This is a genomic window from Mycobacterium shunyiense (genome assembly GCF_058270035.1).
Map to the genome: position 1 here is coordinate 56465 of NZ_JBZDPT010000046.1, position 56296 is coordinate 112760.

General features: G+C 65.9%; 56 protein-coding genes and 1 pseudogene (2 of these 57 cut by a window edge). 36 read left to right on the top strand and 21 right to left on the bottom strand.

Annotated features, from left to right (window positions below):
• Positions 1–424, top strand: the 3' portion of a protein-coding gene (locus AC4ELS_RS26905) for an SDR family NAD(P)-dependent oxidoreductase (RefSeq protein WP_448447882.1). 314 nt of this gene lie to the left of the window's left edge; only the last 424 of its 738 coding nucleotides appear in the window; its start codon lies off the left edge, out of view; its stop codon occupies positions 422–424.
• 90 nt (positions 425–514) lie between these two features.
• Here AC4ELS_RS26905 and AC4ELS_RS26910 read toward each other — a convergent pair whose 3' ends face one another.
• From AC4ELS_RS26910 to AC4ELS_RS26920, 3 genes are read right to left on the bottom strand one after another with little or no spacing between them, the layout of a single operon-like run.
• Positions 515–817 carry a hypothetical protein gene (locus AC4ELS_RS26910; RefSeq protein WP_499050054.1) on the bottom strand — a complete coding sequence of 101 codons (303 nt, stop codon included), beginning with the start codon at positions 815–817 and terminating at the stop codon, positions 515–517.
• The gene (locus AC4ELS_RS26915) at positions 817–2319 is read right to left on the bottom strand and encodes a class I adenylate-forming enzyme family protein (protein WP_064886249.1); all 1503 of its coding nucleotides are present in this window, start codon (positions 2317–2319) and stop codon (positions 817–819) included. The genes AC4ELS_RS26910 and AC4ELS_RS26915 overlap by 1 nt, the downstream gene beginning before the upstream one ends.
• Positions 2316–3164: an SDR family oxidoreductase gene (locus tag AC4ELS_RS26920; RefSeq protein WP_064886248.1), complete on the bottom strand. Its 849-nt coding sequence runs from the start codon at positions 3162–3164 to the stop codon at positions 2316–2318. Before AC4ELS_RS26920 ends, AC4ELS_RS26915 begins: the two co-directional genes overlap by 4 nt.
• A gap of 255 nt (positions 3165–3419) precedes the next feature.
• Here AC4ELS_RS26920 and AC4ELS_RS26925 point away from each other — a divergent pair, with 255 nt between their 5' ends.
• From AC4ELS_RS26925 to AC4ELS_RS26940, 4 genes are all read left to right on the top strand, one after another.
• Complete coding sequence (locus tag AC4ELS_RS26925; protein ID WP_064961180.1) at positions 3420–5021, top strand: methylmalonyl-CoA mutase family protein; 1602 nt, start codon at positions 3420–3422, stop codon at positions 5019–5021.
• A gap of 66 nt (positions 5022–5087) precedes the next feature.
• Positions 5088–5489, top strand: a complete 402-nt coding sequence (locus AC4ELS_RS26930) for a cobalamin B12-binding domain-containing protein (protein WP_064886246.1) — start codon at positions 5088–5090, stop codon at positions 5487–5489.
• Positions 5486–6442: an LLM class F420-dependent oxidoreductase gene (locus tag AC4ELS_RS26935; RefSeq protein WP_064886245.1), complete on the top strand. Its 957-nt coding sequence runs from the start codon at positions 5486–5488 to the stop codon at positions 6440–6442. Before AC4ELS_RS26930 ends, AC4ELS_RS26935 begins: the two co-directional genes overlap by 4 nt.
• Positions 6443–6515: 73 nt before the next feature.
• Positions 6516–7577: a CaiB/BaiF CoA transferase family protein gene (locus AC4ELS_RS26940; RefSeq protein WP_064886244.1), complete on the top strand. Its 1062-nt coding sequence runs from the start codon at positions 6516–6518 to the stop codon at positions 7575–7577.
• A gap of 54 nt (positions 7578–7631) precedes the next feature.
• Here AC4ELS_RS26940 and AC4ELS_RS26945 read toward each other — a convergent pair whose 3' ends face one another.
• Positions 7632–7943, bottom strand: coding sequence for a 2Fe-2S iron-sulfur cluster-binding protein (locus tag AC4ELS_RS26945; protein WP_064886254.1), 312 nt, complete (start codon positions 7941–7943; stop codon positions 7632–7634).
• 118 nt (positions 7944–8061) lie between these two features.
• On the opposite strand from AC4ELS_RS26945, the gene AC4ELS_RS26950 reads away from it, so the two are divergent.
• Genes AC4ELS_RS26950 through AC4ELS_RS26965 form a run of 4 tightly spaced genes read left to right on the top strand, consistent with a single transcriptional unit; the run spans position 8062 to position 12126 of the window.
• On the top strand, positions 8062–9459 hold the full coding sequence (locus tag AC4ELS_RS26950) for a class I adenylate-forming enzyme family protein (protein ID WP_436971771.1): 1398 nt from the start codon (positions 8062–8064) through the stop codon (positions 9457–9459).
• Complete coding sequence (locus AC4ELS_RS26955) at positions 9437–10282, top strand: acyl-CoA dehydrogenase family protein (RefSeq protein ID WP_064961176.1); 846 nt, start codon at positions 9437–9439, stop codon at positions 10280–10282. Before AC4ELS_RS26950 ends, AC4ELS_RS26955 begins: the two co-directional genes overlap by 23 nt.
• Entirely contained in the window at positions 10269–11357 is a 1089-nt protein-coding gene (locus AC4ELS_RS26960) for an acyl-CoA dehydrogenase family protein (RefSeq protein ID WP_064961175.1), read from the top strand. The genes AC4ELS_RS26955 and AC4ELS_RS26960 overlap by 14 nt, the downstream gene beginning before the upstream one ends.
• Positions 11358–11361: 4 nt before the next feature.
• Complete coding sequence (locus AC4ELS_RS26965; protein ID WP_064886241.1) at positions 11362–12126, top strand: enoyl-CoA hydratase/isomerase family protein; 765 nt, start codon at positions 11362–11364, stop codon at positions 12124–12126.
• 97 nt (positions 12127–12223) lie between these two features.
• Here the strand turns inward: AC4ELS_RS26965 and AC4ELS_RS26970 are convergent, their stop codons facing one another.
• Positions 12224–13009, bottom strand: coding sequence for an SDR family NAD(P)-dependent oxidoreductase (locus tag AC4ELS_RS26970; RefSeq protein WP_499050060.1), 786 nt, complete (start codon positions 13007–13009; stop codon positions 12224–12226).
• Between the two features lie 89 nt (positions 13010–13098).
• Positions 13099–13863, bottom strand: a complete 765-nt coding sequence (locus AC4ELS_RS26975; RefSeq protein WP_064961173.1) for an SDR family NAD(P)-dependent oxidoreductase — start codon at positions 13861–13863, stop codon at positions 13099–13101.
• Positions 13864–13943: 80 nt separating this feature from the next.
• Between AC4ELS_RS26975 and AC4ELS_RS26980 the strand changes: the two genes are divergently transcribed.
• On the top strand, positions 13944–15104 hold the full coding sequence (locus AC4ELS_RS26980) for a thiolase family protein (RefSeq protein ID WP_463794341.1): 1161 nt from the start codon (positions 13944–13946) through the stop codon (positions 15102–15104).
• Positions 15105–15115: 11 nt separating this feature from the next.
• Complete coding sequence (gene meaB, locus AC4ELS_RS26985) at positions 15116–15994, top strand: methylmalonyl Co-A mutase-associated GTPase MeaB (protein WP_064885435.1); 879 nt, start codon at positions 15116–15118, stop codon at positions 15992–15994.
• On the opposite strand, the gene AC4ELS_RS26990 is transcribed toward meaB, so the two are convergent.
• The 3 genes from AC4ELS_RS26990 to AC4ELS_RS27000 are packed head-to-tail and all read right to left on the bottom strand — an operon-like array spanning position 15983 to position 18930.
• A complete protein-coding gene (locus tag AC4ELS_RS26990) occupies positions 15983–16549 on the bottom strand; it encodes a TetR/AcrR family transcriptional regulator (RefSeq protein ID WP_498883370.1) in 567 nt (188 codons plus the stop codon). The genes meaB and AC4ELS_RS26990 overlap by 12 nt on opposite strands.
• A gap of 17 nt (positions 16550–16566) precedes the next feature.
• Positions 16567–18192, bottom strand: coding sequence for an FAD-dependent oxidoreductase (locus AC4ELS_RS26995; RefSeq protein ID WP_499050065.1), 1626 nt, complete (start codon positions 18190–18192; stop codon positions 16567–16569).
• 12 nt (positions 18193–18204) lie between these two features.
• Positions 18205–18930: an IclR family transcriptional regulator gene (locus AC4ELS_RS27000; RefSeq protein ID WP_064885397.1), complete on the bottom strand. Its 726-nt coding sequence runs from the start codon at positions 18928–18930 to the stop codon at positions 18205–18207.
• Between the two features lie 130 nt (positions 18931–19060).
• Between AC4ELS_RS27000 and AC4ELS_RS27005 the strand changes: the two genes are divergently transcribed.
• The 18 genes from AC4ELS_RS27005 to AC4ELS_RS27090 all read left to right on the top strand — a co-directional run bounded on the left by AC4ELS_RS27005 (position 19061) and on the right by AC4ELS_RS27090 (position 38984).
• Positions 19061–19975, top strand: a complete 915-nt coding sequence (locus AC4ELS_RS27005) for an alpha/beta fold hydrolase (RefSeq protein WP_055116029.1) — start codon at positions 19061–19063, stop codon at positions 19973–19975.
• Entirely contained in the window at positions 19968–21647 is a 1680-nt protein-coding gene (locus AC4ELS_RS27010) for a bifunctional 3-(3-hydroxy-phenyl)propionate/3-hydroxycinnamic acid hydroxylase (protein WP_499050068.1), read from the top strand. Before AC4ELS_RS27005 ends, AC4ELS_RS27010 begins: the two co-directional genes overlap by 8 nt.
• Positions 21604–22527: a 3-carboxyethylcatechol 2,3-dioxygenase gene (locus AC4ELS_RS27015; RefSeq protein WP_064885402.1), complete on the top strand. Its 924-nt coding sequence runs from the start codon at positions 21604–21606 to the stop codon at positions 22525–22527. Before AC4ELS_RS27010 ends, AC4ELS_RS27015 begins: the two co-directional genes overlap by 44 nt.
• Positions 22524–24308, top strand: coding sequence for an FAD-binding protein (locus AC4ELS_RS27020; protein ID WP_499050071.1), 1785 nt, complete (start codon positions 22524–22526; stop codon positions 24306–24308). Before AC4ELS_RS27015 ends, AC4ELS_RS27020 begins: the two co-directional genes overlap by 4 nt.
• Positions 24305–25612, top strand: coding sequence for an LLM class flavin-dependent oxidoreductase (locus AC4ELS_RS27025; protein ID WP_463804764.1), 1308 nt, complete (start codon positions 24305–24307; stop codon positions 25610–25612). The genes AC4ELS_RS27020 and AC4ELS_RS27025 overlap by 4 nt, the downstream gene beginning before the upstream one ends.
• 2 nt (positions 25613–25614) lie before the next feature.
• Positions 25615–26457 carry a coniferyl-alcohol dehydrogenase gene (locus tag AC4ELS_RS27030; protein WP_499050075.1) on the top strand — a complete coding sequence of 281 codons (843 nt, stop codon included), beginning with the start codon at positions 25615–25617 and terminating at the stop codon, positions 26455–26457.
• A gap of 14 nt (positions 26458–26471) precedes the next feature.
• Positions 26472–27458 (top strand): cyclase family protein, encoded by a 987-nt coding sequence (locus tag AC4ELS_RS27035; protein ID WP_499050125.1) that lies wholly within the window; start codon positions 26472–26474, stop codon positions 27456–27458.
• Positions 27459–27464: 6 nt separating this feature from the next.
• On the top strand, positions 27465–28046 hold the full coding sequence (locus AC4ELS_RS27040; protein WP_499050078.1) for an NADPH-dependent FMN reductase: 582 nt from the start codon (positions 27465–27467) through the stop codon (positions 28044–28046).
• Positions 28043–28879 (top strand): alpha/beta fold hydrolase, encoded by an 837-nt coding sequence (locus AC4ELS_RS27045; RefSeq protein ID WP_463794333.1) that lies wholly within the window; start codon positions 28043–28045, stop codon positions 28877–28879. Before AC4ELS_RS27040 ends, AC4ELS_RS27045 begins: the two co-directional genes overlap by 4 nt.
• A gap of 30 nt (positions 28880–28909) precedes the next feature.
• Positions 28910–29716: an SDR family NAD(P)-dependent oxidoreductase gene (locus AC4ELS_RS27050; protein ID WP_498883377.1), complete on the top strand. Its 807-nt coding sequence runs from the start codon at positions 28910–28912 to the stop codon at positions 29714–29716.
• Between the two features lie 163 nt (positions 29717–29879).
• Positions 29880–30545: a TetR/AcrR family transcriptional regulator gene (locus AC4ELS_RS27055; protein WP_174554292.1), complete on the top strand. Its 666-nt coding sequence runs from the start codon at positions 29880–29882 to the stop codon at positions 30543–30545.
• Entirely contained in the window at positions 30542–30736 is a 195-nt protein-coding gene (locus AC4ELS_RS27060; RefSeq protein ID WP_064885420.1) for a ferredoxin, read from the top strand. Before AC4ELS_RS27055 ends, AC4ELS_RS27060 begins: the two co-directional genes overlap by 4 nt.
• A 21-nt stretch (positions 30737–30757) precedes the next feature.
• Complete coding sequence (locus AC4ELS_RS27065) at positions 30758–31975, top strand: cytochrome P450 (RefSeq protein WP_448447930.1); 1218 nt, start codon at positions 30758–30760, stop codon at positions 31973–31975.
• 50 nt (positions 31976–32025) lie between these two features.
• Complete coding sequence (locus AC4ELS_RS27070) at positions 32026–33189, top strand: amidohydrolase family protein (protein ID WP_498883379.1); 1164 nt, start codon at positions 32026–32028, stop codon at positions 33187–33189.
• A complete protein-coding gene (locus tag AC4ELS_RS27075) occupies positions 33186–34454 on the top strand; it encodes a M24 family metallopeptidase (protein WP_064885426.1) in 1269 nt (422 codons plus the stop codon). The genes AC4ELS_RS27070 and AC4ELS_RS27075 overlap by 4 nt, the downstream gene beginning before the upstream one ends.
• Positions 34444–35577 carry a M24 family metallopeptidase gene (locus AC4ELS_RS27080; protein ID WP_064885428.1) on the top strand — a complete coding sequence of 378 codons (1134 nt, stop codon included), beginning with the start codon at positions 34444–34446 and terminating at the stop codon, positions 35575–35577. The genes AC4ELS_RS27075 and AC4ELS_RS27080 overlap by 11 nt, the downstream gene beginning before the upstream one ends.
• Positions 35570–36553: an enoyl-CoA hydratase/isomerase family protein gene (locus AC4ELS_RS27085; RefSeq protein ID WP_064885430.1), complete on the top strand. Its 984-nt coding sequence runs from the start codon at positions 35570–35572 to the stop codon at positions 36551–36553. The genes AC4ELS_RS27080 and AC4ELS_RS27085 overlap by 8 nt, the downstream gene beginning before the upstream one ends.
• A gap of 4 nt (positions 36554–36557) precedes the next feature.
• On the top strand, positions 36558–38984 hold the full coding sequence (locus AC4ELS_RS27090; RefSeq protein ID WP_499050083.1) for a CaiB/BaiF CoA transferase family protein: 2427 nt from the start codon (positions 36558–36560) through the stop codon (positions 38982–38984).
• A 7-nt stretch (positions 38985–38991) separates the two neighbouring features.
• Here the strand turns inward: AC4ELS_RS27090 and AC4ELS_RS27095 are convergent, their stop codons facing one another.
• Positions 38992–40272: a hypothetical protein gene (locus AC4ELS_RS27095; protein ID WP_499050086.1), complete on the bottom strand. Its 1281-nt coding sequence runs from the start codon at positions 40270–40272 to the stop codon at positions 38992–38994.
• A gap of 39 nt (positions 40273–40311) precedes the next feature.
• Between AC4ELS_RS27095 and AC4ELS_RS27100 the strand changes: the two genes are divergently transcribed.
• Positions 40312–41118 (top strand): SDR family NAD(P)-dependent oxidoreductase, encoded by an 807-nt coding sequence (locus AC4ELS_RS27100; protein WP_499050089.1) that lies wholly within the window; start codon positions 40312–40314, stop codon positions 41116–41118.
• A 10-nt stretch (positions 41119–41128) separates the two neighbouring features.
• Here AC4ELS_RS27100 and AC4ELS_RS27105 read toward each other — a convergent pair whose 3' ends face one another.
• The 4 genes and pseudogenes from AC4ELS_RS27105 to AC4ELS_RS27120 form a co-directional block, all read right to left on the bottom strand.
• Positions 41129–41974 carry a mycofactocin-coupled SDR family oxidoreductase gene (locus tag AC4ELS_RS27105; protein ID WP_064938217.1) on the bottom strand — a complete coding sequence of 282 codons (846 nt, stop codon included), beginning with the start codon at positions 41972–41974 and terminating at the stop codon, positions 41129–41131.
• Positions 41975–42119: 145 nt separating this feature from the next.
• Positions 42120–42224: pseudogene (locus AC4ELS_RS27110) on the bottom strand (hypothetical protein); the annotation flags it as partial.
• Between the two features lie 139 nt (positions 42225–42363).
• Entirely contained in the window at positions 42364–42783 is a 420-nt protein-coding gene (locus AC4ELS_RS27115) for a hypothetical protein (protein ID WP_499050092.1), read from the bottom strand.
• Between the two features lie 164 nt (positions 42784–42947).
• Positions 42948–43667 (bottom strand): TetR/AcrR family transcriptional regulator, encoded by a 720-nt coding sequence (locus AC4ELS_RS27120; protein ID WP_082941676.1) that lies wholly within the window; start codon positions 43665–43667, stop codon positions 42948–42950.
• Between the two features lie 206 nt (positions 43668–43873).
• Here AC4ELS_RS27120 and AC4ELS_RS27125 point away from each other — a divergent pair, with 206 nt between their 5' ends.
• Together AC4ELS_RS27125 and AC4ELS_RS27130 are read left to right on the top strand one after the other, a co-directional pair.
• A complete protein-coding gene (locus tag AC4ELS_RS27125) occupies positions 43874–44656 on the top strand; it encodes an enoyl-CoA hydratase (RefSeq protein ID WP_499050128.1) in 783 nt (260 codons plus the stop codon).
• A 16-nt stretch (positions 44657–44672) separates the two neighbouring features.
• Complete coding sequence (locus tag AC4ELS_RS27130) at positions 44673–46154, top strand: adenylate/guanylate cyclase domain-containing protein (RefSeq protein ID WP_499050095.1); 1482 nt, start codon at positions 44673–44675, stop codon at positions 46152–46154.
• A gap of 71 nt (positions 46155–46225) precedes the next feature.
• Here AC4ELS_RS27130 and AC4ELS_RS27135 read toward each other — a convergent pair whose 3' ends face one another.
• Genes AC4ELS_RS27135 through AC4ELS_RS27165 form a run of 7 tightly spaced genes read right to left on the bottom strand, consistent with a single transcriptional unit; the run spans position 46226 to position 52043 of the window.
• Entirely contained in the window at positions 46226–46966 is a 741-nt protein-coding gene (locus tag AC4ELS_RS27135; RefSeq protein WP_236734763.1) for an acyl-CoA dehydrogenase family protein, read from the bottom strand.
• 60 nt (positions 46967–47026) lie between these two features.
• Positions 47027–48148 carry an acyl-CoA dehydrogenase family protein gene (locus AC4ELS_RS27140; RefSeq protein WP_499050098.1) on the bottom strand — a complete coding sequence of 374 codons (1122 nt, stop codon included), beginning with the start codon at positions 48146–48148 and terminating at the stop codon, positions 47027–47029.
• 22 nt (positions 48149–48170) lie between these two features.
• Entirely contained in the window at positions 48171–48617 is a 447-nt protein-coding gene (locus AC4ELS_RS27145) for a nuclear transport factor 2 family protein (RefSeq protein WP_064882644.1), read from the bottom strand.
• Positions 48601–49827 (bottom strand): metal-dependent hydrolase family protein, encoded by a 1227-nt coding sequence (locus AC4ELS_RS27150; protein ID WP_064882645.1) that lies wholly within the window; start codon positions 49825–49827, stop codon positions 48601–48603. The genes AC4ELS_RS27145 and AC4ELS_RS27150 overlap by 17 nt, the downstream gene beginning before the upstream one ends.
• Positions 49828–49829: 2 nt before the next feature.
• Positions 49830–50159: a hypothetical protein gene (locus tag AC4ELS_RS27155; RefSeq protein ID WP_064882648.1), complete on the bottom strand. Its 330-nt coding sequence runs from the start codon at positions 50157–50159 to the stop codon at positions 49830–49832.
• The gene (locus tag AC4ELS_RS27160) at positions 50152–51489 is read right to left on the bottom strand and encodes an aromatic ring-hydroxylating oxygenase subunit alpha (protein ID WP_064882668.1); all 1338 of its coding nucleotides are present in this window, start codon (positions 51487–51489) and stop codon (positions 50152–50154) included. Before AC4ELS_RS27160 ends, AC4ELS_RS27155 begins: the two co-directional genes overlap by 8 nt.
• A 23-nt stretch (positions 51490–51512) precedes the next feature.
• Positions 51513–52043 (bottom strand): carboxymuconolactone decarboxylase family protein, encoded by a 531-nt coding sequence (locus tag AC4ELS_RS27165; RefSeq protein ID WP_064882650.1) that lies wholly within the window; start codon positions 52041–52043, stop codon positions 51513–51515.
• Between the two features lie 236 nt (positions 52044–52279).
• On the opposite strand from AC4ELS_RS27165, the gene AC4ELS_RS27170 reads away from it, so the two are divergent.
• The 4 genes in view from AC4ELS_RS27170 to AC4ELS_RS27185 are tightly spaced (at most 52 nt apart) and all read left to right on the top strand, a layout consistent with a single transcriptional unit that may run on beyond the window.
• Positions 52280–53575: an amidohydrolase family protein gene (locus AC4ELS_RS27170; RefSeq protein WP_064882670.1), complete on the top strand. Its 1296-nt coding sequence runs from the start codon at positions 52280–52282 to the stop codon at positions 53573–53575.
• A 52-nt stretch (positions 53576–53627) separates the two neighbouring features.
• Positions 53628–54806, top strand: coding sequence for an acyl-CoA dehydrogenase family protein (locus AC4ELS_RS27175; RefSeq protein ID WP_448447958.1), 1179 nt, complete (start codon positions 53628–53630; stop codon positions 54804–54806).
• 17 nt (positions 54807–54823) lie between these two features.
• Positions 54824–55582: an SDR family NAD(P)-dependent oxidoreductase gene (locus AC4ELS_RS27180; RefSeq protein WP_448447960.1), complete on the top strand. Its 759-nt coding sequence runs from the start codon at positions 54824–54826 to the stop codon at positions 55580–55582.
• Positions 55583–55586: 4 nt separating this feature from the next.
• Positions 55587–56296 carry the 5' portion of a CaiB/BaiF CoA transferase family protein gene (locus tag AC4ELS_RS27185; RefSeq protein ID WP_499050103.1) on the top strand. 544 nt of this gene lie beyond the right edge of the window, so 710 of the gene's 1254 nt are visible here — the first part of the coding sequence; its start codon is at positions 55587–55589; its stop codon lies beyond the right edge, outside the window.

Here is a 56296-nt window from a genome sequence, read left to right on the forward strand (position 1 = left end):
GGCGCAGGCGCTGTTGATGCAGTTGCTCCTGCCGCATCTGGAGAAGTCAGCGAAGGACGGCGGATCGCCCGCTGTGGTCGGTATCTCGAGCATCGAAGGCCTGGCCGCCAACCCCTTCATCCCGGCCTACTGCGCCTCCAAGGCCGGTCTGCTCGGCATGACCCGATCGATGGCTGCACAGTTGGGTCCGTTGGGAATTCGGGTCAATGCGGTGTGCCCGGGCTTCATCCACACGCCGATGCTGCAGATCGCGTTGGACGTCGAGGAGATCCGTGCGAGCTTCGAACAGGCCGCGCCGCTGGGTCGGCTCGGGCAGCCTGACGAGATCGGGGCGGCCGTGGCGTTCCTGATGTCACCCAAGGCGTCGTTCATCACCGGTACGCAACTCGTCGTGGACGGGGGAGTGACCAGCCGTCACGCGTGATTGCGCGACCCCCACGACGAATGGCCAGTTATGACAGGCGAACTCGGAGAGTCTGTGTCATAACTGGCCACTCAGCCGTTCTGGTGGGTGTTAGTCGCTGGCCGGAAGCGGTTTGGCCTCTTTGAGGCTGAGAGCGGTGGTGCCGACCGACAGCGTGCCCGCGCCCGCCTTGGTGACCAGGACCTCGGCGCCGCCCTCGTCGACGTAGCGCTTGCCCATCAGGTTGCCGTCCGAGAACGCGCCGTCGATGGTGAGTTCGGAATCCGTCTCGGCATCGAGTGGGACCATGGCGACGCCACCGGCGCGGAGGTCGTCGAGGCTGTCGGCGCTGCGCACCACGATGACCTGGGTGTCGCAGACCTGGCTCTGCAGGCGGGTGCCGTTCTTGATCACTATGCTGACTCCTTCGAAACAGGTGAGAGTTCGTCGACGAGTTGGCGGCGCAGAACCTTGCCGGTTGGGTTGGTGGGCAGCTCGTCGCGGAACACCACCCGGTCGGGGGTGCGCGAACCGCGCAGTTGCTTGCGAACATGCTCGCGTAGTGCATCCGGGTCGGGGGAGGCACCCTCGGCGGGTACCACGACGGCCACGATGATCTGACCCCACTGGGGATCTTCGGGACCGACGACGGCGACGTCGCGGACCTCGGGATGCTCGACGAGCACGTCCTCGATCTCGGCGGGGGCAATGTTCTCCCCGCCGCGGATGATGGTGTCGTCGGATCGTCCGCCGATGAACAGGTAGCCGCCCTCGTCGAGCGTGGCGACATCCTTTGTCGGGAACCAGCCCTCGGCGTCGAGCACCGAGCCGATGTCGGTGTAACGACCCGACACCTGCTCACCACGCACGAACAGCTCGCCCGTCTCGCCCGCGCCGAGCACGGTGCCGTCGTCGGCGCGGATCTGCACCTCGATACCTGGGACCACCTGGCCGACCGAGCCGAGTCGCCGGGCGCCGGCCGCATCCTCGGCAGCCAGCGCTTCGCGGTGGTCGTCGGGGCCCAGAACCGCGATGGTGGAACTGGTCTCGGTCAATCCGTAGGCGTTGACGAACCCGACGTTGGGCAGCAGCTGAAGGGCCTTGCGGACCAGTGGCAGGGCGACCTTGGAGCCGCCGTAGGCGAGGTTGCGCAGGGTGGGCAGTTCCAGCCCGGCGGTTTCGAGGGCCGTGACGATGCGGTCCAGCATGGTCGGCACCACGGTCGCCGACGTGACGCCTTCGGTGCGAACCAGCTCGACCCACTTGTCGGCGTCGAAGTGCCGCAGGTACACCATCTTCCGGCCGGCGTACAGGTTCGACATGGCCGCGCTGACTCCGGCGATGTGATACGGCGGGACGCAGATCAGCGCCGCGTCTTCGTCTGCCGCCGAGGCGAATTCGACGGTTCCGGTGATGTAGCTGGTGAGGTTGTTATGGGTGAGCTCGACGGCCTTGGGCCGCGAGGTGGTGCCCGAGGTGAACAGCACGACCGCGACGGCGTCAGGGTCGGCGAACTCGGCCGCGGCTTCGGCGGAGCGGGCGGCAGCCAGGAACTCCTCGGAAGTGATCACCTGCTTGCCCGCACCGGCGACCACGTCGGCGTACTCGGCATCGGCGACCACCAGCGGTTCGGGCAGGCGCTCGATCAACTCGTGCAGACCGTCGCGGCTCAGACGGTAGTTCAGCGGGGTGAACGGCACCGCGGCGCGGGCCGAGGCGAACAGCAGCAGCGGCAGCAGCGCTCCGCCGGTGCCGACGTAGGCCACGTGTGCGGCTCCGGAGGCCGCGATGACGCCGGCGCCGCCGTCGGCCAGGGTGCTGAGTTCCTCGGTGGTCAGGCGGAGATCGTCGGACACCACTGCGGTCCGGTCGGGCCCACCCGAGACCGCCATCTCCAGCAGTAGCGAGATGCTCATAGGCCCTGTCCCGGTGCGTCGATGAAGATGTCGATGATCGGATTATCCCCGCCGCCGTAGCGGGAGAGGTCGGTGACACCGGAAGCGGTGAGCACCTCCGAGTCGACGAACGTCTGACCGTTCACCTCGGCGGCCGGGCGGGAGAGGATCTCCACGGCCGCATCCGCCATGATCTCGGGGCTGCGGGACTGTGAGGCCATCTTGTCGCCGTCGGCGAGGTTGGTCACCGCGGCGGTGGCGATGTAGGTCTCGGGCCACAGGCAGCTGAAACCGATGCCCGCGTCCGCGTATTCAGCTGCCCAGCCGAGCGACAGCAGCGTCATGCCGTACTTGGACAGGGTGTAGGAGGGGTGTGCGCCCAACCAGTAGGGGTTCATGTTCATCGGCGGGGCCAGGGTCAGCACCTGGCCGTTGGTGGACTTGCGCAGGTGTGGCAGGGCGGCCTTGGTGAGCAGGAAGGTGCCGCGGATGTTGATGTCCATCATCAGGTCGAACTTCTTGGCCGACAGGGACTCGGTGGGGTCGGTGGAAATGGCGCTGGCGTTGTTGATCACGATGTCGACGCCGCCGAAGTGCTCGACCGCGGTCTCGACGGCGCGGGCCACGTCCTCTTCCTTGCGCACATCGCCGACCACGGCCACGCCCTTGCCGCCGGCAGCTTCGACCTCGGCAACCGCGGTGTGCACGGTGCCGGGCAGCTTGGGGTGGGGTTCAGCGGTCTTGGCCAGCAGCACCACGTTGGCCCCACGGCGGGCGGCGCCGAGCGCGATCGCCAGCCCGATACCGCGGCTGCCGCCGGATACGACCAGCGTGCGATCGGTGAATGACTCTTGCTGGCTGGACATGGTCCTCCTCGTCGAGCGCAGCGTCCGCTATGCGCCGTGTGTCAACCGTACCCAAATGGTATTGGCATTCTCATTTTTAGCAAGTGTCGTAATCGTGGGGCGCACCGCCTGCAGAAACGGCATCGACCAGACCTCTTCGCCTGCGCCGTGAGAGGTCCTCCGGGTGCAGGTCCGGGCACTCACGGCCAGTACAAGTGCCACATTTCCACCACGCGGTATTGGCATTCTCATTTTTAGCAAGTACGTTATCCACTGATGAGCGAGCAAGATGTCTCTCCTGTAGAGACCCCATCTGGCATCCCGCTGGCGCCCGTCTACGGACCGGACGACCGCGCGGTCGAACCGCCTGCCCCCGGGACCTACCCCTTCACCCGCGGCAACTTCGCCTCCGGCTACCGCGGGAAGACCTGGACCTTCCGGCAGTACTCGGGCTTCGGTACCGCCGAGGAATCCAACCGGCGGTACCGCTACCTGCTCGATCAGGGCGGGACGGGCCTGTCGGTCGCGTTGGATCTGCCGACCCAGTGCGGCTATGACTCCGATGACGAAGAGTACGGGGAAGAGGTCGGCCGCGTCGGCGTTGCCGTCGACACCCTGGCCGATGCCGAGATCTTGTTCGACGGCATCCCGCTGGACCAGATCAGCACCAGCTTCACCATCAACGGCACGGCGGCCATCCTGCTGGCTTTCTATGTGGCGGCGGCGGAGAAGAAGGGCGTGCCGCGCGAGAAGCTCACCGGCACCATTCAGAACGACATCCTCAAGGAATACGCGTCGCGCGGCACCTGGATCTGGCCGCCCGAGCCCTCGCTGCGGCTGATCGCCGACACCATCGAGTTCTGCGCCGCAGAGGTGCCGCGGTTCAACGCGATCTCGGTGGCAGGTGCACACTTCCGCGACGCCGGGGCCAATGCCGTTCAGGAGATGTCGTTCACCCTGGCTGACGGAGTCACCTATTGCGACACTGTCGTCGAACGCGGCCGAATGACGATCGACAAGTTCGCCCCGCAGATTTCGTTCTTCTTCTACACCCACGGTGACTTCTTCGAGGAGATCGCCAAATACCGTGCGGGCCGGCGGCGTTGGGCCACGATCGTGCGGGAGCGCTACGGCGCGACCACCGACAAGGCCTCGATGTTCCGGTTCGGCTGTGTCGCGGGCGGGGCCTCGCTGTACGCGCCGCAGGCGCAGAACAACCTGGTCCGGGTCGCCTACGAGTCGTTGGCGGCGGTACTGGGCGGCGTGCAGTCGATGTTCACCGCAGCGTGGGACGAACCGTTCGCCCTGCCCAGTGAGGAGTCTGCGACGCTGGCCCTGCGTACCCAGCAGATCCTGGCGTACGAAACCGGTGTCACCAAAGTCGCCGACCCGCTGGGCGGTTCGTATTTCGTCGAGGCGCTGACCGATGCCACCGAGGCCAAGATCATCGAGATCATGGACGACCTGGAGAAGCACGGCGGCATGGTGCGGTGCATCGAGGACGGCTACCTGCAGGGGCTGATCGCAGACGAGGCGTTCAAGATTCACAACGAGATCGAGTCGGGCGAGCGGCCGGTGGTCGGGGTCAATAGGTTTGTCACCGACGAGCCGGCGCCCGACATCGATACCTACGAGCTCGATGCCGAGGGGCGCGATCTGCAGCTCAAGCGGCTGGCGAAGGTCAAGGCCGAGCGCGACGACGTTGCGGTCAAAGAGACTCTGGCCGCGTTGGCCAGGGGTGCTGAAGGCAGTGGACCGGGGGCAGACAACTTGATGCACAGGTTGATCGACTGCGCCAATGCGTATTGCACAGTGGGAGAGATGGTGTCGACCTTGAAGTCCGTGTGGGGCGAGTTTCAGCAGCCGGTGGTGTTCTGATGGACAGGTTGCGCCGCGATGAGCGCCTGCGCGAAGAGCCCACGACGAAGAAGCGAGGGCTTTGAGATGGCAACCCGAGTACTCGTCGCAAAACCCGGGCTCGACGGTCACGACCGCGGGGCCAAGATCGTCGCGCGTACATTGCGTGACGCGGGATACGAGGTCATCTACACCGGCATCCGTCAGCGCATCGAGGACATCGTCTCCATCGCGCTGCAGGAAGATGTTGCGCTGGTCGGTCTTTCGATCCTGTCCGGTGCGCACGTCGCGCTGACCACGCGCACGGTCGAGGCACTGCGAGCCGCCGATGCCGGCGACATCGCCGTCGTCGTCGGCGGCACCATCCCGCAGTCCGACGTCCAGAAACTCCTCGACGCCGGTGCGGCTGCGGTGTTCCCGACCGGAACGTCGCTCGAGACACTGGTGACCGATGTCCGTGCCCTGACAGAAAAGGTTTCGAAGTCATGAGACTGGGCGTGATGATCGGGGCCGAGCGCGGCGATATGGCCCGTAAGGTCGCCAAGCTGGTCTCCGATATCCAGTGGGCAGAATCCGCCGGCCTCGACAGTGCGTGGATGCCGCAGGTACCCAACGACTTCGACTGCTTGACCATGGTGGCGCTGATGGCGGCCAACACGTCGCGCATCGAACTCGGCACCGCGGTGGTGCCGCTGCAGGCGCAGCACCCGATCGCGCTGGCTCGTCAGGCACTGTCGGTGCATGCCATGTCGGGTGGCCGGCTGGCTCTCGGCGTCGGGCCGTCGCACCACTGGATCGTGCGCGACATGCTTGGCCTGCCGTATGAAAAGCCCGCCGCCTACACCCGGGATTACCTTCAGGTACTGAACACCGCGATTGCCGGGCCCGGACCCGTTGATGTGGAGAACGATTCGTTCACCGTGCACAACCCGACTGTGCTGGCCGCCGATACGCCGATGCCGGTGCTGGTGTCCGCACTCGGTCCGGTGATGCTGCAACTTGCCGGTGAGCACGCCGACGGCACGTCCTTGTGGATGGCCGACGAGAAGGCGATCGGCGAGCACATCGCTCCCAAGATCAACAAGGCTGCCGCCGAAGCGGGCAAACCCGCACCACGGATCGTCGCGGGCATCCCGGTCACGCTGTGCGCCAACTCCGAGATCGAGGCCGCCAAGGAACGGGCCAACCGGATCCTGGCCGAGGCCGAGACGTCCCCGAACTACCAGCGTCTGTTGGACCGGGGCGAGGCGCGCAACGTCGGGGATCTGTGTGCGGCGGGCGATGAGGAGTCGATTCTCAAGCGGTTCAAGCAGTTCGCCGACGCGGGTGTCACGGACCTGTCGGTGCGGTTGCTGCCGATCGGGGAGACCCGCGACGAGCTGATCGCGTCGAAGTACCGGACGCGTGAGGTGATCGCCGAGCTGGCGAAGGCGGTCCGGTGACAAGCCCTCGCCGAAACAACGCTTTGTGGCGACTTCTGGGCCCGATCACGTCAAAACCCGTAGTCTCGGCGAAATGACGGGGCCTCTCGCGGGTATCCGCATCATCGAGGTCGGCGTCATGTTGGCCGGACCGTACGCCACCATGATGCTGGCCGATCTGGGCGCCGAGGTGATCAAGGTCGAACCACCCGGCGGGGAGATCTCCCGTCAGGTCAGCGACAGCTACTTCGCCAGCCTCAACCGGGGTAAGCGCAGCATCTGCCTCGACCTCGCCTCCGAGGCCGGTCAAGCGAAATTGGCTGAACTGGTGGCTGATTCGCATGCGTTGCTGGTGAACATGAAGCCGTCGGTGATCCGCAGGCTGGGGCTCACCTACGAGAATCTGCGGAACGTCAACCCCAAGATCGTGTGCGTCGCGATGACGGGATTCGGGCTGGACGGGGGAGACGACCCGGCATTCGACTACGTCATCCAGGCCGCCACCGGCGTAGCCGCGATGACCGGCGATCCCGACGGCCCACCCACGCTGCCGGGCTACTCGTCGGCGGACAACTCGACCGGGTTGACCGCTGCGCTGGGCTTACTGGCGATGATCGTGTCGGGCAACGGCGGCCAGGTGGATGTCTCGCTGCGGGACGTCATGCTCTCGCAGCTGAACTACCGTGCCTCGGCATATCTGAACGACGGAGCCGAACCACGCCGCCACCCGTTCGGCGCCCATTCCTACTACGTACCCGCACAGCTGTTCCCAACCGCCGACGGCTATCTGGCGTTGTTCATCACCCACGACGGGTTCTGGAAGTCGTTCGCCGGTGAGGCCGGGATCGAAGGTTTCGAGACGATGGCCGAGCGGGCCGGCAGGCGCGATGAGGTGCTCGGCGTAGTAGCCGCCGCACTGGCGACCGATACGGCTGTGGGGTGGGAGTCACGGCTGAAGCCGCTGGGGATCCCGGCGGCCGCGGTGCGAACGTTGCCGCAGGCATTGGATGCGACGCCCGAAATGCTGGTCACCGCTGGGGATTTCCGGTTGGTGGGTAGCCCGGTGCATGTCGCCGGGTATTCACCGGACTATCGGCCTGCGCCCGCGTTCGACGAATACGGACAGTGCTCGCCGGTTTCTGCACCTGGGTCGTGACTGCTTGCTCGCAGCAGCCCAACGGTGGAATCCGGCGGCACCTCGCGCCCGAGCTCAGTCCTCGTCGTAGGAGACGGTCACCGCGTCGCAATCCGGCACGGCCTGGCAGGTCAACACGTAGCCATCGGCCACCTCGTCGTCGTCCAGTGCGTCGTTGACGCGCATGGTCGCGGTCCCCTCGAGCAGCTTGGCCATACAGGTGCCGCAGTTACCGGCTTCGCACGAGAACGGCGGCGTCATACCGGCTCGGCGCGCGCTCTCGAGCAGGGTCTCGCCCTCCCTGCGCGGCACGGACAACTGCTCGCGGTCGAAGACGATCGTGACCTTGCCGTCCGCTCCGCTGCCTGCCATCGCTCCTGCGGTCATGTAGCTCCCCTGTGCACGTACGTTCTGATATGAAGAGAATACCATTCTCGTTAACTGATAGTATCTTCTCGGCATGGTCGGTGCCTACTCAGAGGCTTCGGGAGAGGGGTTGTGAATCTTGACTGAGGTCACAACTGCTCCTCGCGTGCGCACCCCCGCCGTTCTGGCATTCGACGACCGTGAGTACACCCTCGCTGAACTCGATGCATTGACCAGCGGCATGGCCACCGCCCTGGAGCACCGTGGCGTGCGCCCGGGTGACCGGGTGGCGATCATGTCGTCCAACCGCCCCGAGTTCGTGGTGGCGCTACGGGCGATCTGGGGGCTCGGTGCGGTGGCAGTGCTGATCAGTCCGGCCTGGAAAGCCACCGAGGTGGCGCATGTTCTGGCCCTGACCGCCCCGAGTCATGCGGTGGGTGATCACGAGGCGCTGGCCGCGCAGATGCCGATGTTGCATCTGGATGAGCCGATCACCCCGGGGCGAAGGCAGTTCGACCTGCCCGACCCGGACGGCGATGCGCTGTTCGTCTTCAGTTCGGGAACCACCGGTCTGCCCAAGGCGGTCCGGCACACCCACCGCGGGTTCGCCGCAGCCATCGAGCATTGGCGCGACGCGCTGGGGTTCACCGACGCCGACCGCATGCAGATCATGACGCCGCCGTCGCACATCCTCGGTCTGCTCAACATCGCCATGGTGCTCGACACCGGCGCCTGGATGCGTCTGCACCGCCGCTTCGACATCGACACCATGCTGCGTCACATCGAGTCGGACCGGATCACGATCGAGATGGCCGTGGCGCCAATCGCTTTGGCGCTGGCCGCACATCCGGATCTGGGCCGCTACGACCTGTCCTCGCTGCGCTACGTGATGTGGTGTGCCACCCCGGTCACCCGCAGCGTCGCCGACACCGTCACCGAGCGTGCCGGCATTCAGTGGCTGACCGCCTACGGCACCACCGAACTCCCCGTGATCGCCTGCAACCCACTCGATGCCACCCGCATCGACACCGTGGGCCGGCCGGTGCGCGGGGTAGATGTGCGTATCAGCGAGGACGGCGAGATCCAGGTCCGGTCGGATTCGGTGATGGCCGGCTACCTGCCGAAGGACGCCTCGGCGGGCGCATTCAGCGACGGCTGGTACCGCACCGGTGACATCGGCTACCTCGATGACGACGGCTATCTGCGCATCACCGACCGCTCCAAGGAGATGGTCAAGGTCCGCGGCTTCCAGGTGGCGCCGGCCGAGGTCGAGGCGGTGCTGCACGGCCACCCTGCGGTGACCGACTGTGCGGTGTTCGGTGTCACCGACGCGGCCGACGGCGAGGCCGTCGTGGCCGCCGTGACGACACATTCTGCGGTGTCAGCAGAGGAGCTCATCGACCTCGTCGGTGAGCGGCTGGCCTCGTACAAGCGGCCCAGCCGCGTGGAGTTCGTAACCGACATACCGCGGTTACCTTCCGGAAAGGTATTGCGACGAGTGTTGAAGGAGCGGCATGGACGTTCGTCTGACGTCTGAACAGCAGCAGCTGCGAGAGGCCGCAGCGAAACTGGCCGACGACCTCGGACCTGATGCGGTCGGGGAATTGTCGGATGAGGGCCGGATTGCCCGGTTGGAAAGTACGGTCGCTGCCACCGAGTGGCGCACCCTGCGGTCCGACGGCGCCTCCGGTGTGGAAGTGGCGATCGTCGCCGAAGAGTTCGGTCGCGGTCTTGTCGACGTGCCGTTCCTGGGCCCGGTGCTCGCCGACGATCTGGCCCGTCGGCTCGATCGTGAGGTGACGGGCGGCTCGGGAGAGCCCGGCGGGGACGAAGCTGCCACCGCCGGTGTGGATCTGACTCGCAGCACCGCTGGTGTGGTCGAGTCGCCTGCCGAGCTCGGTGAGCTGTCGAGCGAGGACGCCCTGCGCTGGCAGGCGCTGGCGCTCGCTGCCACGAGCGCAGACCTGGTCGGTGCTGCGCGCGGCGCGCATGCACTGGCCGTCGATTACGCGAAAGTCCGTGAGCAGTACGGCTCGACGATCGGCTCGTACCAGGCCGTCGCGCACCTGCTGGCCGAGGGGCTGGCGCTGATCGAGGGTTCGATCAGCGTCCTGCGCCACGCAGCATGGGCCGTCGACGAGTTGCCGGGGGAGGAAGCCGTCCGGGCCGGGAAGATCGCCAAGATCTACTGCGCTCGTGCCGCGCGGACCGTGTGTGAGACCGCGATTCAGGTGCACGGCGGTATCGGAAACACCTGGGAATGCTTGGCGCACGTATACCTGCGCCGCGTTCTGGTGGCCACCGAGTTGTGGCCCGTCAAGCTAGAGGACCTGGAGGTAACTGATCTTGGACTTTCGTGATTCAACTGAGGAAGCTGCCTTCCGGGACCGGCTGCGGACCTGGCTGGCGGACAACGCCGCGTCCTTCAAGGCGTCCGGCGACGATTACTGGGCCAGGATGGGTGAGTGGCATCAAGCCCTCTATGCCGCAGGGTTTTTCGGCACGTCGTGGCCCAAGGAGTTCGGTGGCCAGGACCTGCCGCCGGTGTACGACGTCATCGTCGACGAGGAGCTGGCCCGGGCCGGCGCCCCGCCGCGCCCCAGCCTCGGCTACCTGGTGGTCGGGTTGGGCCACCACGGCAGCAAGGAACTGCAGCAGCGGTTCCTGCCGGGCATGATCAACGGCACCGAGCGTTGGTGCCAGGGCTTTTCGGAGCCGGGCGCCGGTTCGGATCTCGCCTCGTTGACCACCACGGCGACGCGCGACGGCGACAACTACGTCATCAACGGACACAAGATCTGGACCAGCTATTCCGATGTGGCGGACTGGTGCCTGGTGTTGGCTCGTACCGACAAGGATGTGGCCAAGCACAAAGGCATCTCGGCCTTCATCGTGTCGATGCACCAGGACAGCATCGAGCAGCGGCCGCTGCAGATGATCAACGGTGTCACGACCGAGTTCGGCCAGGTGGCGTTCGACGGTGCGGTGGTGCCGGCCTCGAATATGGTCGGTGAGCCGGGCGACGGTTGGCGCCTTGCCATGACGGTGGTCAGCCACGAGCGGGAACCGTCTACTCTCGGCTACTCCGCTCGCTACGGGAAACTGGTGCGGGAGATGGCTTCTCGGGTGTCGGGTAAGACGCCAGAAGATCTCGCGTGGGCCGGGGTGCAGGCCGAGATGCTCCGTCTGCACGTGCGCCGGCGGCTGTCCGAACAGCTCGACGGGCTCAAGCACGGCCCCGACGGCTCGCTGGACAAGCTGCTGATGACCTGGGTTGAGCAGTCCGTCGGGCACGCCGCGCTCGCGGTGGCCGGCACGTCTGACCCCGAGTTGCTCAGCGCCTATCTGTACAGCCGGGCTCAGAGCGTCATGGGTGGCACGTCGCAGATCCAGAAGAACATCATCGCCTCACGAATCCTCGGGCTGGGAGTCTAGATACATGTACGGAATGCCAGACGAAATCGATGTGCAGGCCGACGGTGCCCTGCGCATCATCACGCTGAACCGCCCCGACGCGCTCAACGCCGTCAACGACAACTTGCACGTCGGGCTCGCGAAGATCTGGGAAGAGCTGAACGAGGACGCCGACGCGCGGGCGGCGGTGATCACCGGTGCGGGACGCGCGTTTTCGGCCGGGGGTGACTTCAACTATCTCGACGAGCTGCGCCGCGACGAGGCGTTGCGTCAGAAGACGATCAAGCACGGACGTGATCTCGTCATCGGGATGGTGCGGTGCCGCATCCCGGTGGTGGCCGCGGTCAACGGGCCGGCGGTCGGGTTGGGCTGCAGCCTGGCCGCGCTGTCCGATGTGGTGTACATGGCCGAGAACGCGCACTTCGCCGATCCCCATGTGCAGATCGGGCTGGTGGCTGCCGACGGTGGCCCGCTGGTGTGGGGCTCACAGATCAGTCTGTTGCAGGCCAAGGAGTTTGCGCTGACCGGTGTGCGGATCAAGGCTCAGCGGGCAGTCGAACTCGGCCTGGCCAATCATGTGGTCGAGGACCCGCTGGCCGAGGCGATCGCCTGCGCGAAGAAGCTCATCGATCTGCCCAAGCAGGCGGTCGAGGCGACCAAGCGGTTGATGAACATCCAATTGGAGCAGCAGGTGATGGCGTCGCTGGATTACGCCAACCTCGCCGAGTATGTGTCGTTCGGCACTGCGGATTTCAACCGGATCGTGGACGGTCTGATCGCGAAGAACTGACTCGCTGGCACCGCGAGCGTGCGTGTCTGCTGCCCGACACTCAGTGCCGAGGCAGCATTCCACGCACCCTCGCGGTGCACGGGTGACCCGTGATCGGCTAGAAGGTCAGAGCTTCGGAGCGTTGGACCGTGCCGGTGACACCACCGGCATCTTGTCCGGCCAACCGGACGGCTGCGAGTCCCATCGCCTCGGGCGGCTCGACCATCTCCGGTGGGATCTGCAGCCCGCTGCCGCCGGCCTGCCAACCTTCGGTCAGCACCACGCGTGACGGGCTCAGACAGTTGACCGCGATGTTGTCGCCGCGCAGATCCGCGGCCAGGCCGAGGTAGAGCCGTTCAGCCGCAGCCTTGGATACCCAATAGGCATTGGAGCCGTGTTCGACCATGTCGACCCCGGTGGTGGTGACCGCGATGAGCGACCCGCCGCCGCGTTCGCGAACGTGCGGGATGACAGCCTTGGTCACCAGGAACACCCCGGTGAGGTTGACGTCCAGGCACAGCTGCCAGCGTTTGAGCGGTGTGGTCTCGACCGGGCCGAGCCACAGCACACCGGCGTTGGCGACCAGGATGTCGATGCCACCGAGTTCTGAAACCGTCTTGACGACAGCCTTGTTCACGGATTCTTCATCGGTGACATCGCAGGCGACCGGGAGGGCACGGCCCCCGGACTCGTTGATGGCCGCGGCCACCGACCCGATGGTGCCCGGCAGCTTGCCCTGCTCCTCAGAGCGGGCCGCGACCGCCACCGCAGCGCCTTCGGCGGCCATGGCGGCAGCGATCGTCGCGCCGATGCCGCGGCTGGCGCCGGCGACGAAGGCGACCTTGCCGTTGAGCCCGCCGGCCGTCCCGTCACTGTGGACCGACGCTTCGTGCACATTCGTCATGGGCTGAGTGTGCACGAAATGCTGCGTAGCACCGGCGTTTCCAGCAACAGACACGCACGCTCGCGGTGCAAGGGGGAGGCCATTAGCCATTACTTCGGCGGGAAGCGCAATGCCCCGTCGAGGCGGATGATTTCGCCGTTGAGATAGTCGTTTTCGACGATGCTCTGGGCGAGTTGGGCGTACTCGGTCGAGCGGCCCATGCGCTTGGGGAAGGGCACCTGCGGGCCCCAGTACTGCTCGAGCTGATCGGCGGCCTTGCCGTAGGCGGGGGTGTTGATCGTGCCGGGGGCGATGGTGCAGACCCGGATGCCCAACGGCGACAGGTCGCGCGCGGCGACCAGCGTCATGCCGAGTACACCGCCCTTGGCGGCCGAGTAGGGCAGCTGGCCGATCTGGCCCTCGTAACCGGCGATCGAGGCGGTGTTGACGATGACGCCGCGGCCGCCTTCCTCCAACGGTTCGGTCTTGGCGATCGCCGCAGCGGACAGTCGCATCACGTTGAACACCGCGGTCAGGTAGAACTCGATGGTCTTCTTGAATCCGTCGAGATCGAGGGGAGACCCGTCCTTGCCGACCAAGCGGCCGCCGGCGGCAGGCCCGCCGTGGGTGTCGACCGAGATGCGGAGCGGGGCAAGGGCTTCGGCCTCGGCGATGGCAGCGAGCACCGACTCCTCGGAGGTGGCGTCGGTGGGCACGTAGCGCACACCCAACTCTTTCTCCAGGGCCGCGCCCTTCTCGTCGGCCAGGTCCGCGACGACCACCTTGGCTCCTGCGGCCTGCAGACGGCGGACGGTCGCTTCACCCAGGCCACCCGCACCGCCGACGACGATCGCGGAACTACCGGCGATTTGCATAGGGTTCCCCTTCTTGCAACTGTGACTCTCTGGCTGCGAGAATAACATTCTCTTACCGGGTGAACCAGGGAGCAGAATCAATGCCTGAAGCCGTCATCGTGTCCGCGCTGCGGACTCCCATCGGCACGGCCAAGAAGGGCACGTTGCGTGATACCGATGCCTACGCGCTGGCCGACCACGTAGTACGGGCAGCCGCCGAGGACCTTGCCGGCTACGGCACCATTCCGGTCGACGACGTGATCCTCGGCGAGGGCCTCTACGGCGGCGGCGTCGTGGCCCGCCATGCGGCCATCACCGCCGGCCTGACCACGGTTCCCGGTGCGTCCGTCAATCGGCACTGCGCCGCCGGTCAGGCCGCGGTGCAGAACGCGGCTGCGAGTATTCGCGCCGGCATGGACCGGTTGGTTCTGGCCGGTGGCGTCAACTCGGCCTCCACCTCGCCCCGGTTCGTCCGCGCGGCCAGCAGTGCCAAGGACGCCGAATGGGTGAACTGGTTCCCGCCCACCCACCCGGACCGCCCGGACGCACCGAACATGGACATGTCGATCACGGTGGGCTGGAACGCCGCGGTCAAGGCCGGGGTGAGCCGCGAGGAGATGGACCAGTGGGCATTGGGTTCACACCTCAAGGCCATCGCGGCGATCGACGAGGGGCGGTTCAAGGAGGAGATCGTCCCGATCCAGACTCCGCACGGGCTGTTCGACACCGATGAGCATCCACGCCGTGACACCACCCTGGAGAAGCTGGCCGCACTCAAACCACTGCATCCAGAGATCGACGGCTTCTCCATCACCGCAGGCAATGCGTGCGGAGCCAACGACGCTGCCGCACTGCTGACGATCGCCAGCGACAAACTCGGACTACCCGCCCTGGCGACCATCAAGTCCTGGGCATCGGTGGGCGTCGACCCGGCATCCACCGGGCTGGCCCCCGTCGAGGCCATCACCAAGGCCCTTGGCCGGGCCGGTCTTTCGCTGTCGGATGTGGACCTGTTCGAGATCAACGAAGCCTTCGCGTCGATGTGCGTGGCCACCATCAAGCTGCTCGACATCGACCCGGAAATCGTCAACGTCAGCGGCAGCGGGTGCTCACTCGGACACCCGGTGGCCGCCACTGGCGCGCGCATGCTGGCCACCATGGTCCACGAACTGCGCCGCCGCGGCGGCGGTATCGGTGTCGCCGCGATGTGCGCCGGCGGTGGGATGGGTTCGGCGACGGTCATCGAGGTGCATTCGTCGTAGTGTCGACCGTGATGACGAAGCACAACATCGAAGAGCTCATCGCCGCAGCGCGCGGCGGGTCCCAGCGCGCTGTCGGGCGTCTGCTGAGCCTGGTCGAAAGCGACCGTCGCGGTGAGGTTCTCGCGGTGCTCGGTCCCGCGTCGCCGCGCGTCATCGGAATCACCGGACCGCCCGGCGCGGGGAAGTCGACAACGGTCGGCGCCCTGGTCGGCGCGTACCGGGAGCGTGGCCTGCGGGTCGCGGTGCTCGCCGTCGATCCGTCATCGCCGTACAGCGGCGGCGCGCTGCTCGGGGATCGGATCCGGATGGCCGCCCACATCAACGATCCCGACGTGCTGATCCGCTCGGTGGCCACCCGTGGGCATCTGGGCGGGCTGGCTGCGGCGGTACCCGCGGCGATCCGGCTGCTGGCCGCTCTGGCCTACGACCTGATCGTGTTGGAGACCGTGGGTGTCGGCCAGTCCGAGATCGAGATCGCCGCGATCGCCGACCCGACCGTGGTGATCCTCAATCCCGGTGCGGGCGACGCCGTCCAGGCCGCAAAGGCCGGCCTGTTGGAGGTCGCCGATCTGGTGGTGGTGAACAAGGCCGATCGCGAGGGCGCCGATCAGACCGCCCGCGATCTGCGGGCCGAAGCCACCGTGCCGGTGCTCAAACTGGTTGCGGCACAGGGGGAGGGCCTGGCCGAGCTGGTCGAGGCCATCGATGCCCATCACCGCGCCGACACCGCTGAGCGGCGCACCGCCCGGGCCCGCACCCAGATCCTGTCACTGGCCCAGACGCTACTGCGTAACCATGACGAGTTGGACGGGCTGGCGGCGGCGGTGGCCGACGGCACCACCGATCCCTATACGGCGGCAGCACAACTGATCGCCGACTCAGCCCGCTGAGTCGGGGAGCCCGATCACCCGTCGCATGGTGGACAGCAGTTCGGTCTGCAGGGCGTCGTCGTCGAGATCGGCTACCAGCGGATGCATCACCGCGGCACTGATCACCCCGGACAACACCGCAGCATGGACCCGTGCACCGTCGCCGGACTGGTCACCGAGCATCGCCGCGTAGAGCCGGTCGATGAACTGCTGGAACGGTTCGTGTTCGGCCAGCAGTCGCACCACGACCGGGTCGAATTGCAATGTGCTGGCAGCACGCCGACGCGAGACCGCCATCGTGATCACGCGGGTGAGAAGGATTTCGCGGGCCCGGGTTGGTGAACCTTCGGACTCGGCCGCCTCCAGCGATTCTTCCAGCTGGCCGAGTTCGCGTTCGGTCAGCGCGATGACGATGGCTTCCTTGGTCTTGAACTGGTGGTAGACGGCGGCTTTCGTGACACCGATGGCGTCGGCGATCATCTGCAGGGAGGTACCGCCGACGCCGTGGTCGGCGATCAGCTCGAGAGCCGCATCGAGGATGCGGGTCTGCGCCGCACTGCGCGGGGTCCCGAGCACGATTCGACCGTAGCCGATCAGCTCACCGACTTGCCTGTCGCTGCGGCGTAGCCGCTGCGATAACCGAACACCATGGCGGGGCCGAGGGTACCGCCGGCTCCACCATAGGCCTTGCCGGTCACCCCGCCCATCGCGTTGCCGGCCGCGAACAGGCCGGGGATGGGCGCGCCGTTGACGTGCAAGACGCGACCGTCGCGGTCGGTGCGAGGTCCACCCTTGGTGCCCATAGCACCGATCTTGACCGGCACCGCGTAGAACGGCGCGGTGTCGAGTGGCCCCAATGTCGCGCCGGCCGGCGTGGCGGCCGAATTGTCGCCCCAGTACCCGTCATACGCGCTGGACCCACGGCCGAAGTCAGGGTCGACCTCGTCGGCGACGTTGTCATTCCAGCGACTCAGGGTCGCGGCCAGGCCCTCGGCGTCGATGCCGGTCTTGGCGCCGAGTTCGGCGAGCGAGGCCGACTCGCAGAACCACTCCGGCACCGGGGCACCGGGTTCGACGCCGAGGAAGCCGTAGCGCTGCAGGTGCACGGAGTCGAACACGATCCACGCCGGATCATTGGCGTAGCCGAGCTTGGGGTCGAGGTACTGGAATGCCCCGGCCATCGAGTTGTATTCGCCCGCCTCGTTGAGAAAGCGCTTGCCGGCCCGGTTCACGATGACGCTGCGCGGCCGGGTCCGTTCCAGCCGCACGCTACGGCTACGGGGGTGCCCGTCGATGGTGTCCCCGGGGAGCTGCACGATCGGAACCCACCACGCCTCACCCATGTTGGCCAGGTCGGCACCGTGTGCCATGGCCATCCGCAGCCCGTCGCCGGTGTTGTTCGGTGGTGACACCGCGCCGCGCATGGGCCCGCGCAGATAGGCCTCGACCAGCTTGGTGTCCCATTCGAATCCGCCGGTGGCCAGCACGACGCCGCTGCGGGCCCGCACCGTGATATCTGCCCCGTCGACGCTGATGCGCACGCCCTCGATCCCGGTGTGGTCACCGATCAGTTCGACGGCGCGGGCCTCGGTGACCGGTTGGATGCCCTGGTCGAGCAGCCCCCGCAGCAGGCCCGCGATCAGTGCGGTGCCGGCCACACACAGGTCGGCGTCCGGGTCGTCGTGGACGGCGTGAATCCGGGCGCGAGTTTCGGCGTCGATCCCGACATTGCTGAAATCGGCGGGGAAGGACGTGATCCGGTCTCGCCAGGCGCCGAGCTTGCCCTGATCTACCGGGCCTGCGCTCAGTGACCGGCCACCCCCGGGCCGGCCGCCCGGTAGTTCGGGCTTGTAGTCGGGAAAGCCCTCGGCGACGGCGAAGCGCAGCTCGCTGTGTTGCTCGACGAAGTCGAGCATCGCCGGACCGGTCCGGACGAAGGTGTCCACAAGGTCGCCATCCAGGTAGCCCAGTGACTGGGCCTGCAGGTAGTCCACTGCGTCTGAGACGGGAAGCGGTCCGTCTGTGCTGCGGTCATGGGCGGGGATCCACACGATGCCGCCGGATACCGCGGTCGTGCCGCCGACGGTCGGGGCCTTCTCGTAGATCGCGACCGACGCGCCGTTGGCCGATGCCGTCAGCGCCGCGGTGAGCCCGGCGCCGCCGCTGCCCAGCACGACGACGTCGACTTCGTCGTCCCAGTCAATTTCGGTACGGGTCAATGTCTTTCCCTTTCAGTACAGGATGGTCGAGAGTTCGTTCGCGGCCCGGACCACCGCGTCCTTGCCGCCCATCACGACGTCTTCGCGGTGCGAGATGAGGTTGATGCAGGTGGGCGGTGACGGTAGGCGCCGGCGCACGGGAACGGCCAGGCCGTACGTGTTCGGTTCGATCTCGCCGTGGGTGATCACCCAGCCTCGTTCGCGGGTCTGCCGCACCAGTTCACGTTCACCGGGGCGCGGCGGCATGCTCGCCAGCAACGCCACCCCGGCCGCGCCCAGTTCCAGCGGGTGACGGCTGCCTTCGTGGAAGGACAGTTGGTAGAACACCTGCGTCGGGACGATCACCGCAACGGCCACCTGTTGATCGCCCTCGGCCACCAGCAGTGACACCGTGCTGCCGAGCTCGTCGGCGAGTGCGCGCAGGGTCGGGACACTGAGCTGACGCATGTTGTTGTCGAACGAAGAACCGAGTGCTGCCAGCCCGGCGCCCGGCCGGTAGCGACCGTCTTCCCCCTTTGCCACATAGCGGAATTGGCTCAGGGTGGCCAGTAGCCGGTAGGCGATCGTGCGATGAGCTCCGACATGGTCGGCGACCTGTTGCACGGTGAGCCCGGTCGGGGCTGCGGCGATGGCTGCGAGCGCGCTCAGTCCGCGCGCCAACGTCTGTGAACCGGGCACCCCGGTGGGGGAGCCGTCGGTCTTCGATTGTGCCTGCGACGGGGTTGCCTTGGCCGGCATCGCGCCCCTCCTTGACAGATAGAACCGCGAGAGTGATGCTCTGATAATAATGCACGCTGATGTGCGCTATATGAGCAAAGTGCTTACAAATTTGGAGAATAGCATTCTCATTACCTCCGGAGAGGGGAACATGACAAGCACAGCCGCCGGGCCGGCATCCGGTTCCGTTTCGGCCACCGAACACGAGAGCGTCTGGGCTGATCTCCAAGGCGTCGCGTTCTCGCAGGGCTACCTCGATGTGGGCGGAATCCGTACCCGCTACCTGCACGCCGGTGACCCGAAACTGCCCGTGCTCGTGCTGCTGCACGGGTCGGGCGGACATGCCGAGGCGTATGTGCGCAATCTGGAATCCCACGCGGAGCACTTCTCGACGTGGTCGATCGACATGCTCGGGCACGGCTACACCGACAAGCCGGGGCACCCGCTCGAGGTGTCCCACTATGTCGATCACCTCATCGGTTTCCTCGACACCATCGGTGCGCAGCGCGCCCACATCTCGGGTGAGTCGCTTGGCGGTTGGGTGGCCGCCCGCGCCGCCGCGGATCATCCGGACCGGGTCGACCGTCTGGTACTCAACACGGCCGGTGGCTCGCAGGCTGACCCCGAGGTGATGAAGCGGATCATCACGCTGTCGATGGCGGCCGCGGAGAACCCGACCTGGGAGACGGTGCAGGCCCGGATCAAGTGGCTGATGGCCGACAAGACAAAGGATTACGACGACATCGTGGCGAGTCGTCAGGCGGTCTACCGCCAACCCGGTTTCGTCGCCGCGATGAGCGACATCATGGCTCTGCAGGATCCCGAGATCCGGGCGCGGAACCTGCTGGGGGAGAAGGAATACGGATCGATCACAGCCCCCACCCTGGTGTTGTGGACGAGTGATGACCCGACCGCCGATGTCAGCGAGGGCCGCCGGATCGCGTCGATGATCCCCGGTGCGCGGTTCGAGGTGATGCCGGACTGCGGGCACTGGCCGCAGTACGAGGACCCCGAGACGTTCAACCGGCTACACCTGGACTTTCTGCTGGGGTCCGAACGTGGCTGACGAGGTCGACGTCCTCATCGTCGGCGCTGGGCCGGTAGGTCTGACCCTGGCGAATATCCTTGGCATCCAGGGTGTCCGGACCCTCGTGGTGGAGGAGCGCGACACTCTCATCGACTACCCCCGCGGGGTCGGACTCGACGACGAGTCGCTGCGTACGTTCCAGTCCATCGGGCTGGTCGAGGCGGTCCTCCCGCACACCGTGCCCAATCAGATCCTGCGGTTCTACGACGGCAACCGCAGGCTGCTGGCCGAAATGGCGCCTCCGGACGCCCGATTCGGCTGGCCCAAGCGCAACGGCTTCGTCCAACCACTGGTCGACGCACAGCTGCTGATCGGGCTGGACCGGTTCGACCATGTGCAGGTGGCCTGGGGTCGCCGGATGGAATCCGCGGTGGAGACGGCTGACGGGGTGACCGTCGAGTTCGGCCCGGACGTGCCCGCCGTGCAGGCGCGCTACGTGGTCGGGTGCGACGGCGGACGCAGCGCCACCCGCGGCATGATGGGGGTGTCGTTCGACGGCACCACCTCAGCGACCCGCTGGGTGGTGGTCGATCTGGAAAATGATCCGCTGGGGCACCCGAACAGCGAGGTCGGTGCCGATCCGGACCGACCGTACGCCTCGATCTCGATCGCCCACGGTATTCGCCGGTTCGAGTTCATGATCCACGCCGACGAAACTGACGAGCAGGCTGAGGATCCCGAGTTCGTGGCGCGGCTGTTGGCACCGTTCGTCCCGCATCCGGACAAGGTCGACGTGATCCGTCGTCGCGTCTACACCCACCACTCCCGGATAGCGGGGAACTTCCGCAAGGGCCGGTTCATGCTGGCCGGCGACGCCGCGCACCTGATGCCGGTGTGGCAGGGTCAGGGGTACAACAGCGGCATCCGGGACGCCGCCAACCTGGGTTGGAAGCTGGCCGCGGTGGTCAACGGCCAGGCCGACGACGTACTGCTGGACAGCTACGACAGCGAGCGCCGCAAGCACGCCCGGGCCATGATCGACCTGTCCACCCTGGTGGGCCGGGTCATCTCGCCCACCAATCGCAAGGTTGCGATGGTGCGGGACAAGCTGATTCGCGGGGCATCGGTGGTTCCGGCGCTCAAGCGCTATGTGCTGGAGATGCGGTTCAAACCGATGCCGCGCTACGACCAGGGGGCGGTCTACCACCCGAAGCCGCCGACGGCGGACTCGCCGACCGGCACGTTGTTCATCCAGCCCCGGGTCGACACCCGCGAGCAGGCAGGTGTGCTGCTCGACGACGTGATCGGGCTGAACTTCGCGGTGCTGTGCTGGAACAACAATCCGCGCGCATTGCTCGGCGAGCAGGCCTATGCGCGCTGGAAAGCCCTTGGCGCGAAGTTCATCGCGGCCCGCCCGCAGACGCAGTTGTTCTGGAGCGGGCACGATGCGGACGCCGACGACGGCTCCGTTGTGATCGTGGGGGACCGCACGGGTGCGCTCAAATCCTGGTTCGACGTCCACGCTGAATCGGTGCTGGTGCTGCGCCCGGACCGGTGCATCGCCGGCGCCGATATCGCCCAGCGCGCCCCGGAACTGAGCGACGCAGTGTTCGACGTACTGCATGTGCGGGAAGGAGGAGTGAACGATGCCGGTAGCCCTGTGCTGTATGTCCCACAGCCCACTGCTGAATCTTCCGGGTCCATCGGCTGATCTCCTCGAGGAGATCGGAACAGCGGTCGGGAGTGCTCGCGCGTTTGTTGCCGACTACGACCCCGAGCTGGTGGTCACGTTCTCGCCCGACCACTACAACGGGTTCTTCTACCGGTTGATGCCCCCGTTCTGTATCGGCACCGCCGCCTCCGGAGTCGGGGATTACGGGACGCATGAGGGTGCGCTCGACGTCGCCGGCGATATCGCCCAGCAGTGCGCAGAGGCGGTGTGGGAGTCCGGGGTCGACATTGCGATATCGACCAGCATGGACGTCGATCACGGCACCGTGCAGCCGCTGCAGGAACTGTTCGGTGAAGCGACCGCGCGTCCCATCGTGCCCATCTTCATCAATTCCGTGGCCACGCCGCTCGGCCCGCTGTCGCGGTCGCGCGCCCTCGGCACGGCCGTCGGCGCCTACCTGGCCACCCTCGACAAGCGGGTGCTGGTGCTGGGATCCGGTGGCCTGTCACATGATCCGCCGGTGCCGACGCTGGCCACCGCGCCGCCGGCGGCACTGGACCGCATCGTGCACGGGGTCCCGATGACCACCGAGCAGCGCATGGCCCGGCAGAGCGCGGTGAGCCAGGCGGCTCACGATTTCGCCCACGGTGACAGTGCGCTGCGGCCGTTGAACCCCGACTGGGACCGCGGCCTGCTGGAGATCTTCGACGAGGGCCGGTTGGCCGATCTGGACGGCTGGTCCAATACTTTCATCGCCACCGAAGGGGGCAACTCGGCGCACGAGATCCGCACCTGGGTGGCTGCGTTCGCAGCGCTGGCAGCCAACGGGCCGTACCGGACGGAAAACCACTTCTACCGGGCGGCACCGGAATTGATCGCAGGATTCGCAATCAGGACGGCGGTAGGAATCGCAGCATGAGTTCAGACACCAAGACGTTCGACGAAACGGTCGACGTGCTCGTCATCGGGTCCGGGGGCGGTGGTATGACGGCCGCGTTGGCGGCCGACTCGGCCGGTCTCAAGACCCTCGTGGTCGAAAAGTCCTCCCACTTCGGCGGTTCCACCGCACTGTCCGGGGGAGGCATCTGGGTGCCCGGGGCGCCGTCACAGCGTCGTGCCGGCCATGTGCCCTCTCCGGACGGCGTGTTCGACTACCTCAAGCAGATCACCGAGGGCACCGTCAGCGACGCCCGGCTGCGCAAGTACGTCGAGGCGGCGCCGGAGATGATGGACTTCCTCGAGCGCAACAGCGAATGGTTCGAGTTCGTCTGGAAACCGGGCTACGCCGACTACTACCCGGAACTGCCGGGTGGCTCCGCCCAGGGCAGCACCATCAACGTCCCGGCGATCGACCTGCGCAAGCTCGGCGAACACGAGCAGGAGCTGCTCGCCCCGCTGGCCCTGGCGCCAAAGGGAATCTGGTTCGCCCCCAAGGACCTTCGACTCTTCTACCAGATCCGGCAGAACTGGCGCGGTAAGGCCGTGTTGCTCAAGCTGATCTGGCGGATGGTGCGGGCCCGGGTATTCGGTGACCGGATGGCCGCGATCGGCCAGTCGCTCGCCGCCCGGATGCGGTTGGCGCTCAAGCAGCACGACATTCCACTGTGGCTGGATGCGCCGATGACCTCGCTGATCACCGGAGACGACGGAGCGGTGCTCGGCGCCGTCATCGAAAGGCACGGCAAGGCGCTGCGGGTCCGGGCCACCGGGGGAGTGATCCTCGCTTCCGGCGGCTTCGACCACGACATCGCGTGGCGCAAGGAGCATCTGCCGGTGCTCGAGAAGGATTGGAGTTTCGGCAATCCTGCTGCCACGGGCGACGGTATCCGGGCCGGAGAGAAGGCCGGCGGTGCCACCGAACTGCTCGATGAGGCGTGGTGGTTCCCGGCCATCTGCTGGCCCGACGGCCGGCTGCAGTTCATGCTCAACGAGCGGATGATGCCGTCGCAGTTCGTGGTCAACGGCGAGGGCAAGCGTTTCATCAACGAGGCTGCTCCCTACATGGACTTCGCCCACGCGATGATCGAAGGACAGCAGTCCGGGGTAGGGCACATCCCATGCTGGCTGGTCACCGACATCGACTCGTTCCACCGGTATGTGGTGGGTGGGCATCTGCCCATCCCGAAGATCCCGTTCGCCCCGGTTCCGACCGGGCGCAAGGTTCCTGCGGCCTGGCTGGATTCCGGTGTCGTCGTCGAGGCACACAGCTGGCAGGAACTGGCCGGCAAGATCGGTGTGCCCGCAGAGAATCTGCAGGCCACTGCCGAGCGGTTCAACCAGTTGGCACACGGCGGGCACGACGACGACTTCAACCGCGGTGACAGCGCGTACGACAACTATTACGGGGACCCGACGCTGTCCAACCCGAATCTGCGTCCACTCGGCAAGCCGCCCTACTACGCGTTCCAGATCATCCTCGGCGACCTGGGCACCTCGGGCGGGCTGCGCACCGACGAGAACGCGCGGGTCCTGCGCACCGACGATTCCGCCGTGGACGGGCTCTACGCCGTGGGCAACGTCTCGGCCGCAGTCATGGGTCGCAGCTATGCGGGTGCGGGCGCGACCATCGGACCCGCGATGACCTTCGGGTATGTGGCAGCCCGGCACATCGCCGATCGCCAAGCCGAACAGCCTGTTTCACCGGCCGCCAACCAATCAGTCCAGGACACCGTCAGCAACCCCTCAGGAGGAAACCGATGAAGATTTCGCTGTTCTACGAGTTCGCGCTGCCGCGGCCGTGGTCCGACGATGACGAGCACCAGCTGTTCCAGGACGGGCTTGATGAGGTGGAGGCCGCCGACAAGGCCGGCTTCTCCACCGTCTGGCTCACCGAGCATCACTTCCTCGAGGAGTACTGCCACGCCACCGCGCCGGAGATGTTCCTGGCCGCGGCGAGCCAGCGCACCAAGGACATTCGTCTTGGCTTCGGGGTGATGCACCTGCCGCCGCCGATCAACCACCCGGCCCGGATCGCCGAGCGCGTCGCCACCCTCGATCACCTGTCCAACGGGCGCGTGGAGTTCGGCACCGGTGAGGGTTCCTCGGTCGCCGAGTTGGGCGGGTTCAACATCGACCCGGCCGACAAGCGCACCATGTGGGAGGAAGCCCTTGAGGTTTCGATCCGCTGTATGACCGAGGCGCCGTTCACCGGTTTCAAGGGTGAGCATGTCGAGCTGCCGGCCCGCAACGTCATCCCCAAGCCGCTGCAGAGCCCGCATCCGCCGGTCTGGGTGGCCTGCACCCGCCCGTCGTCGGTGCAGATGGCCGCTCAGAAGGCCATCGGTGCGCTGAGCTTCGCCTACACCGGTCCCGAAGCCTTGAAGGAGCGGGTTGACGGGTACTACAAGGAGTTCGAGGAGCAGGGCGCACCCGTCACCCCGGCGATCAACCCCAACATCCTCGCCATCGGCGGTGACCTGTCGATGATGGTGGCCCGCTCCGACGACGAGGCACTCAAGCGCCTTGGCATCGGCGGCGGCTTCTTCTCCTTCGGCATCATGCACTACTACCTGACCGGCATGCATACCCCCGGCCGGACCAAGGTGTGGGAGCGGTACGAGCAGGCGGTCAAAGAGGATCCGACGCTGGCCTATGGTCCCGGACGTGGCGCCATCGGCTCGCCTGACACCGTGCGCGAGTTCCTGCGCGGTTACGAGGCCAGCGGAGTGGACGAGATCATCCTGCTGCTCAACCCGCGCAGCCACGAGGGCACCATGGAATCGATCGAGATCATGGGCAAGGAGATCCTGCCCGAGTTCATCGAGCGGGACGCAAAGGCGGTGGCGGACAAGGCCAAGCGCCTCGAACCGGTGATCGAGAAGGTCGAGTCGCGTCGCCGCCCGTCCGACGCCCCGCTGTTCGACGAGACCTACGCCTTCGGCGGTCTGCCCACCGGCCGCGACAAGTTCACCGCCGGTGAGATTCCCGAGGCGATGGCCGAGATCAACGAGGGCCGGGTCAAGGCAGCCCAGGCGGAGAAGACTGCCCGCGAGACCTCCGGCTGACTGTGACCGCACTGGACGAGTTGGTGCGCTACGACGGGAAACACGTCGTGGTGACCGGCTGCGGGTCTGGCATCGGAGCCGAGGTCGCCCGTCAACTGGGTGAGCTCGGCGCCCGGGTGACGGGGCTGGACATCCGGCCGCCAGAACATCTTCCCCATGCGTTCGTCGAACTGGACCTGGCCGACCAGGCGTCCGTCGACCGTGCCGCCGGTGCGGTCGACGGGCCGGTGGACGCCCTGTTCAACGTGGCCGGTGTGTCCTCGGGGATCGGCAACCCACTACTGGTGGTGCGGATCAACTTCCTGGGTACGCGGCAGCTCACCGAGGCGGTGGAGCCTCGCCTCGCCGTCGGTGGATCGATCACCTCGGTGTCCTCGTTGGCGGCATCGGGGTATCGGGAAAACCGTTCGCTCACAGCGGGGTTGGTCCGGACCACATCGGTCGACGACGGGCTGCAGTGGTGTGCCGACCATCCCGAGGCGCTGGCCGACGGTGGTTACCGGTTGTCCAAAGAGGCGACGATCCTCTACGGGATGCGGCGGGTCGCCGAGCTCGGTGCCCGCGGGATCCGGATCAACTGCACTGCACCCGGGGTGACGCAAACGCCGATCCTCGACCAGTTGCGCTCCGCGTACGGTCAGCAATACCTGGATTCGTTCACTACGCCGTTGGGTCGCAACTCCGAGGCCGCCGAGCAGGCGTCGTTGTTGACATTCCTGGGCAGCCCAGCCGCCAGTTATGTCACCGGGCAGGTGATCTGGGCCGACGGCGGCATTCTCGCACTGCGGGAGTCGGCACTGGTCGATGCTGTAGTGGACACCGCGACTACCGAGCAGGGGAGCTGAGCTTGGCCGGGACGATGCGTGACTTCCGCAAGGTCGCCGACGACGTGCGGAACTGGGGTCGTTGGGGCGACGCCGATGAACTGGGCACCCTGAACCTGATCACGGCCGACAAGGTCGCCGAGGCGGCCTCGCTGGTGAAACGCGGCAAGGTGATCTCACTCGGTGGAGACTTCGGGTCCAACGGGCCGCAGGGCGCGTTCAAGTTCCGGTTCAATCCGGTCCACGTCATGACGGTAGACGGTGGCGACGCTGAGACCCTGGTCAGATACGCACCCGAGTGGGCGCGCAATTCTGTTGCACAGGAGCTGAGTTCGTTCTTCGCGGACAATCCGTTTCGATTCAACGATGACATGATCACCATGTCGCTGCAGGCCGCCACCCAATGGGATGCGCTCTCGCATGTCTATTACGAGGACAAGCTCTACAACGGGTTCCCGGCGGATTCGGTGACCAGTTTCGGCGCCTATCACTGCGGCATCGACAAGGTGGACGGTAAGGGCATCGTGTCGCGGGGGGTGTTGCTCGATGTGGTCGCTCACCGAGGAGAGCAAGTCTTTTGTCAGCCCGGCCGACCCATCACGCCGGCTGAACTCGATGACATCGCGGCCGCGCAGGGTGTGCAGATCGGCCGCGGTGACATCGTGGTGGTGCATACGGGTTGGTGGACCCGCTTCCTTTCGACGGGCGATGGGCACGAACCAGGATCGGGCCTGGACTGGCGTTGCGCCTCATGGCTGCACGACCACGAGGTGGCCGCGGTGGCCGCAGACAACCTCATGGTCGAGGATCCTGATCCGGCAAATGGGATCGAGGGAACGTTCCTGCCAATGCACATGCTGTGCCTGCGTGATATGGGCCTGATGCTCGGCGAGTACTGGGATCTGACCGGCTTGGCAGCCGACTGCCGCGCCGACGGCGTCTACGAGTTCCAGCTCATCGCACCGCCGCTGAAGGTCGTCGGGGCCGTGGGTGCACCGGTCAGTCCGATCGCGATCAAATGAGGAAACATGACGTCAACTGAAAATGTGCCGTTCGTGGTCGGGTTGGGCGGCACGCTGCGCGCCGACTCGTCGACCGAGCGGGCCGTGCGGTACTGCCTGGCAGCCGTGGAGCGGCAAGGGGGCCGAACGCGGATGTTCGCCGGACCGGATCTTGAGTTGCCGATGTACGCGCCGCATTCGTTGGAGCGCACGCCCGCGGCCCTGGAGTTCGTCTCCGCGCTGCGTGACGCCGACGCGGTGGTGGTGGGCTCGCCGGGCTACCACGGCGCGATCTCCGGTCTGGTCAAGAACGCGTTGGACTACATCGAGGATCTGCGGGAGGACCCGAGGGTGTACCTGGACAACACCCCGTGGGGCTGCATCAGCTGCGCCTACGGCTGGCAGGCGGCGGTGGGCACGCTGGGCCAGTTGCGTTCGATCGGTCACGCACTACGGGCCTGGCCCACCCCGCTGGGGGTGGCGATCAACTCCGCGGACAAGATCTGGTCTGAGACAGGTGAATTGGCCGACGGAACGGTGCGCGGCCAACTCGACATGTTGGCCACCCAGTTGCTGAATTTCGGGCGTTCCGGCGGAGCCCCGCAGTGACGGCACAGCGCACATTCGTACGCAAGACCATCGATGTCGACGGTCTGACGACCGGCTACCTGGAAGCCGGGTCCGGCGACCCTGTCGTCCTACTTCATGGTGGCGAGTTCGGCGTCAGTGCCGAATTGGGTTGGGAGCGTGCGATCGGAGCACTGGCCGAGCACTACCGGGTGCTCGCTCCGGACATGCTCGGCTTCGGTGAGAGCGCCAAGGTCATCGATTTCAACGACGGCCGGGGCATGCGGATTCGGCACGTCGCCCGGTTCTGCGCCGAACTCGGTGTCGCGGAAGCACATTTCGTCGGCAACTCGATGGGTGCGATCAACCTGCTCGTCGATACCACGTCGGAGGCCCCGCGTCTCCCGGTGCGATCGCTCACGGCGATCTGTGGGGGAGGGGAGATCCAGCGCAACGAACATTCGGCGGCGTTGTACGACTACGACGCCACGGTGGACGGGATGCGACGTATCGTCACCGCACTGTTCGCCGACCCGGCGTATCCGTCCGACGAGGCGTATGTGCAGCGCCGGTACGAGTCGAGCATCGCGCCGGGCGCCTGGGAATCCTTGGCCGCGGCCCGGTTTCGGCGGCCCGGCCTGGAAGCGCCGGCGATGCCGTCGTCGCAGCGGGCATACGACCGCATCAGTGTGCCGACCATGATCATCGAGGGGGATCGTGACAAGCTGCTGCCGTCCGGTTGGGCCGCCGAAATCGCCGGCCAGATTGCCGGCGCCCGCAGTGCGGTGATTCCCGGTGCCGGGCACTGCCCGCAGATCGAACAGCCCGCCGCACTCGTCGAGGTGCTGCTGGAATTTCTGAAAGAGGTCGAATGACCACGAGCGAGAAGCGGAGCGGGATCGCGCATGAGTAACGAGTTGGCCGGAAAAGTCGCGGTCGTCACCGGCGGTGCGTCGGGTCTCGGTGAGGGGCTGGTGCGCCGGTTCGCCGCCGAGGGCGCCAAGGTGTTGATAGGCGATGTCGACGAGGATCGTGGCAAGGCGCTCGCCGCCGAACTCGGTGACAACACCGCGTTCCTGTTCACCGACGTGGGTGACGTCGAGCAGGTGGGGCGGCTGGTCTCGACAGCGGTCGACACCTTCGGCGGCCTCGACGTCATGGTCAACAACGCCGGGGTCTCGGGCCGGATGCACCGCCGCTTCCTCGACGACGACCTCGCTGATTTCGACACCGTGATGCGAGTCAACGTCCGGGCTGTCATGGCCGGCACCCGCGATGCTGCTCGGTACATGTCCGAGCATGGCGGCGGATCGATCCTCAACCTGACCTCGATCGGCGGGATCCAGGCGGGCGGTGGCGTGATGACGTATCGCGCGTCAAAGGCCGCGGTCATCCAGTTCACCAAGTCGGCGTCGATCGAGTTGGCCCACTACGAGATCCGAGTCAACGCGATCGCCCCGGGCAACATCCGCACCGCGATCGTGGCCAAGTCGGCCTCGCCGGAGGAGCGCGAGCGCATCGAGGAGTTCGAGGCGGGGATCCGGGCGCAGATGCGCAACGACCGCCCGCTCAAGCGCGAGGGCACGGTCGAGGATGTGGCCGAGGCGGCGCTGTACTTCGCGACCGACCGGTCCCGGTACGTGACGGGAACCGTCCTGCCGATCGATGGGGGCACCGTCGCAGGCAAGGTCATCGTGAGAAAGCCCAAATAGCCCACCAACCAACCCCGCCGAGACTATGTTTTTGCCGCGGTAACCAGGTTTTTCCGTCGAGAACCGTCGTGTCGGCGCGCTCGTTGCCCAGGCGTGGCGCAGCGGTCCCAGGGCTTTAAATCAAGTGCTTGACTTAATTACAGGAGGCGCGTTGACTGTAACGGTGACAGCAGCCAACCGGACCGCTCGCGCCGATCGGGCCAGCAGTACCCAGGAGGCGATCCTCAAGGCGGCTGAGCGCCTCTACGCCGAGCATGGGGTGTTCGCGGTGTCCAACCGTCAGGTGAGTGAGGCGGCCGGGCAGGGCAACAACGCCGCCGTCGGCTACCACTTCGGTACCAAGACCGATCTGGTCCGCGCGATCGAGCACAAGCACCGTGGTCCGATCGAATGCCTGCGCGAGCAGATGGTGGCCGACACCGGCGCTTCGGCCGAGCTACGGGACTGGGTCGCCTGTCTGGTGCAGCCACTCACTGATCACCTTGCCGCGCTGGGCAACCCGACCTGGTATGCCAGGTTCGCCGCTCAGGTGATGACCGATCCGGCCTACCACAACATCGTGGTGCGCGATGCTCTGAGCTCGGAGTCGCTGGTGCAGGTCATCGACGGGATGAAGAACAGCCTGCCCGATCTGCCCGACGAGATCCGGGTCGAACGCAACATCATGGCGCGCAATCTCCTGATGCACAGTGCCGCTGATCGCGAACGCGCGATGGCTCAGGGCGGCACCGTGCCGCGGGCGTCCTGGCAGGGCGCGGCATCGGGGCTGATCGACGCGATCGTCGGTCTCTGGATGGCGCCGGTTACCCAAGAAAGCGACCTCCTATGAAAGTCACTGTCGACCAGGACAAGTGCGTCTCTTCGGGGCAGTGCGTACTCAATGCCAGCGCGGTGTTCGACCAGCGCGACGAAGACGGCGTCGTGGTCCTACTCGAACCCGTCCCCAGCCCGGAACAGATCGACAACGCCCGCCGTGCTGCGGCGGCATGCCCAGCCCTGGCCATCGAAATTCAAGACTGACTTGAGGAATGGAAGCTCCACATGTCTGAGACGCTGACCGAAGTCGACATCCCCGACTACCCGATGGAGCGCGACGTGCGGTGCCCGTTCGCGCCGCCGCCACCCATGCTGGGAAACCCCAAAGGCCTGTTCCGTGTGAAGATCTGGAACGGCGACACCCCGTGGTTGATCACCGGTCATGAAGAGGCCCGGACCCTGTTCGCGGACTCCCGGATCAGTGTGGACGACCGGATCGCAGGTTTCCCACACTGGAACGAGCACATGCTCTCCACCGTCGACAAGCGGCCGCGCTCGGTGTTCACCTCCGATGCAGAGGAGCACACCCGGTTCCGCCGGATGCTGTCCAAGCCGTTCACGTTCCGTCGCGTCGAGGGACTACGCGCGGCCATCCAGAAGATCACCGACGAGTGCATCGACGAGATCCTGGCCGGACCGCAGCCCGCCGACCTGGTTGCCAAGCTGGCCTTGCCGGTGCCCACCGTGGTGATCAGCGAGATGCTCGGTGTCCCTTATGAAGACCACGAGTTCTTCCAGGAGCATGCCAACGCCGGCCTGGCCCGCTACGCGGCAGCCGATGCCATGCAGAAGGGCGCGATGAGCCTGCATCAGTACCTGATCAATCTGGTCGAGGAGAAGCAGGCCAACCCGTCTGAGGATGCGGTCTCGGATCTGGCCGAGCGCGTGACGGCCGGGGAGATCAGCGTCAAGGAGGCCGCGCAGCTGGGCACCGGTCTGCTGATCGCCGGACATGAGACCACCGCCAACATGATCGGCATCGGCATCCTTGCGCTGCTGGAGAACCCTGAGCAGGCCGATTTCCTGCGAAATGCCGAGGACCCCAAGGTCATCGCCAATGCGGTCGAAGAGCTGATGCGTTACCTGTCCATCATCCAGACCGGCCAGCGGCGGGTAGCGCTGGAGGACATCGAGATCAGCGGCGAGACCATCCGCGCCGGTGACGGCGTCATCATCGACCTGTCTCCGGCCAACTGGGACGCGAAGGCCTACCCGGAGCCCGACAAGCTCGACCTCAGCCGCGACGCCGGCCAGCAACTCGGCTTCGGCTACGGCAGGCATCAATGTGTCGGTCAGCAGCTGGCACGCGCCGAGCTGCAGATCGTGTTCCACACCCTGCTGCGCCGGATCCCGACCCTGCGCCTGGCCATCCCGCTCGACGAGGTGCCGTTCAAGCACGACCGCCTCGCCTACGGCGTCTACGAACTACCCGTTACGTGGTAACTGCCGGCACGCCGGCCTTCAGCCCCTACAGCCCGATTGGAGTACCACAGATGACTACTTCGACGACCCTCTATCCACCGGAAGGCTTCGGCGCCCCCAAAAACCGGAAAGGTCATGCCACCGGCGATCTCGGACTGCCACCAGGCACCGAGATCTTCTCGGCCGACAACCACATCTCGGTGGCCGACGATATCTTCTTTGAGCGCTTCCCCGAGGAGCTCAAGGGCGCGGCGCCCCGCATCTGGTATGAGGACGGCGCCTACATGGTCGGCATGAAGGGCAAGGCCTGGACCGGAGGCGATTTCGGCCGCGTGCTGATGCAGTACGACGATCTCGCCGGTGCCGCGTCGAACAACATCGCGGCCCGCATCCGGGAGCTCAAAGAAGACGGCATCGACAAGGAACTGGCATTCCCCAACGCGGTGCTGGCCTTGTTCCACTACCCGGACAAGGCATTGCGCGAGCGGGTGTTCCGGATCTACAACGAGCACATCGCCGCTCTGCAGGAGCAGTCGAACGGGCACTTCTACGGCGTCGGCCTGATCAACTGGTGGGATCCGAAGGGCACGCGCAGCACCCTGGAGGAGCTGAAGTCGCTTGGCCTCAAGACCTTCCTACTGCCGCTGAATCCGGGCAAGGACGACGAAGGCAACATCTACGACTACGGCAGCACCGCGATGGATGCAGTCTGGGACGAGATCGAGGCCTCCGGCATCCCGGTCAGCCACCACATCGGCGAGACACCGCCCAAGACCCCGTGCGAGAACAACAGCGTCGTGGTCGGCATGATGGTCAACGTCGACTCCTTCCGTGAGCAGTTCGCCAAGTACGTCTTCTCCGGCATCCTCGACCGGCATCCCACACTCAAGATCGGTTGGTTCGAGGGCGGCATCGCGTGGGTTCCCACCGCATTGCAGGACGCCGAGCACATGCTGGCCTCCTACCGGCACATGTTCAACCACGAGTTGCAACAGGATGTCCGGTACTACTGGAACGAGCACATGGCCGCCTCGTTCATGGTGGATCCGCTCGGACTGCGGCTGATCGACCAGATCGGTGTCGACAACGTGATGTGGTCCAGCGACTATCCGCACAACGAAAGCACTTTCGGGTACTCGGAGAAGTCGCTGGCCACTGTCGTTGAAGCAGTCGGGCCGGAGAATGCGACCAAGATCGTGTCGACCAACATTCAGAAGTTCCTGGGGCTCCTATGACGAGCTCGACGCTGTCCGGAGTCACCCAGATCGCCCGAACCGGCTTCACCCCGCTCGACATTCCCGACGAGCCCGATCTCGCCCGGATGCGCCGTGAGGTCGGTGCGCGTCTGCACGCCGCGATGGCCGACCAGGGTGTCGATGCACTCGTGCTGCTCGGTAACGGCAACGTCATGTACGCCACCGGCATCGCCTGGCCGCTGGCCGACGCGGGGCTGTCACATGTCGAGCGGCCGATCGCGGTCGTGCTGGCCGATGATGAACACCCGCACCTGTTCCTGCCGTTCCGTGAGGGTGCGGCCATGGAAACCGGGCTGCCCGATGATCACCTGCACGGGCCGGTCTACCTCGAATTCGACGAGGGCGTGGCGGAATTCGCGAAGATCCTGGCTCGCTTGGTGCCTTCCGGCGCGACGATTGCGACCGACGAGTTGACCGGAGCGATGCGGTTGGCCGGCAGCGCACTGTTCCCCAGCGCACCGGTGGATGCCGCCCCGGTGATCGGTGCGGCGAAGCTCGTCAAGACCATCGACCAGATCGCCTGCATCCGCCGGGCGTGTCAGATCACCGAACAGGCCGTTGGGGAGATCTACAAGTCGCTGGCACCCGGCGTACGCCAGATCGACCTTTCTGCCGAATTCGTCCGTCGGACTTTCGAACTGGGCGCCACGACCAACATGTTCGACTCGATATGGCAGGTCATGCCCGCGTCGAAGGCCGAAGGTACCTGGACCACCACCGGTGATCTCGCTCTGCCCTTGCTGACCACCGAGCGCGAGTTGCAGCGAGGCGATGTGCTGTGGACCGATGTGTCCATCGCCTACCACGGCTGGTGCTCCGATCACGGACGTAGCTGGATCGTCGGTCAGGACCCGACGCCGGCCCAACAGAAGCAATTCGACAAGTGGAGTCGCATCGTCGACGCGGTGCTCTCGGTAACCAAGGCCGGCGCCACCTGTGGCGACCTCGGCCGGGCGGCGACGGCAGCCGGCGACGGACAGAAGCCGTGGCTGCCGCACTTCTACCTGGGACACGGCATCGGTACCAGCGCAGCTGAAATGCCGATGATCGGAACGGATCTCGGCCAGGAATGGGACGACAACTTCGTCTTCCCCGAAGGCATGTTGCTGGTGTTCGAGCCGGTGGTCTGGGAGGACGGCACCGGCGGCTACCGCGGCGAGGAGATCGTCGTGGTGACCGAGGGCGGCTGGATGCCGCTGACCGCATATCCGTACGACCCGTATGAGGTGTCCCGTGGGAATTGATATCGAGGCCGACGGCCGGGCACTGCGCGTCAGCCGTCGGGAGCGCGCCATCGCACAGATGGAGGCCTACGGCCTCGATGCGCTGGTACTGGGCAGGCAGGCCAACGTCCGGTACATCTCCGGCGCCCCGCAGTTGTGGGTGGTGGGTACCCGGCCTTTCGGGCCGATCTGCACGTTCGTCCGTGCCACGGGTGAGATCCACCTGAACAGCACGTGGGACGAGGGCATCCCCGAGGAGATTCCACACGAGAATCTTTACGGCTTCGCCTGGAACCCGATGACCTTGGTCGAGGTGCTGCGGAACATCAAGGGCTCCGATTCGGCGTGGCGCATCGGAACGGATGCCCTGACGCCGACCTTCGCCAAGCTGCTGCCGATGGCCTTCCCGAACGCGGAGCTTGTCGACGGTGAGCAGGCGATGCGGGCCGCGCGTCGGGTGAAGACTCCCGAAGAGATCGTGGCGCTGCGGCGGGCGCTGGCAGTCGCCGAGGAAGGGCTGGCGAAAGGCGTCGCCGAGTTGGTTCCGGGAACCACCGAGAAGCGCCTCGCCGGTGCGATATTGGAGGCCGAGGCCGCAGGCGGGGTGAGCACCCCTGCGACCCAGGACGCTGCGTGGGTCACCTCGAAAGACCATCCGTGGCGTCGTGCCGAAGGCGATGGCCGCGTGAGCGGGGGTGACCTGGTGGCGCTGTCGGCGGGTGTGCTCGCGGACGGTTACGTCGCGGAGGTGGCGCGAACGATTTACGTGGGCGAACCGACGGATGCGGTTCGATCGCTGTACCGGCGCCGGGATGACCTGTGGGACAGGCTGGTTGATGCCTGCCGCGCCGGAAAGCCGACGAGCGGGCTACTCGATGCGTACGAACAGGCCGGCGAACCGTTGCCGGCGATGCCGGTGGCGCACGGGCTCGGACTGGGATTCGACCCACCAGTGGTGTCGCCCAGCCTCCGGGCGACCGCCGAGGCCGACATTCTCGAGGAGGGCATGGTCCTGGCCGTCACGGGCTACGTCTGGGAGCAGGGCGTCGGCGCGGTGTTCACCCGCGATGCCATTGTCGTGGGGGCCGACGGCCCTGAGGTGCTGACCCAGGCCCCGACCGACAGCGAGGTGGCACATGTCTGAGCGGCTCCAGCCTTCTGCCGCAGAGCGGCCCACACCGGAGGAGATCATCCTCTACGAAAAGGACCCCAAGACCAAGATCGCCACCATCACGTTCAACCGGCCGGAGTTTCTCAACGCCCCGACGTCGATGGCACGGCTGCGTTACGCCGACGTGCTGCGGGCGGCCAACGCCGACAACGACGTCAAGGTGGTGATCATCCGCGGCGTGGGGGACAACCTGGGCAGCGGGGCGGATCTGCCGGAGTTCATGGAGGGCAACGACAACCCGGCGGCCCGACTGGCGGAGCTGCGGCTCGAAGACGACGGAGTCGGGGAGGTGACCTACCCGCCCAAGGGGACGTTCCGCAACGGAGCGACGATCAGCTCGTGGTATGCCAACTCCCAGGCCGGCAACCGGGCGTTGCAGGACTTCAAGAAGATCAGCATCGTCGAGGCGAAGGGCTATTGCTACGGCTGGCACTTCTACCAGTGCGCTGATGCCGATCTGGTGATCTCCTCTGATGACGCGCTGTTCGGGCATCCGTCCTTCCGGTATCACGGCTGGGGACCACGGATGTGGACGTGGGTCCAGATGATGGGCCTGCGCAAGTTCCAGGAGATGGTCTTCACCGGGCGGCCGTTCACCGCCGCGGAAATGTACGACTGCAACTTCCTGAACAAGGTCGTTGCCCGCGATCAGCTGGAAGCCGAAGTGCAGAAGTACGCGCTCTCCTGTACCCGGAACCGGCCGGTGGACACCGTCTTTCAGCAGAAGATGTTCTTCGAGATCTTCAAGCAGCAGCAGGGCGAATACATGGGCAGCCTGCTGAGCGCGTTCTTCGAGTCGATGGGCAACGGGGTGGCCAACGACAGCGATGACGACCTGGACATGTTCGAGTCGATCGATTCGGGACTGTCGGCCGCGGTCAACGACAACGACAGCAAGTTCCCGCCCGATTTCCGGCTCTCCAAGAAGAACAGGGCGAAACCCGAATAAGCACATGAGTTCACCACTTGACGGCTACACGGTCATCGATCTGTCCAGCGGGATCGCGGGCGCGTACGCCACGAAGATCCTCGCCGACGGCGGCGCAGATGTGATCAAAGTCGAATCGCCCGAGGGCGATCCGTTGCGCCGCTGGTCGGCGTCGGGCGCACATATCGGGCCGGACCGGGATGGTGCGTTGTTCGCCTTCCTGGCGGGCGGGAAACGCAGTGTGGTCGTTGACCATGAGTCCTCCGTCGACAATGAGTTGCTCGACCGGCTGGTGGCAGCGGCAGATGCCGTGATCTGGTCCCCGGAATCTGCTGTGGCCCAGAAGGTCGCGCCGGAGGATCTGTTTCGCCGGCATCCCCATCTGATCGTCACCACGATCACGCCGTTCGGGTTGGATGGTCCCTGGAGCGGCAGGGCTGCCACCGAATTCACCCTGCAGGCGTGGTCCGGCGGCGCGATCGGCATCGGCCGCGGCGTGCAGGACCGAGCGCCGGTGTCCATCGGCGGCCAGGTGGGCGAGTGGTTGGCCGGCGCCTATGCGGCGGCGATGACGCTGGCGTTCCGGGCGCGGGCGATCCGTGACGGCCACGGCGAACTGGTGGACCTGTCGGCGCTGGAGGCACAGATCCTGGGCCTGACGTATTACCCGGTCACCTATTTCGAGATGCTGGGCCGTCCGTGGCGTACCGAGCGCAGGCCCACGGTTCCCGGGGTCGCGGAGGCCGCCGACGGGCTCGTGGCGCTCGGATGTGGCACTGCCCAGCAGTGGTGGGATCTGTGCGCGATGTCGGGCCATGACGAGTGGATCGACGAAAACTCCGAGCTCACCATCACCGAGCAGGCCAACCTTCATGCCGAGGAGCTCTACGACTGGCTGCGCGACCAGAACGTGGACGACGTCCGTGACCTCGCGTCCGCATTCCGGATCCCGAACTCTCCGGTCGGCAACGGTGAGAACGTCACCGCCATGGACCATTTCGTGCAGCGGCAGGCGTTCGTCCGCAACCCTGAGTACGGGTTCACCCAGCCCGCCGCGCCGTACCGGTTGTCCGGGGTGGCGTTGCGTGAAGCGGCGCCGGCTCCCCGCCTCGGTGAGCACACCGAAGAGATCCGGGCGACGGCACTGACCCCGCGCGATGCGCCGACCGGTACTCCCGGCGGCGATCGGTTGCCGTTCAGCGGGTTGCGTGTGCTCGACATGACCACGTTCTGGGCCGGGCCTTCGTGCACCCATCCGTTGGGCATGCTCGGGGCCGAGGTCATCCACCTCGAGTCGACCCCACGCCCGGACGGCACCCGGTTGATCGCCGGTATCCCGGCCTCCGTCGAGCAGTGGTGGGAGCAATCGCCGATCTTCAGTGCGCTCAACACCAACAAGAAGAGCCTGACCCTGGACTTCCAGACCGAACAGGGCCGGGATCTGCTGCGCCGGCTGATCGCCACCTGCGACGTCGTGGTGGAGAACTTCACCCCGAGGGTGATCGAACAGATCGGGCTCGATTTCGACTCGCTCCGAGAGCTGCGCGACGACATCATCATGGTCCGGATGCCCGGCTTCGGCCTCGACGGGCCGTGGCGGGACAACCCGGCCTTCGCCTACATCATCGAGGATGCGTCCGGATTGAGCTGGCTCACCGGCTACCCGGATCGCACTCCGTTCGAACCGTATTCGATCGGCGACCCCAACGCCGGCGTGCATGCGCTGTCGGGACTGATGCTTGCACTCGAGCACCGGCGTCGCACCGGGAAAGGGGTGCTTGTCGAGGCCGCGATGGTCGACGCCGCACTCAACATCGGCGCCGAGCAGGTCATCGAATACTCGGCCTACGGCACGCTGCTTCAGCGCGACGGCAACCGGGGGCCGGCCGCGGCGCCGCAGAACATCTACCAGACCGCCGAGATCGACGAGTTCGGCCGTGCCGACAGTTGGGTGGCGATCGCGGTCGGCACCGATGCCCAGTGGGCCGCGCTCCGTGCGGCGCTCGGGCAACCGGACTGGGCGATGGATCCGGCATTGGACACCGCCGCCGGGCGCCGGGAGCGCCACGATCTGATCGACGAGAAACTCGCGGCCTGGTGCCTACCTCGCAGCGGCGACGAGATCGTCGAAATACTCTGGCCTGCCCAGGTTCCGGTGGCCAAGGTGATGCAGCCGCACCGTCAGTTGGAGCTTCCGCAGGTGCGCTTCCGACGGTTCTTCGAGCATGTCGGGCATCCGGTGAACAACGCCGCACCCCACAGCACCCTGCCCGTCTCGCTCGCCAACGGGCCGCGGGCACTGCACCGGCAGGCCGCACCGCTGCTCGGCGAGCACAATCACGAACTGCTGGCAGAGCTCGGACTGTCCGACGAGGAGATCACCGCACTTGCCGACGACGGCGTGATCGGCACAGAACCCGGGGTGGGCGTACGTCGCAAGGCAACTCGCTGAGCCGGGCTCAGGGCAGGCGCTCGAACTCGTCGAGCAGAGTACCGAAATCCTGGGTGTCCCAGAGGTGCAGGACGTTGCTCAGCATCAGCAGCTGCGACCGCACCGGCTCGTTGTCGGCGATCCGCGGGTCGAAGCGGTTGATCGTAGGACCGGGGAGGGTGGTCTGTAGGTAGGTGGGCGCGTCGAGCAGCCAGGTCACTCCCATCACCGCGGCGTAGAGCATCAGTTGGGCGCGGAGCCGCGCAATGTCCAGTGCGGGCCCTCCGGCGGCGCGGAACTCGGCCGCGAAGTGGGCCAGCAGTCCGTCGAGGTGCCGTTCCCAGATCTCTGTCTCGGCGCTGCACAGCGAACCCCACAGGGCCATCGCGACGTTCATCACGCTGACACAGCCCCAGTCCATCAACCCGCACCTCAACGTCCCGTCCGGCTCGCGCCAGAACCAGGCGTTGTCGACGTTGGCGTTCCAGTGGCAGAGCGCCACCTGGTCCGCGGTGGCGTGAAGCCAGGTCATGACGGCGTCCTCGGCAGCGGCGATCCGGCCGACGTCGGCGAGCATGCGCGTGATGAACTCGGGGCGGCCGACGCTCCGGGGCATCAACGCCGGGTAGCGGTCCGCGAATGCGGTCAGCCGGTGCACCTGCTCGGCGAGTTCGTCGGGGGAGTGGTGCGTTCGGGTGCCGACCGTCACTTTGGCGGCGTCGTAACGGAACTGACCGGTCACGGTGTCAGGGAGGGAGCCGGACTGGTGTGCGCCGGCCAGTCGCGCTACCGAGGCCAGCAGGGCCCGGTAGTGACCGAGGGGATCGGGCATCCGGTAATCGAGACACTTGCCGTAGTGCGGTTCAATCCCAGAGGTGCCCAACGAGATCCGCTCGGTCAACAGCATCCCGGTACACGACGCCCCATGGTAGTCGGCGAACAGGCACACCGGCACGGTGACGGGCAGCTTGGTGTCGGCCGACAACGCCCCGAAAGCCACCTCGAGCTCCATCTGCGACTTACCGCGATCGCGGCGGGGGTTGTCGAAGTCGCGGGAGAACTTCACGAACAGCTCGGTAGGCAGGCCGTCGGCCGGATCCGCGTACCGAACGTCCAATAGGGCTTTGCGTCCGGTGCTGCCTCCGGTGCAATCCTCGAACCGGGTGATCGCGCTGATCCGGTTTTCCTGCGGGAGAGCGCCGAAGGCGTGCAGGGCCGCGGTCAGGAACACCGGTCCGGCGTCACGGAGTGTGTCCGGATCAGCGGGGAATTCAAGGCCGGTTCCGTCGCCGGTCACCCAACGTTGCATCTAGCCTCACCGCCCGCCCCAGCGCTAGCCTCAATCACTATGGCTATCAATCCTTCTGACATTCTGCTCACGGGACAGGTGGCTGTGGTCACCGGCGGGGGCGCCGGCATCGGCCGGGGTATCGCTGCTGGGTTGGCGGCGTTCGGTGCCTCGGTGGCCATCTGGGAGCGCAACGAGCAGAGCTGTGCAGAGTCCGCTGAAACCGTCGGGGCACTGGGCATCGTCACCGATGTGCGCGACAGCGAGCAGGTGGATGCCGCCTTGGCCCGAACGACCGCCGAACTGGGGCCGGTCCAGATCCTGGTCAACAACGCCGGTGGAGTGTTCGCCTCGTCGCTGCTGGAAACGAGCGAGAACGGTTGGGACGCGCTGTACCGGAGCAATCTGCGCCACGTCCTCTTGTGCACACAGCGGGTGGCGTGCCGATTGGTCGCCGATGAATTGCCGGGCAGCATCATCAATCTCACGTCGATCGAGGGAGTGCGTGCGGCTCCCGGTTATGCCGCGTACGCGGCGGCGAAGGCGGGCGTCATCAACTACACCCAGACCGCGTCGTTCGAGCTGTCGCAGCACAACATCCGGGTCAACGCGATCGCCCCCGACCTCACCCTCACCGAGGGGCTCATGGCACTGTCGCCGGGCGGGCCACCGGAGGGAATCGCTGATGCCATCCCACTGGGCCGGGCCGGTCATGTCGACGAAATCGCCGGGGCGGCGGTCTATCTGGCCTCGGGTCTGTCCGGGTATGTCACCGGGCAGACGCTTCACGTCGACGGTGGCACGCGGGCTGCGGGTGGCTGGTACCGCCACCCGCAGACCGGTGCCGCAACACTCGGTCCGGGCTAGGGATCCGGACCTACTTGAGGCAGCTTCCCGCATCGACCGGCAGCGTCACACCGGTGATGTAACGGGCCTCGTCGGAGGCCAGGAACAGCACGGCGTTGCTGATGTCCACGGCCTCGACCCACGGGATGGGCAGGGTGTGGAACAGCTGGCAGATCGGCGCCATGTCGTCGGGGCCCGGGTTCTCCAGGTCGGGCCGGAACATCTTGAACGTGCCGTCATTGTGGAGCATCGGGGTCGCCACATGTGTGGGATGCACGGTGTTGCAACGGATGTTGTGCTGACCCAACTCCACGGCAAAGCCGCGCATCAACCCCACGACGCCGTGCTTGGCGGCGACATAGTTACCGCAGTGCGGGTAGGCCTTGAGTCCGCCGACCGAGCTGGTCAGGATGATCGATCCGCCGCGACCCCCTTCGATCAGGTGCGGCACAGCGGCTTTGACCGACTTCCAGACACCCGAAAGGTTGATGTCGATCATCTCGTCCCAGTCCAGCTGGCTGGTCTCGTGCAGGACATCGCCGCCGTTGCCGATGCCGGCGTTGGCCACGATGATGTCGAGACGGCCCAGCTGCTCGACGCCGCTGTCCACCGCGGCCTTGATCGCATCGGCGTCGCGAACGTCGACCTCGGCCGTGACGACGCGGCGGTTGAGCCCCTTGATGAGATTCGCGGTCTCGGCCAGGTCATCGGAGGTAGAGGCCGGGATGGCGGTCTCCACGCCGGGCCGGATCGGTCCACAGATGTCGATCGCGATGATGTCGGCGCCCTCTTGCGCCAGCCGTACCGCGTGACTACGTCCCTGGCCGCGGGCCGCGCCGGTGACGAACGCGACCTTGCCTTCCACCCGTCCAGTCATTGATTACCCCAGTTCTGTGTTCTTCTGCCACGTAGCGGTGAAATACTGTGCACCTGCTCAGCAACTCTGTCACCGGGCTACCCACCGTGTCAACGACAGATACGTTTCGGACAATTTGTACTCTCTGCTTAGAAGAACGCAATTCTCAGTCGGTCATGGTGGCCACGATCTGCGGCAGGTCCAGGGTGGACCGGATGCCGGGCTCGGCAGCGCACACGAATGGCACCGCGTTGACCGCTCGGTTCGCGGTGTATCCGGGGAACTGCTGCCATCCGATCGAGCGGAATCGGCATCCGGACATCGATGTCCAGTGGTGCATCGCCGTCCACGGTCAGGCGCCAACCGGTGGGCCGCGGGTCCCAGTCCTCGGTGAGGTTCGTACCGCAGTATCAGGTCGCCTGGAATCGCAGGAGCTGTCGCCCCGAGCGGAAGCCCGACACGGTGATTCGTTGTGCGGCCGCGGTTCCGGCGGCGAGATGTCCGGCCCGGATGGCGGTGTCCTCGGCCGCGAGCGCCGACTGGCCCTCGGAGTGCACCGACGTCAGCGTGAGCGGAATCGCCTCGGTGATGAAGCCTGGGCTGCTGCCGGTGGCATACAGCGTGGCGTTCCCGCGCGCACAAGCCTCCGTGACGGCACTGTGTGGCCCCGGGTCGACCGAGGGCGGATGGTGGAACTGGCCGTCCGTGCTGACCACGTTGATGCCGGCGTCGAGAACGGCCTCGACGTTGTCGGTGGCAGAGATTGCCGGCGGGGTCCAGGCCGCACAGTTCGCCCGCGTCGGTGCCGACCTTGTCGGCGCCGAAGACATGAACAGCGGTCAACTCCAGGTGTGGATGCTCGATGATCGAGCGCAATGCGTGGGTTCCGATGGTGCCGGTCGCCCATTGCGCGACGCGGTAGCCGTGAGTCCGGAGATCGGGCACGCGCTTGAGTGTAAGGAGAATTCTTTTCTTAGGAGAACGAAATTCTCAACTAGCTGGCGGCGAATCCATTGGCCACGAAGTCCCAGACCTCGTCGGCGCTGATCGGATGGATCGATGCCTCGTCGGCGCCTCCGCTGGATTGCGCGACGAACATCACGGTCTGCATCGTCATCGCTGCCATCCGACGCGGGTTGATCCCCGCGCGGAGCTGACCGGCCTCGGACGCTTCCTCCATGAGCTCGGTGAGCAGGGCCAGCAGCGGTGCGTGGGCGACCTTGACCTCCGACGGGTGCGACACCAGCAAACGCGGGGCGAAGTCGGTGAACAGTGGGCGCTTGGCGGCCGGATCGGGGCGCGACGATTCGAAAAGCAGCTGAATCGCGACCTTCAGGCGTTCGATCGGTTCGCCCTGGGTCGAGGTGGCGGCCCGGATCTGGTCGGCCGAGCGGCTCAGCGCGTCTTCGAACAATGCGAGTAGGAGCTCGTGTTTACCGTCGAACTGCAGGTAGAAGCTGCGCAACGATTGACGAGAGCGGTCCACGACCTCTTGGACCGTGAAGTCGGTGCTGCCCTTTTCGATGATGATCGCCTGGGCGGCGTCGAGGAACCGTTGAACGCGCTGGGCGGCGCGCAACTTGGCCGTTTTGATCGACCGCTCGACAGCTCGTTGCTTCCACGCGGGTTCTTCGCCAGCGGTGGTCACTGGCTGCTCCGACGCTTGTCGAGTGGGGAGAACATGAACTGACTGTACCGGAGAACGCCTTGCCATTGTGGTGCCAGACCCCCTCGCGGCCAATGTGTCGGAGATTGTAACTTTCGTACTGTGAGAATAGTATTCTCATGAAGGGAATTATAGAAGTCCTTTGAGAAGAAGGGTTTCGCATCAAAATTCGGCGCCGCCGGTGCACTGTTCGCCGGTAGCTGCCGCATCGCAAAGACGGCTGTCGGGCGGCAGCGGTGAGCAGAAGGAACCACGTGTACATCGACTATGACGTCGCCGATTCGATCGCCACGATCACACTGAACCGGCCGGAAGCCGCCAACGCGCAGAACCCCGAACTCCTCGACGAACTCGATGCCGCGTGGACCAGTGCCGCCGATGACCGTGAGGTGAAAGTTATCGTGCTGCGGGCCAACGGGAAGCACTTCTCGGCCGGCCATGACCTGCGTGGCGGCGGGCCGGTGCCGGACAAGATCACCCTGGAATTTCTCATCGAGCACGAGTCGCGACGCTATCTGGAGTACACGCTGCGGTGGCGGAATGTGCCCAAACCGTCGATCGCGGCGGTGCAGGGACGCTGCATCTCCGGCGGTCTGCTGCTCTGCTGGCCGTGCGATCTGATCCTGGCCGCCGACGATGCGCTGTTCTCCGATCCGGTGGCACTGATGGGCATCGGTGGTGTCGAGTACCACGGTCACACCTGGGAACTCGGCGCCCGAAAGGCCAAGGAGATCCTGTTCACGGGTCGGGCGTTGACCGCGGAGGAAGCTGAGCGCACCGGCATGGTCAACCGGGTTGTCCCTCGTGCCGAGCTCGACGCCCAGACGGCCGAGCTGGCGGCGCAGATCGCGCAGATGCCCGCCTTCGCGCTCCGCCAGGCCAAACGCGCGGTCAATCAGACCCTCGACGTGCAGGGCTTCTACGCCGCGATCCAATCGGTGTTCGACATTCACCAGACCGGGCACGGCAATGCGCTTAGCGTCAGCGGATGGCCAGTACTGATGGATATCGACGGAATGAAGCAGAACATCAAGTAGGCCTGGGCCTCTGAAGATGGGGGCGATCCGGCTCAGCGTGAGTTACGCGGCCAGGCAGATCTACGCGCAGACCACGGCGGCAGCTGCGGTGACCCTGGTGGTGCTGGCGCTCAGCCGTAACACCGTCGGTGATGCGCGCGAGCTGCTGACCCAGGCGAATCTTGTTGCGCTGATCGCGCTGATGGTCGCGGCCGCGATCGTCGATACCGTCGTGGGTTGGGTCAATGTCCACCCGACGTTCAAATGGTTTGCCGCGGGGGAGAATCCGACGGCGCAGCAGCAACGCGCGGCGATGCGTATCGCACCGCGGCAGACCATCATCCAGTTCGCCACCTGGGCGGTGAGCGCGCTCGTGTACACGCTGCTGAACCTCGGTGCCGGTGGAGGTGTCGCCTACGTGATGGGCGGGGCGATCCTCTTCGGTGGTGTCGCGGCCGCCTGCATGGGATTCCTGGTGACGCAACGCATGTTGCGGCCGATCGTGGCCGCGTCGCTGACCGCATCCTCGTCGACGATGGTGCGCATGCCCGGTGTGCTGGCCCGGCTGATCACCATCTGGACCCTGTTCAGCGGGCTGCCCCTGGCCGGTATCGCATTGATCGTGCTGGCCCGCTCGAACGGCTGGTTCGTGCAGAAGACGGCGCCCGTCGAGGCGGCGGTGCTGGTGGTGGCCGTCATCTCGCTGGTCTTCGGGCTGCGGTCCATGGTCCTGGTGGCGCGGTCGGTATCCGACCCGGTGGGAGAAGTCGTACTCGCGATGAAAGCGGTCGAGCGCGGCTGGTCCGGTGTCTCGGTGAAGGTGTACGAATCGTCGGAGATCGGCCGGCTCCAGTACGGATTCAATCGGATGCTGGCCGGCCTGGCCGAGCGGAACCGGTTGCGCGATCTGTTCGGTCGGTACGTCGGCGTCGACGTCGCCCGCCATGCGCTGCAGCAGGGTGGGACGGTCACCGGCGATGTTCGCGAGGCCGCCGTTCTCTACGTCGATCTGGTCGGATCGACAGCCCTCGCCGCCTCACGCCCGCCTCAGGAAGTGGCGCAACTCCTCAACGGGTTCTTCAAGATCGTGGTGGACACCGTCGAACGTCATCAAGGCCTGATCAACAAGTTCGAGGGTGACGCCGTGCTCGCCGTCTTCGGTGCGCCGCTACGGCTGGACAACCCGGCAACCTCGGCACTGGCCACCGCGCGGGCGCTGGTGCCCCGACTGCACCAGCTGCCGGATGTGGAGTTCGGCGTGGGCATCTCGTGCGGCTCGGTGTTCGCGGGAAACATCGGCGCCGAGAACCGCTACGAGTACACCGTGATCGGTGATGCCGTGAACGAAGCGGCGCGCCTGGCCGACCACGCCAAAGACCGCGAGTCGACGGTGTTGTGTTCGGGAAGCGCTCTGGCCCATGCCGATGCCGACGAGGGCGGGCACTGGTCCGTGCGCGGCTCGACGGTACTGCGCGGTCGCTCGACGGCCACGGTCTTCGCCGAGCCAGTCACCCCATAGCGCGAGCAGACACGTCGGTACCCGCAGATCTGCTTCCTGGGGTACCTCCGCGCCTGCTCGGCAGGGGAGGGCTAGAGCTGGGCCAGGCGGGGCACCGTGCCGCGGGCGCGCAGTCCGGCGCCGGCCTTGCGGGTGAGTTCTCTTGAGCTGCCCAGCAACCCGTCGAGCACCAGGACTCGCTTCACGTGATTGTGCAGCTCGTGCTCCTCGGTGAACCCGATACCGCCGAGCACCTGCTGGCAGTGCTTGGCCGCGGTCAGCGCGGCCTTACCCGCGGCGGCTTTGGCCAGCAGCGAGTTCAGGTCGACATTGTCCGCACCGGGCAGGCTCAGCGTCGCCTCGGCACCCTCGATGGCCACCAGCGTCTCGGCCAATCGGTGCCGCACGGCCTGGAAGGACGAGATCGGCTTGCCGAACTGGACCCGGTCCAGTGCGTGTTGACGGGCCAACGCGAGCATCGCCCGGGCCGAGCCGACCAACCACCAGCCCAGCGCACGGCGGGCCTCCGAAACCCGGAGCAGCTGGCCGTCGGGCACCTGGCGCAGCGGCAGCCCGCCCAATGCCGGATTGCTGCTGTCAGTTCTTTCCCAGACCACCCAGGTGCCACCGGCATACGGCATCGGCGGGGTGCCGCCGGGCAGGCCGCCGATGGTCTCGAGCAGCACATCGTTGAGAATCGACGCGTGCGAACCTGTTTCGCCCAGCAGCCGGAACACCAGTGGCAGGGCGGTCTCCGGCATGTCGGAGAGCATCTCGGCCCAGCCGAGTTCGGCCAGCGCGGCATCGAGTTCGGCGCCCGAGGCCGAAAGCATGGTCTTGCGCAGGGTGTCTTCGAGCAGGCCCAGTGATTCGGTATCCAAGTCCGTCACGCCTCACTCCTTCCCGAGGTCCAGCAGTCGGCGCGCGATGATGTTGCGCTGCACTTCGGCGGTGCCGCCATAGATGGTCGACGCCCGCGAGTACAGGTACTCGGTGCGCCATTCGGAGTCTTCGAGTTCGATCACCCCGGGCAGCAGATTGCGGGCGGTGTCGTAGAGCAGCTGTTCGGCGCCGGCCAGCAGCACCTTGTCGATCGAGGTGTCCGGCCCGAGCTTGTGCCCCTCGGCCAGCCGGTGCTGAGTTGCCGCCGAGCGGCAGCGCAACGTGTGCAGGGCCAGATAGACCTCACCGAGGTCCGGATCCACGACCTGCCCTTGCCGTTTCACCGCTTCCACCAACGCATCGAACCGTGAGTACAGGTAGGCGATGCGCTGCCAGAAGCAGGTCGAGCGTTCGTACGGCAGCAGGTCCATCGCCAGTTGCCACCCGTCGCCCGGATTGCCGAGCATCCGGCTCGCGTCGACCTCGACGTCGTCGAAGTACACCTCGCAGAACTCGTCCACGTCATGCATGGTGTGCAACGGCCGCACCGTGATGCCGGGGGCGTCGGTGTCGACGAAGAACGCCGTGATTGCCTGGTGATTCGGCGTGTCCGCGTCGCCGGTGCGGGTCAGCAGGATGCACCGGTGGGAGTACTGCGCGAAGCTGGTCCAGACCTTCTGGCCGTTCACGATCCACTTGTCGCCGCGCTGGACTGCACGGGTGGTGAGCGAGGCCAGGTCGCTGCCCGAACCCGGTTCGGAAAACCCCTGGCACCATTGCTCTTCGCCGGACAGCAGTTTCGGCACCATCTCGGCGGCCAGCTCTTTGGGTGCATAGTCGATCATCGTCGGCGCCAGCACTTCGAGCATCGAATACGGGCCGGGTTCGGCCAGTCGGCGACCCACGACCTCCTCGCCGACGATCGCACGCAGCATCGCCGGTCCGCCCAACCCACCCGCGTGTTCGGGCCAGCCGTAGCGGCTCCAGCCGCCGTCGTACAGGGCCTTCTGCACGCGGGCGAACTGGCGCATGTGACCTTCGAGCGAATGGTCTTCCGGCGGCATCAGGTCATTCTCGGCGAGCCAATCCTGCAGCGCTGTACGGAAGGTGGCGGGATCGAACAGGTCGCTCATGCGGTTGCCTCGCTACGCTCGCTCATCCGGCTTCCGGCCTGCCGATCGCATGGGGCCTGCCATGGTCGTGATCACCACTGCGCCGGATGAAGGTCATCGCACGGGTCTTCAGCCGCCAGCCCTCACTGGTCCGCACGTAGGTGTCGCGGTAGTACCCGATACGCATGTCGTGCTTGGAGTGCTCGATGAAGCACAGCGGCTGCGTGCCGGACGCCGTATCCGCCCCTTCGACCAGGTCGATCAGGGCTGTTCCGGTCATGAACAGACCCTTGGGGGCGGCGTCCACCAGGACCGGGAAGCGATTCAGCGTGTAGGTCTCGCCGAATGCGCTGTAGGTGCCGTCGGGCGTGAAAACACTGATGAGACCGTCGATGTCGCCCTGGGTGATGGTCACCGCGTACTTGGCGAGCACCTGCTGGATCTCGATGAGATCCTCGGTCCGCGTCGGGGAATCAGTTGATGTGCTCATTGCGGAAGACCTTACCGCCTTTCATTACAAAATCCACACGTTGTGTAACGGAGATATCCTCGAGCGGATTGCCCGGCACCGCGATGATGTCGGCGAGCAGTCCCTCGGCCAGCCGGCCCCGGTCGGTGACGTTGATCAAATCGGCGGCCACCACTGTGGCGGCGCGCAGCACCGCGGCCGGCGGCATGCCCCACTCCACCAGCGTGACGAGTTCGTCGGCGTTGCGGCCGTGCGGGATCGCCGGTGCGTCGGTACCGACGGCGATCTTCACCCCGGCCTCGTAGGCCGCCTTGATGGAGGTCTCGGCCTTCGGGAACATCTCGGCTGCCTTGTCCTGCAGCACCTTCGGTGCCTTCGAAACATCCATGGCCTGGGCCAGGCGGCGAGTGGTGACCAGGAACCGATCGTTGTCGACGAGCTTCTGGATGGCCTCGTCGTCCATCAGGAAACCGTGCTCGATGCAGTCGATGCCGCAGTCGACGGCGTGCTTGACGGCCTCGGCGCCGTGGGTGTGGGCCGCGACCCGCAGTCCGCGTCGGTGCGCCTCGTCGACGATGACGCGCAGCTCCTCGTCGGAATAGTGTTGCGCCCCGGCCTCTCCGGTCAGCGACATGACACCGCCCGAGCAGCACACCTTGATCAGCTGGGCGCCGTGCTTGATCTGGTAGCGCACCGCCTTGCGGATCTCGTCGACCCCGTTGGCGATGCCCTCCTCGATGGTCAGTTCCAGGACGCCCGGCATGAACGCCGCGAACATCGTCGGGTCCAGGTGCCCGCCGGTGGGGGTGATGGCGTGACCGGCGGGAATGATGCGGGGTCCGTCGATCCAGCCGGCGTCGATGGCCTTGCCCAGTGCGACGTCGAGCAGGTATCCACCGGTCTTGACGAACAATCCGAGGTTGCGCACCGTGGTGAACCCGGCGCGCAGGGTGCGGCGGGCGTTGCCCACCGCGCGTAGCACGCGGGTCGGAGGATCGTCCTGCACCTGGGACAGGCCCGGGTTCTCACCCCGGCCACCCATGAGCAGGTTGACCTCCATGTCCATCAGCCCGGGCAGCAGAATCGAGTCACCGAGATCGATGACCTCTGAGCCCTCTGGGATTTCGCCACCTACACCGATTATCCGGTCCCCGTCGACACGGACAATGCCGGGACGAATGATCGTCCCGGCATCGACGTCGACAAGACCCGCAGCTTTGAGGGTCAGCACGACTAAACCACCGGCTCCTTGATGAGATTGATATAGGCAGCACCGCTGTCGAGCACCCGCGGTTGCTTCCAGACCTCGACCGGGAAGCTGACCTGGACAATCGACTGACCCAGGTGCACAAGGGCTTTGGCGTCATCGGGCATGCTTGCCAGCGGGAAGCGGGCATCGACGTAGACCATGATGTCCTCGAGCCGCGCCATGCCGGCGTCGTAGAGCTCCTGCATCTCGTCCATCGTCGAGCTCAGGCGCTTCTGATAGCGCTCTTCCTCGGTGGGCAAGCACCAATCGCTGAATCGCTCCAGATCGGCGAATTCCTCGGGCAGCTTAGACATTTACTTCATCCTTCTTGTCGGCACCGGCGTGCTTGCCATTGGTCGAACCATTTCCGTTGGCCTTGGCCTCTTGGTACCGGTCCACGTACTTGTGGGCGGTGTGGTGCAGGTGGCGCAGCAGAATTTCCTGGTCGCACAGCGGGAAGTCGAGCACGGCGCGGGTGCCGATCTGCGTCTGGGTGGCTTCCAGCGTGTTGGCGTCCTGGAACGCGTACTCCTTGAACGTCACCGCGGCCAGTTCCTGGGACAGCCGCTCGCGCAGGTTCTTCGGCGGCACGAAGTACAGGTCGGCCTCGAAGATGTGGCTGTCTACGCCGGTGGGCCAGTAGTTGTAGGTCAGATACCAGCCCGGCGCCCAGAAGAGCAGGGTGAAGTTCGGGAAGAACTCGAAAGAGTCCTGGCCCCACGTCGAGTGCCGGCCGGGATTGATCGCCGGTGGCAGCTCGTCGGGCAGGATGCCCTTGATGTCGGGACGATCCCATGGTCCGAACAGGCCACTGTGCAGGATGCGCTCGATGGGCTTGACCATCTTGAGGTCCTTCGGCGGGCTCATGCCGCCCCAGGACGAGATCATCGAGTGATCGCCCTTGATGTCGTAGTGCAGCGCCTCGAAGCCGAACTTGGCCAGCTTCTCGGCTTCCTCCTTCTCCGCCTGCTTCATGTGCAGGATCGGCGCGTGGTAGAACTCGACGAACGCGTCGATGAACAGCTTCCAGTTGGCCTTGACCTCCGAGCGGTAGCTGTAGTGCTCGGTCATCTCGTGGAAGGGATAACCCTTGAGGCCCTCGCCGAACTCGCCCAGGTATTCCTCCAGCGAGACTGCGTCGTCGTCGAAGTTGACGAAGATGAAGCCTTCCCAGACCTCGCAGCGCACCGGCTTGAGCGGGTAGTCGGCTTTGTCGACGTCGAAGAACTCCTGCTCCTGCTGGATGAAGGTCAGGTCGCCCTTGAGGTTGTAGCGCCAGGCGTGGTACTTGCAGACGAACTGGCGGCAGCTGCCGGACACCTCCTCGCCGGGGTAGTCGTTCCACACCAGCTTGTTGCCGCGGTGGCGGCACAAATTGTAGAAAGCGCGGATCTCGTCACCGTCGTTGACGATGACGATCGACGTGCCCGGGCCGACCGACGGCAGCTCACGGGTGATGTAGCTGCCTTTCTTGGGGATCAGCTCCACGCGGCCCATCTGCAGCCAGGTCTTGCGGAAGATGGCCTGCTGCTCCAGTTTCCAGTGCTCCGGGTCGATCGAATCCTCGTAGTTGACCGGGGCGGTGCCCAGTTCGGGCCAGTTCTCGGTCCAGCTGCCTGCAGCCGGCTTCGGGAAGAACGCCATCATCTACCTACTTTCTTCTTGAGTTAGTGGCCGGATTCCGGCGCAATTCCAAAGGTGTTGTAGGCCATGGCCATCAGGCCATAGCCGCCGATCGTGAAGACCAGGTCCATGCGCTGGCGCTCGTCGAGGTGCTCGCTCAGGGCGGCCCAGGTGCTGTCCGAGATCTCCGCCTGTCCGTCGAGTTCATCGACGGAGTCGAGCACCAACTGGTCGAGGGGAGTGGCACCGTCGCCAGTCGTGCTGCTCGCGATCCGCTCATCGGTGAGTCCCTCGGACTTGCCGATGAAAGCGTGATGCGTCCACTCGTATTCGCACTTCTTGCGATGGGCGATCCGCAGGATGGCGAGCTCACGCATCTGCGCATCCAGTGTCGAGCGGAACAGCAGATGATTACTGAACCGCAGGAACGCCTTGGTCAGGGAGGGGTGGCGAGCCAGCGTCGACAGCGCGGTGCCCGCTCCCTCGGGGTTGAGCCGCTCCTCCGGAAGCATGACGGACAGTGCTCGTCGCACGTCGTCGTCCCACTCCTCGGCGGGCAAGGGGGCCAAGCGCACGGGGCGGTTCTCCTCTCGATGACCCATCACTGACTCTCGGTTGCGAGAATCAGGTTCTCATTTCCGACTAAGAGGTTTCCATCTTTTGCGCCGATGGTCAACAAGAAGGCGCGAGATTGCATGGTGACCTGGCTAAATCTGCTCGTCAGCGGCATCAGACATTGATTCTCTCTAGACGAGAAGCTAGTTTTCTCCCATAGAGAACCAATGTGACGGCCATGGAACGGAGCGAGGCAGTGCACAAAGACGACATGATCTTGATCAGCGTCGACGACCACATCATCGAACCGCCGAACATGTTCAAGAACCATCTTCCGGAGAAATACCGCGACGAGGCACCACGCCTGGTGCACAACCCCGACGGCAGCGACACCTGGCAGTTCCGTGACACGGTGATCCCGAACGTGGCGCTCAACGCCGTGGCAGGCCGGCCCAAGGAGGAGTACGGGTTGGAGCCCCAGGGGCTCGATGAGATCCGCAAGGGCTGCTATGACCCCGACGAACGGGTCAAGGACATGAACGCCGGCGGTGTGCTGGCCACCATGAACTTCCCGTCGTTCCCTGGTTTCGCCGCTCGGTTGTTCGCCACCGACGACGACGAGTTCTCGTTGGCGTTGGTGCAGGCCTACAACGACTGGCACATCGACGAATGGTGCGGGTCGAATCCGGGTCGGTTCATCCCGATGGCCATCCCGGCGATCTGGAATCCGCAGTTGTGCGCCGACGAGGTTCGTCGGGTGTCGAAGAAGGGCGTGCACTCGCTGACCTTCACCGAGAACCCTTCGACGCTGGGCTACCCGTCCTTCCACGACCTGGAGTACTGGAAGCCGTTGTGGGAGGCCCTGGTCGACACCGACACCGTGATGAACGTGCACATCGGATCATCGGGCAAGCTGGCGATCACCGCCCCGGATGCCCCGATGGACGTCATGATCACCCTGCAGCCGATGAACATCGTGCAGGCCGCGGCCGACCTGTTGTGGTCGGCGCCGATCAAGGCCTATCCGGGACTCAAGATCGCGCTGTCCGAGGGTGGCACCGGCTGGATTCCGTACTTCCTGGACCGGGTGGACCGCACCTACGACATGCACTCCACGTGGACGCACCAGGACTTCGGTGACAAGCTGCCGTCGGAGGTGTTCCGGGAGCACTTCATGACCTGCTTCATCTCCGACCCGGTCGGGGTGAAGAACCGCCACGAGATCGGCGTGGACAACATCTGCTGGGAGATGGACTACCCGCACAGTGACTCGATGTGGCCGGGCGCGCCCGAGGAGCTGAGCGCGGTGTTCGACACCTACGAGGTTCCCGACGACGAGATCAACAAGATCACCCATGAGAACGCCATGCGGCTGTATCACTTCGATCCATTCGCCCACATTCCCAAGGAGCAGGCCACCGTCGGGGCGTTACGAAAGGCCGCCGAGGGTCATGACGTATCCATTCGCGCGTTGAGCCACAAGGAGAAGACCGGCGCCACGTTCGCCGACTTCCAGGCCAACGCCAAAGCCGTTGCCGGCGCGCGAGACTGAACGCCGAGACGATCGGCCGAGAAAAATAGGAGAGCACACAGTGTCGGGCGGTATGAACTTCGAGCTGACCGAGGACCAGCAGCTGATCCGCAAATCCGTTGCGGAGCTGGCGGGCAAGTTCGACGATCACTATTGGATGACCAAGGACCAGGCCCACGAGTTCCCGCAGGAGTTCTACGACGCCATCGCCGGCGGGGGCTGGCTGGGGATGACCATCCCCGAGGAGTACGGCGGGCACGGCCTCGGCATCACCGAGGCCACCATCCTGGCCGAGGAGGTGGCCCGGTCCGGCGGAGCCATGAACGCCGCCAGCGCGATTCACATGTCGATCTTCGGGATGCAGCCGGTAGTGGTGTTCGGCTCCGAGGAGATGAAGAAGGCGACACTGCCCCGCATCGTCAACGGCGATCTGCATGTGTGCTTCGGCGTCACCGAACCCGGTGCGGGACTGGACACTTCACGTATCACCACGTTCGCCAAGAAGGATGGCGGCAGCTATGTGGTGAACGGCCGTAAGGTGTGGATCTCCAAAGCGCTTGAGTCGGAGAAGATCCTGCTGCTGACCCGCACCGAATCCCGCGAGGACGTGGAGCAGCGTGGCGGGAAGCCGACCGACGGGTTGTCGTTGTTCCTGACCGACCTCGACCGGGATCACGTCGAGATCCGGCCCATCAACAAGATGGGCCGGAATGCGGTGAGCTCCAACGAGTTGTTCATCGACGATCTCCGGGTGCCTGCCGAGCACCTCATCGGCGAGGAAGGCAAGGGGTTCAAGTACATCTTGCACGGGCTCAACCCGGAGCGGATGCTGATCGCCGCCGAAGCCCTCGGCATCGGTCGCGTGGCCCTGGACCGTGCCGTCAAGTACGCGAACGAGCGGGTGGTGTTCGACCGGCCGATCGGCATGAATCAAGGCATCCAGTTCCCGCTCGCCGACTCGCTGGCCCGCCTCGACGCCGCCGAGCTGATCCTGCGCAAGGCCACTTGGCTCTACGACAACGGTAAGCCGTGCGGTCGGGAGGCCAACATGGCCAAATACCTGTGCGCCGACGCGGGATTCGGCGCCGCCGACCGTGCGCTGCAGACCCATGGCGGGATGGGTTATTCCGAGGAATACAACATCTCCCGGTTCTTCCGGGAGTCCCGACTGATGAAGATCGCACCGGTGAGCCAGGAGATGATCCTGAACTTCCTCGCCGCGAACGTTCTCGGCCTGCCCAAGAGCTACTGAGGAGATATCGAAGTTCAATGAGGACCTATTTCGACCTGACCGGACGTTCGGCACTGGTGACCGGTGCCGGCGCCGGGATCGGTGCCGCGGTTTCCGAGGCGCTGGCCGCTGCCGGCGCCGCCGTGCTCGTCACCGACATCAGCGGTGAGGCGGCTGCGAAGGTCGCCGAGCGCATCAATACCGCGGGCGGCAAGGCTGACAGCGCCGCGCTTGACGTCAGCGACCGTGACGCGGCAGTGGCCGCCGCCGCGCAGGCCGCCGCCCTCGGCGAGGGAAACCTGCACATCGTGGTCAACAACGCAGGGGTCACGTCGCCGGCGATGTTCCCCAAGCTGACCGACGAGACGTTCCGGGTCACCTTTGACATTCATGTCATGGGCACCTTCCACGTCACCCAGGCTGCGCTGCCACACATCCCCACTGACGGGACCGGTCGCGTCATCAACGTCACCTCGGCAGCCGGGCTCACCGGCACTCTGGGCCAGGTGAACTACTCGGCGGCGAAGGCCGGACTGATCGGGTTCACCAAGTCGCTGGCTCGTGAGCTGGCCACCAAGAACATCATGGTCAACGCCCTGGCGCCGCTGGCCGCCACGCCGATGACGGAAACCATCCGCACCAACGAGAAGTTCGCGGCCAACATGATGAACCGCATCCCGCTCAAGCGGTGGGCCGATGCCGACGAGGTCGCGGGCGCGTTCGTCTTCCTGGCCTCTGACGCTGCGTCGTACATCACCGGGCAGGTGCTGCCGGTCGATGGCGGCATGGTTATGTGAGCCTGTGAGCGAGTTTACGAGCGAACCATCAAGCACAGCGGCGAAAGCCTCTTTGCCGCTGGCCGGTATCACCGTCATCGCGATGGAGCAGGCGGTCTCCGCGCCGATGTGCACCCGGGTGCTCGCTGACTTCGGCGCCAGGGTGATCAAGATCGAGAACCCCAAGGGGGGTGACTTCGCCCGCGACTACGACGATGTCGTGCTCGGTCAGGCGGCCCATTTCGTCTGGGCCAACCGGGGCAAGGAATCGGTCACCCTCGATCTGAAGTCACCCGGGGGCATGGAGGTCCTGCACCGGTTGCTCGACGGCGCCGACGCCTTCGTGTCCAATCTCGCTCCGGGAGCCACCGCGCGGTTGGGGCTGGGGCCCGAGGATCTCAAGGTGCGTCATCCCCAGGTGATCCCGGTGGAGATCGACGGTTACGGACCCGGAGGACCGCTGTCGCACAAGCGGGCCTACGACCTGTTGGTGCAGGCCGAATCCGGTTCGTGCGCGTCCACCGGCTATGCCGGCATGCCAGCCAAACCCGGTGCGGCGGTTGCCGATATCACCACCGGGCTGTATTCGGCGTTGTCCATCATGGCGCTGCTGGTCGGCCGGACCCGCTCGGGCGACACCGAGGCCGCGCCGGCCGTGGCGGTCAGTCTGTTCGACACCATGACCGACATCATGGGGTACCAGCTGGCCTACACCCAGCACTCCGGAATCGACCA

Bases quoted from the DNA above. Each gene is read 5' to 3' on its own strand.
- AC4ELS_RS26915 (WP_064886249.1), bottom strand. From the start codon at position 2,319: ATGAGCATCTCGCTACTGCTGGAGATGGCGGTCTCGGGTGGGCCCGAC.
- AC4ELS_RS26920 (WP_064886248.1), bottom strand. From the start codon at position 3,164: ATGTCCAGCCAGCAAGAGTCATTCACCGATCGCACGCTGGTCGTATCC.
- AC4ELS_RS26925 (WP_064961180.1), top strand. From the start codon at position 3,420: ATGAGCGAGCAAGATGTCTCTCCTGTAGAGACCCCATCTGGCATCCCG.
- AC4ELS_RS26930 (WP_064886246.1), top strand. From the start codon at position 5,088: ATGGCAACCCGAGTACTCGTCGCAAAACCCGGGCTCGACGGTCACGAC.
- AC4ELS_RS26935 (WP_064886245.1), top strand. From the start codon at position 5,486: ATGAGACTGGGCGTGATGATCGGGGCCGAGCGCGGCGATATGGCCCGT.
- AC4ELS_RS26940 (WP_064886244.1), top strand. From the start codon at position 6,516: ATGACGGGGCCTCTCGCGGGTATCCGCATCATCGAGGTCGGCGTCATG.
- AC4ELS_RS26945 (WP_064886254.1), bottom strand. From the start codon at position 7,943: ATGACCGCAGGAGCGATGGCAGGCAGCGGAGCGGACGGCAAGGTCACG.
- AC4ELS_RS26955 (WP_064961176.1), top strand. From the start codon at position 9,437: ATGGACGTTCGTCTGACGTCTGAACAGCAGCAGCTGCGAGAGGCCGCA.
- AC4ELS_RS26965 (WP_064886241.1), top strand. From the start codon at position 11,362: ATGTACGGAATGCCAGACGAAATCGATGTGCAGGCCGACGGTGCCCTG.
- AC4ELS_RS26970 (WP_499050060.1), bottom strand. From the start codon at position 13,009: ATGACGAATGTGCACGAAGCGTCGGTCCACAGTGACGGGACGGCCGGC.
- AC4ELS_RS26975 (WP_064961173.1), bottom strand. From the start codon at position 13,863: ATGCAAATCGCCGGTAGTTCCGCGATCGTCGTCGGCGGTGCGGGTGGC.
- AC4ELS_RS26980 (WP_463794341.1), top strand. From the start codon at position 13,944: ATGCCTGAAGCCGTCATCGTGTCCGCGCTGCGGACTCCCATCGGCACG.
- meaB (WP_064885435.1), top strand. From the start codon at position 15,116: ATGACGAAGCACAACATCGAAGAGCTCATCGCCGCAGCGCGCGGCGGG.
- AC4ELS_RS27000 (WP_064885397.1), bottom strand. From the start codon at position 18,930: ATGCCGGCCAAGGCAACCCCGTCGCAGGCACAATCGAAGACCGACGGC.
- AC4ELS_RS27005 (WP_055116029.1), top strand. From the start codon at position 19,061: ATGACAAGCACAGCCGCCGGGCCGGCATCCGGTTCCGTTTCGGCCACC.
- AC4ELS_RS27015 (WP_064885402.1), top strand. From the start codon at position 21,604: ATGTCCCACAGCCCACTGCTGAATCTTCCGGGTCCATCGGCTGATCTC.
- AC4ELS_RS27020 (WP_499050071.1), top strand. From the start codon at position 22,524: ATGAGTTCAGACACCAAGACGTTCGACGAAACGGTCGACGTGCTCGTC.
- AC4ELS_RS27025 (WP_463804764.1), top strand. From the start codon at position 24,305: ATGAAGATTTCGCTGTTCTACGAGTTCGCGCTGCCGCGGCCGTGGTCC.
- AC4ELS_RS27035 (WP_499050125.1), top strand. From the start codon at position 26,472: ATGCGTGACTTCCGCAAGGTCGCCGACGACGTGCGGAACTGGGGTCGT.
- AC4ELS_RS27040 (WP_499050078.1), top strand. From the start codon at position 27,465: ATGACGTCAACTGAAAATGTGCCGTTCGTGGTCGGGTTGGGCGGCACG.
- AC4ELS_RS27050 (WP_498883377.1), top strand. From the start codon at position 28,910: ATGAGTAACGAGTTGGCCGGAAAAGTCGCGGTCGTCACCGGCGGTGCG.
- AC4ELS_RS27060 (WP_064885420.1), top strand. From the start codon at position 30,542: ATGAAAGTCACTGTCGACCAGGACAAGTGCGTCTCTTCGGGGCAGTGC.
- AC4ELS_RS27065 (WP_448447930.1), top strand. From the start codon at position 30,758: ATGTCTGAGACGCTGACCGAAGTCGACATCCCCGACTACCCGATGGAG.
- AC4ELS_RS27070 (WP_498883379.1), top strand. From the start codon at position 32,026: ATGACTACTTCGACGACCCTCTATCCACCGGAAGGCTTCGGCGCCCCC.
- AC4ELS_RS27075 (WP_064885426.1), top strand. From the start codon at position 33,186: ATGACGAGCTCGACGCTGTCCGGAGTCACCCAGATCGCCCGAACCGGC.
- AC4ELS_RS27085 (WP_064885430.1), top strand. From the start codon at position 35,570: ATGTCTGAGCGGCTCCAGCCTTCTGCCGCAGAGCGGCCCACACCGGAG.
- AC4ELS_RS27090 (WP_499050083.1), top strand. From the start codon at position 36,558: ATGAGTTCACCACTTGACGGCTACACGGTCATCGATCTGTCCAGCGGG.
- AC4ELS_RS27095 (WP_499050086.1), bottom strand. From the start codon at position 40,272: ATGCAACGTTGGGTGACCGGCGACGGAACCGGCCTTGAATTCCCCGCT.
- AC4ELS_RS27100 (WP_499050089.1), top strand. From the start codon at position 40,312: ATGGCTATCAATCCTTCTGACATTCTGCTCACGGGACAGGTGGCTGTG.
- AC4ELS_RS27105 (WP_064938217.1), bottom strand. From the start codon at position 41,974: ATGACTGGACGGGTGGAAGGCAAGGTCGCGTTCGTCACCGGCGCGGCC.
- AC4ELS_RS27115 (WP_499050092.1), bottom strand. From the start codon at position 42,783: ATGTCTTCGGCGCCGACAAGGTCGGCACCGACGCGGGCGAACTGTGCG.
- AC4ELS_RS27120 (WP_082941676.1), bottom strand. From the start codon at position 43,667: ATGGCAAGGCGTTCTCCGGTACAGTCAGTTCATGTTCTCCCCACTCGA.
- AC4ELS_RS27130 (WP_499050095.1), top strand. From the start codon at position 44,673: ATGGGGGCGATCCGGCTCAGCGTGAGTTACGCGGCCAGGCAGATCTAC.
- AC4ELS_RS27135 (WP_236734763.1), bottom strand. From the start codon at position 46,966: ATGCTTTCGGCCTCGGGCGCCGAACTCGATGCCGCGCTGGCCGAACTC.
- AC4ELS_RS27140 (WP_499050098.1), bottom strand. From the start codon at position 48,148: ATGAGCGACCTGTTCGATCCCGCCACCTTCCGTACAGCGCTGCAGGAT.
- AC4ELS_RS27145 (WP_064882644.1), bottom strand. From the start codon at position 48,617: ATGAGCACATCAACTGATTCCCCGACGCGGACCGAGGATCTCATCGAG.
- AC4ELS_RS27155 (WP_064882648.1), bottom strand. From the start codon at position 50,159: ATGTCTAAGCTGCCCGAGGAATTCGCCGATCTGGAGCGATTCAGCGAT.
- AC4ELS_RS27160 (WP_064882668.1), bottom strand. From the start codon at position 51,489: ATGGCGTTCTTCCCGAAGCCGGCTGCAGGCAGCTGGACCGAGAACTGG.
- AC4ELS_RS27175 (WP_448447958.1), top strand. From the start codon at position 53,628: ATGAACTTCGAGCTGACCGAGGACCAGCAGCTGATCCGCAAATCCGTT.
- AC4ELS_RS27180 (WP_448447960.1), top strand. From the start codon at position 54,824: ATGAGGACCTATTTCGACCTGACCGGACGTTCGGCACTGGTGACCGGT.